At 63.5% G+C, this 47,581-nt stretch carries 49 protein-coding genes and 1 other RNA gene; 29 read left to right on the top strand and 21 right to left on the bottom strand.

All coding sequences use genetic code 11. The features are described from left to right. The 4 genes from Q0602_RS17385 to Q0602_RS17370 form a co-directional block, all read left to right on the top strand. Positions 1–1,434: DUF2345 domain-containing protein (locus Q0602_RS17385; protein WP_298845904.1), on the top strand; the 1,434-nt coding region annotated here is incomplete at its 5' end. A gap of 1 nt (position 1,435) precedes the next feature. Beyond that, complete coding sequence (locus Q0602_RS17380; protein ID WP_298845902.1) at positions 1,436–2,155, top strand: ankyrin repeat domain-containing protein; 720 nt, start codon at positions 1,436–1,438, stop codon at positions 2,153–2,155. Positions 2,156–2,355: 200 nt separating this feature from the next. After that, the gene (locus tag Q0602_RS17375; protein WP_298845900.1) at positions 2,356–3,000 is read left to right on the top strand and encodes a Tox-REase-5 domain-containing protein; all 645 of its coding nucleotides are present in this window, start codon (positions 2,356–2,358) and stop codon (positions 2,998–3,000) included. 24 nt (positions 3,001–3,024) lie between these two features. Next, positions 3,025–3,741, top strand: coding sequence for an Imm52 family immunity protein (locus Q0602_RS17370; RefSeq protein ID WP_298845898.1), 717 nt, complete (start codon positions 3,025–3,027; stop codon positions 3,739–3,741). 330 nt (positions 3,742–4,071) lie between these two features. Here the strand turns inward: Q0602_RS17370 and gatB are convergent, their stop codons facing one another. From gatB to gatC, 3 genes are all read right to left on the bottom strand, one after another. After that, the gene (gatB, locus tag Q0602_RS17365) at positions 4,072–5,523 is read right to left on the bottom strand and encodes an Asp-tRNA(Asn)/Glu-tRNA(Gln) amidotransferase subunit GatB (RefSeq protein ID WP_298845896.1); all 1,452 of its coding nucleotides are present in this window, start codon (positions 5,521–5,523) and stop codon (positions 4,072–4,074) included. Continuing rightward, on the bottom strand, positions 5,523–6,980 hold the full coding sequence (gene gatA / locus Q0602_RS17360; RefSeq protein WP_298845894.1) for an Asp-tRNA(Asn)/Glu-tRNA(Gln) amidotransferase subunit GatA: 1,458 nt from the start codon (positions 6,978–6,980) through the stop codon (positions 5,523–5,525). The genes gatB and gatA overlap by 1 nt, the downstream gene beginning before the upstream one ends. 154 nt (positions 6,981–7,134) lie before the next feature. Then, on the bottom strand, positions 7,135–7,425 hold the full coding sequence (gene gatC / locus Q0602_RS17355; RefSeq protein ID WP_110717667.1) for an Asp-tRNA(Asn)/Glu-tRNA(Gln) amidotransferase subunit GatC: 291 nt from the start codon (positions 7,423–7,425) through the stop codon (positions 7,135–7,137). 289 nt (positions 7,426–7,714) lie between these two features. On the opposite strand from gatC, the gene Q0602_RS17350 reads away from it, so the two are divergent. The 7 genes from Q0602_RS17350 (at position 7,715) to tldD (ending at position 18,011) form a co-directional block, all read left to right on the top strand. Then, on the top strand, positions 7,715–8,752 hold the full coding sequence (locus Q0602_RS17350) for a rod shape-determining protein (protein WP_110598223.1): 1,038 nt from the start codon (positions 7,715–7,717) through the stop codon (positions 8,750–8,752). A 57-nt stretch (positions 8,753–8,809) separates the two neighbouring features. Continuing rightward, entirely contained in the window at positions 8,810–9,781 is a 972-nt protein-coding gene (gene mreC / locus Q0602_RS17345) for a rod shape-determining protein MreC (RefSeq protein WP_295038328.1), read from the top strand. A 2-nt stretch (positions 9,782–9,783) separates the two neighbouring features. After that, on the top strand, positions 9,784–10,263 hold the full coding sequence (mreD, locus tag Q0602_RS17340; RefSeq protein ID WP_295038326.1) for a rod shape-determining protein MreD: 480 nt from the start codon (positions 9,784–9,786) through the stop codon (positions 10,261–10,263). A gap of 101 nt (positions 10,264–10,364) precedes the next feature. Then, the gene (locus tag Q0602_RS17335) at positions 10,365–10,994 is read left to right on the top strand and encodes a nucleoside triphosphate pyrophosphatase (protein WP_298845891.1); all 630 of its coding nucleotides are present in this window, start codon (positions 10,365–10,367) and stop codon (positions 10,992–10,994) included. A gap of 117 nt (positions 10,995–11,111) precedes the next feature. After that, on the top strand, positions 11,112–12,575 hold the full coding sequence (gene rng / locus Q0602_RS17330) for a ribonuclease G (protein WP_295038322.1): 1,464 nt from the start codon (positions 11,112–11,114) through the stop codon (positions 12,573–12,575). Between the two features lie 19 nt (positions 12,576–12,594). Beyond that, a complete protein-coding gene (locus Q0602_RS17325; RefSeq protein ID WP_298845888.1) occupies positions 12,595–16,545 on the top strand; it encodes an AsmA-like C-terminal region-containing protein in 3,951 nt (1,316 codons plus the stop codon). Between the two features lie 11 nt (positions 16,546–16,556). Further along, on the top strand, positions 16,557–18,011 hold the full coding sequence (gene tldD, locus Q0602_RS17320; RefSeq protein ID WP_298845908.1) for a metalloprotease TldD: 1,455 nt from the start codon (positions 16,557–16,559) through the stop codon (positions 18,009–18,011). Between the two features lie 127 nt (positions 18,012–18,138). Here tldD and yjgA read toward each other — a convergent pair whose 3' ends face one another. Further along, positions 18,139–18,654: a ribosome biogenesis factor YjgA gene (gene yjgA / locus Q0602_RS17315; protein ID WP_298845886.1), complete on the bottom strand. Its 516-nt coding sequence runs from the start codon at positions 18,652–18,654 to the stop codon at positions 18,139–18,141. A gap of 171 nt (positions 18,655–18,825) precedes the next feature. Here yjgA and pmbA point away from each other — a divergent pair, with 171 nt between their 5' ends. After that, positions 18,826–20,166 (top strand): metalloprotease PmbA, encoded by a 1,341-nt coding sequence (pmbA, locus tag Q0602_RS17310; protein ID WP_295038387.1) that lies wholly within the window; start codon positions 18,826–18,828, stop codon positions 20,164–20,166. 126 nt (positions 20,167–20,292) lie between these two features. On the opposite strand, the gene Q0602_RS17305 is transcribed toward pmbA, so the two are convergent. The 11 genes from Q0602_RS17305 to Q0602_RS17255 all read right to left on the bottom strand — a co-directional run bounded on the left by Q0602_RS17305 (position 20,293) and on the right by Q0602_RS17255 (position 28,912). Further along, positions 20,293–20,682 (bottom strand): hotdog domain-containing protein, encoded by a 390-nt coding sequence (locus Q0602_RS17305; protein WP_298845884.1) that lies wholly within the window; start codon positions 20,680–20,682, stop codon positions 20,293–20,295. Between the two features lie 43 nt (positions 20,683–20,725). Then, complete coding sequence (mgtE, locus tag Q0602_RS17300) at positions 20,726–22,081, bottom strand: magnesium transporter (RefSeq protein WP_298845882.1); 1,356 nt, start codon at positions 22,079–22,081, stop codon at positions 20,726–20,728. A gap of 100 nt (positions 22,082–22,181) precedes the next feature. Next, positions 22,182–22,451, bottom strand: a complete 270-nt coding sequence (locus Q0602_RS17295) for an HPr family phosphocarrier protein (RefSeq protein ID WP_298845880.1) — start codon at positions 22,449–22,451, stop codon at positions 22,182–22,184. Continuing rightward, positions 22,438–23,382 carry an RNase adapter RapZ gene (gene rapZ, locus Q0602_RS17290; protein ID WP_298845879.1) on the bottom strand — a complete coding sequence of 315 codons (945 nt, stop codon included), beginning with the start codon at positions 23,380–23,382 and terminating at the stop codon, positions 22,438–22,440. The genes Q0602_RS17295 and rapZ overlap by 14 nt, the downstream gene beginning before the upstream one ends. Before the next feature lie 3 nt (positions 23,383–23,385). Continuing rightward, positions 23,386–23,865, bottom strand: a complete 480-nt coding sequence (gene ptsN / locus Q0602_RS17285) for a PTS IIA-like nitrogen regulatory protein PtsN (RefSeq protein ID WP_110709850.1) — start codon at positions 23,863–23,865, stop codon at positions 23,386–23,388. A gap of 9 nt (positions 23,866–23,874) precedes the next feature. Next, entirely contained in the window at positions 23,875–24,183 is a 309-nt protein-coding gene (gene raiA, locus Q0602_RS17280; RefSeq protein WP_071232900.1) for a ribosome-associated translation inhibitor RaiA, read from the bottom strand. 119 nt (positions 24,184–24,302) lie between these two features. Beyond that, on the bottom strand, positions 24,303–25,736 hold the full coding sequence (locus tag Q0602_RS17275; RefSeq protein ID WP_298845875.1) for an RNA polymerase factor sigma-54: 1,434 nt from the start codon (positions 25,734–25,736) through the stop codon (positions 24,303–24,305). A 145-nt stretch (positions 25,737–25,881) separates the two neighbouring features. After that, on the bottom strand, positions 25,882–26,607 hold the full coding sequence (gene lptB / locus Q0602_RS17270) for an LPS export ABC transporter ATP-binding protein (RefSeq protein WP_298845873.1): 726 nt from the start codon (positions 26,605–26,607) through the stop codon (positions 25,882–25,884). Positions 26,608–26,699: 92 nt separating this feature from the next. Further along, positions 26,700–27,230, bottom strand: coding sequence for a lipopolysaccharide transport periplasmic protein LptA (gene lptA, locus Q0602_RS17265; RefSeq protein WP_295038403.1), 531 nt, complete (start codon positions 27,228–27,230; stop codon positions 26,700–26,702). After that, positions 27,227–27,823: an LPS export ABC transporter periplasmic protein LptC gene (gene lptC, locus Q0602_RS17260; protein ID WP_295038405.1), complete on the bottom strand. Its 597-nt coding sequence runs from the start codon at positions 27,821–27,823 to the stop codon at positions 27,227–27,229. The genes lptA and lptC overlap by 4 nt, the downstream gene beginning before the upstream one ends. A 111-nt stretch (positions 27,824–27,934) precedes the next feature. Further along, a complete protein-coding gene (locus tag Q0602_RS17255; RefSeq protein WP_298845870.1) occupies positions 27,935–28,912 on the bottom strand; it encodes a KpsF/GutQ family sugar-phosphate isomerase in 978 nt (325 codons plus the stop codon). A 251-nt stretch (positions 28,913–29,163) separates the two neighbouring features. Between Q0602_RS17255 and Q0602_RS17250 the strand changes: the two genes are divergently transcribed. The 9 genes from Q0602_RS17250 (at position 29,164) to hisD (ending at position 36,082) form a co-directional block, all read left to right on the top strand. Next, positions 29,164–29,979 (top strand): ATP-binding cassette domain-containing protein, encoded by an 816-nt coding sequence (locus tag Q0602_RS17250; RefSeq protein ID WP_295038407.1) that lies wholly within the window; start codon positions 29,164–29,166, stop codon positions 29,977–29,979. After that, positions 29,976–30,758, top strand: coding sequence for a lipid asymmetry maintenance ABC transporter permease subunit MlaE (gene mlaE, locus Q0602_RS17245; protein WP_298845868.1), 783 nt, complete (start codon positions 29,976–29,978; stop codon positions 30,756–30,758). The genes Q0602_RS17250 and mlaE overlap by 4 nt, the downstream gene beginning before the upstream one ends. Continuing rightward, positions 30,755–31,216 carry an outer membrane lipid asymmetry maintenance protein MlaD gene (gene mlaD / locus Q0602_RS17240; RefSeq protein ID WP_298845866.1) on the top strand — a complete coding sequence of 154 codons (462 nt, stop codon included), beginning with the start codon at positions 30,755–30,757 and terminating at the stop codon, positions 31,214–31,216. The genes mlaE and mlaD overlap by 4 nt, the downstream gene beginning before the upstream one ends. A gap of 104 nt (positions 31,217–31,320) precedes the next feature. Continuing rightward, positions 31,321–31,950 carry a phospholipid-binding protein MlaC gene (locus tag Q0602_RS17235; protein ID WP_298845905.1) on the top strand — a complete coding sequence of 210 codons (630 nt, stop codon included), beginning with the start codon at positions 31,321–31,323 and terminating at the stop codon, positions 31,948–31,950. Further along, on the top strand, positions 31,947–32,309 hold the full coding sequence (locus Q0602_RS17230; protein WP_295039215.1) for a lipid asymmetry maintenance protein MlaB: 363 nt from the start codon (positions 31,947–31,949) through the stop codon (positions 32,307–32,309). Before Q0602_RS17235 ends, Q0602_RS17230 begins: the two co-directional genes overlap by 4 nt. Before the next feature lie 148 nt (positions 32,310–32,457). After that, complete coding sequence (locus Q0602_RS17225; protein ID WP_298845864.1) at positions 32,458–32,712, top strand: BolA family protein; 255 nt, start codon at positions 32,458–32,460, stop codon at positions 32,710–32,712. 55 nt (positions 32,713–32,767) lie between these two features. Beyond that, a complete protein-coding gene (gene murA, locus Q0602_RS17220; RefSeq protein ID WP_298845861.1) occupies positions 32,768–34,030 on the top strand; it encodes a UDP-N-acetylglucosamine 1-carboxyvinyltransferase in 1,263 nt (420 codons plus the stop codon). 17 nt (positions 34,031–34,047) lie between these two features. Beyond that, positions 34,048–34,692, top strand: a complete 645-nt coding sequence (gene hisG, locus Q0602_RS17215; RefSeq protein ID WP_295039211.1) for an ATP phosphoribosyltransferase — start codon at positions 34,048–34,050, stop codon at positions 34,690–34,692. A gap of 79 nt (positions 34,693–34,771) precedes the next feature. Next, complete coding sequence (hisD, locus tag Q0602_RS17210; protein WP_298845859.1) at positions 34,772–36,082, top strand: histidinol dehydrogenase; 1,311 nt, start codon at positions 34,772–34,774, stop codon at positions 36,080–36,082. Between the two features lie 64 nt (positions 36,083–36,146). Here hisD and Q0602_RS17205 read toward each other — a convergent pair whose 3' ends face one another. Then, positions 36,147–37,421, bottom strand: coding sequence for a Do family serine endopeptidase (locus Q0602_RS17205; RefSeq protein WP_298845857.1), 1,275 nt, complete (start codon positions 37,419–37,421; stop codon positions 36,147–36,149). Between the two features lie 217 nt (positions 37,422–37,638). On the opposite strand from Q0602_RS17205, the gene Q0602_RS17200 reads away from it, so the two are divergent. Beyond that, complete coding sequence (locus Q0602_RS17200; protein WP_298845855.1) at positions 37,639–38,397, top strand: Nif3-like dinuclear metal center hexameric protein; 759 nt, start codon at positions 37,639–37,641, stop codon at positions 38,395–38,397. 57 nt (positions 38,398–38,454) lie between these two features. On the opposite strand, the gene Q0602_RS17195 is transcribed toward Q0602_RS17200, so the two are convergent. Next, positions 38,455–38,907: a DUF1043 family protein gene (locus Q0602_RS17195; protein WP_149433989.1), complete on the bottom strand. Its 453-nt coding sequence runs from the start codon at positions 38,905–38,907 to the stop codon at positions 38,455–38,457. Positions 38,908–39,095: 188 nt separating this feature from the next. On the opposite strand from Q0602_RS17195, the gene zapE reads away from it, so the two are divergent. From zapE to Q0602_RS17170, 5 genes are all read left to right on the top strand, one after another. Then, entirely contained in the window at positions 39,096–40,274 is a 1,179-nt protein-coding gene (gene zapE / locus Q0602_RS17190; RefSeq protein ID WP_295039200.1) for a cell division protein ZapE, read from the top strand. A 211-nt stretch (positions 40,275–40,485) separates the two neighbouring features. Then, on the top strand, positions 40,486–40,914 hold the full coding sequence (rplM, locus tag Q0602_RS17185) for a 50S ribosomal protein L13 (protein WP_110602351.1): 429 nt from the start codon (positions 40,486–40,488) through the stop codon (positions 40,912–40,914). An 11-nt stretch (positions 40,915–40,925) separates the two neighbouring features. Continuing rightward, positions 40,926–41,315, top strand: coding sequence for a 30S ribosomal protein S9 (rpsI, locus tag Q0602_RS17180; RefSeq protein ID WP_087717922.1), 390 nt, complete (start codon positions 40,926–40,928; stop codon positions 41,313–41,315). Positions 41,316–41,482: 167 nt separating this feature from the next. Further along, on the top strand, positions 41,483–42,109 hold the full coding sequence (locus Q0602_RS17175) for a glutathione S-transferase N-terminal domain-containing protein (RefSeq protein WP_149433990.1): 627 nt from the start codon (positions 41,483–41,485) through the stop codon (positions 42,107–42,109). A gap of 36 nt (positions 42,110–42,145) precedes the next feature. After that, on the top strand, positions 42,146–42,640 hold the full coding sequence (locus Q0602_RS17170) for a ClpXP protease specificity-enhancing factor (RefSeq protein WP_295039194.1): 495 nt from the start codon (positions 42,146–42,148) through the stop codon (positions 42,638–42,640). A 90-nt stretch (positions 42,641–42,730) separates the two neighbouring features. Here the strand turns inward: Q0602_RS17170 and Q0602_RS17165 are convergent, their stop codons facing one another. Genes Q0602_RS17165 through Q0602_RS17150 form a run of 4 tightly spaced genes read right to left on the bottom strand, consistent with a single transcriptional unit; the run spans position 42,731 to position 46,123 of the window. Continuing rightward, positions 42,731–43,285, bottom strand: coding sequence for a BON domain-containing protein (locus Q0602_RS17165; protein ID WP_295039193.1), 555 nt, complete (start codon positions 43,283–43,285; stop codon positions 42,731–42,733). A 5-nt stretch (positions 43,286–43,290) separates the two neighbouring features. Continuing rightward, the gene (locus Q0602_RS17160; protein WP_110602357.1) at positions 43,291–43,884 is read right to left on the bottom strand and encodes a phosphoheptose isomerase; all 594 of its coding nucleotides are present in this window, start codon (positions 43,882–43,884) and stop codon (positions 43,291–43,293) included. Positions 43,885–43,902: 18 nt separating this feature from the next. Then, a complete protein-coding gene (locus Q0602_RS17155; protein WP_295039189.1) occupies positions 43,903–44,271 on the bottom strand; it encodes a YraN family protein in 369 nt (122 codons plus the stop codon). Next, positions 44,255–46,123, bottom strand: coding sequence for a penicillin-binding protein activator (locus Q0602_RS17150; RefSeq protein ID WP_298845850.1), 1,869 nt, complete (start codon positions 46,121–46,123; stop codon positions 44,255–44,257). Before Q0602_RS17150 ends, Q0602_RS17155 begins: the two co-directional genes overlap by 17 nt. A 241-nt stretch (positions 46,124–46,364) precedes the next feature. On the opposite strand from Q0602_RS17150, the gene rsmI reads away from it, so the two are divergent. Both rsmI and rnpB read left to right on the top strand, forming a co-directional pair. Then, positions 46,365–47,219 carry a 16S rRNA (cytidine(1402)-2'-O)-methyltransferase gene (gene rsmI / locus Q0602_RS17145; protein WP_298845848.1) on the top strand — a complete coding sequence of 285 codons (855 nt, stop codon included), beginning with the start codon at positions 46,365–46,367 and terminating at the stop codon, positions 47,217–47,219. A 166-nt stretch (positions 47,220–47,385) separates the two neighbouring features. Further along, positions 47,386–47,581, top strand: an RNA gene (gene rnpB / locus Q0602_RS17140) — RNase P RNA component class A; the annotation flags it as partial.

Below are 47,581 nucleotides of genomic sequence, written 5' to 3'. Positions count from 1 at the left end.
CTCACCGACAGCCTCAGCCAGAGTGCGGCGGACCACAACGCCGAAGCCCTCGACAGCCGCCAGAACCTCAAGCAGGCCGGGGAAGACGCCGACGACCGCTACGGCAATAGCGAACAGCTTGCCGGTTCATCAGGACAGGCCAAGCAGGACAACGCCCGTGGCGCCACCGACAGTGGCGGCCGCGGCGAAGCGGCACGCATGAAAGCGCCCTGGCTGCATATGGCCTCGCCCGCCGGCATCACCCTGAGCACGCCGGAATCGACCCACCTGGCCCAGGGCAGATCGCTGAGTGTCTCCAGCGGCGAGGACGTCAACATCGCCACCGGCAAGAGTCTGGTGGCGTCGATCTCCGAGAAGCTCTCGCTGTTCGTGCAGAAGGCGGGCATCAAGTTGTTCGCGGCGCGGGGCAAGGTGGAGATGCAGGCGCAGGATGGCGAGATGGCCTTTACCGCGGAGAAAGGCGTCCAGGTGACTTCGACCGAAGGGCGTATCGAAGTCCAGGCCGAGAACGGCATCCTGCTGCAGAGTGGCGGTGGCTATATCTGCATCGAGGGCGGCAATATCGAGGTCCACTGCCCGGGTGCCGCGGATATCAAGGGGGCGCAGCACAGCTTCGGCGGATCGAAAAGCATGCCCATGGCAGCATCCAAAATGGCGTCCCCAAAAGATTTGGCTACATTTTCAGAACAGGTAAGAGGAATCAATCCTAAACCAATAGACCAAGTGTTGGCACAAATTGCGGATGCGGTCTATCGGCATGAGCCCGTATCTCAGTGGCGTCCTCTCTCGGAAGATGATCTTTTGGCCGATGGCATACGTCCAGACTTACTGGAAGATGAGAGCACTGGGTTCCAGTCGTCAATATATACGGATGGAGATGGAAATTACGTTCTTGCGTTTGCCGGAACGGACTTCACTGACTGGGGAGGCGACTGGAGACAGGGAAACCTTCCTCAGGGCGCTGGCATGACAGCTCCTCAATACGTACAAGCCAGGCAGTTATCAGAAATAGCCAAGACAGCTTATGGGGAAAACCTGGTTATCACGGGCCACTCCTTAGGCGGTGGGCTTGCTTCAGCATCTGCCATCACTACGGACACTCCCGCAGTTACCTTCAACGCTGCAGGAATCCATAAGAACACAATCTCTAACCTACCCATCAGTTTTGACGAGGCAAGCCGCATTGCCAACGATGGCCTAATCCGAAGATATAATACGTCTGGCGAAATATTGACAAGGGAGCAAGAAGAAGCCTTAGTCGACAGATGGCTACTGCCAGATGCATTAGGCAGAAAAATAACGCTGCCTGACCCTACTCCACTTTCAGGCTGGGAAAAGCATGATCCCATATCAGTAATGGGCAATAGAATATCGGACCATTCCATGAACTCCGTCTTGGAATCATTTTCAAGAACACCCCCTTGGAGCGAGTAAAATGCGCCAGCTCTATTTCAAATATGCCATACTGGCCCTTTTCATGGCCTCGGGCTGCACACCTTCGGATAGCGCGGAGAAAGGCGAAATGTTCACTGGGAAAATGGCCAAAGAGTTGGCGCAATCAATCAGCTCCGGCGATGAGAAAAGAACGGAAAAACTCATATCGGAAGGTGCCGAAGTTAACGCAATCGATCAAAAAGGAAGGACGCTTCTTTGGCTCGCCATGGCATCAAATAATCTAGACGAGTTCAAAATACTTATTAAAAACGGCGCTGATCCAACGATTCCAAGCTCAAGCGGTGAAACTGTCATTCACACCGCAGCGCGACTAGATACGACCAATTATCTCAAGGAGCTCATTGAGCATGGCGCTCCTGTCGACATCGAAAACAAAGGTGGAGCAACACCGCTTTTCAACGCGGTGGGAAATCCAGCAAAAAACTTTGAACTGCTAATCGATAATGGTGCCAATATAAACCACCAGGACATCGTTGGGGACACCCCTCTTTTCTTCGCCGCCGCCGCAGACGATTATGATCGAATCATGAAGCTTCTACAGCTCGGCGCCAATCCAAAGCAAAAAAACAAAAGAGGCACGACTTTCCAAGCCCCTCTTGCAACAGGACCAAAAGAGGACTCGTACACCGAGGAGAGCCAAGAAAAGCGAGAGAAAATAAGGCAATGGCTCAAAAGCCAAGACATTCAGGTAGAGTTCTAGGGTGTAGAAACTATCTATTTAGTGGCAAGCAGATTGAGAAAGCACAAGGACGACATCGTCTTGGCGTGCTGCCTTGACGATGTGTCATCACGGATGGGCTAGCTCAATCCCCTTTGAGCCCCCGTTATTCCGGAGAGTTAGCAGTCGCCCGACCTGCTCGCCCAGGACCTGCGGGCGTTGATCGAGAAGCCGGCAAGGAAGTGCTGACCACCGCGGTGAATTACAACCTCGCGATCACCCGCGAGGCGCTCACCGCGGTCGGTGTACTGAACGATACGGCTTCAGAAAGCGGCAGCGACACTCGTTCGCGGCCGGTCGCGGGTGAAGTCAGCGATACCGACACCAACGAGGACTGCAACGACTGCGAGCCCCGAAAAAGGGGAAGCACGTTCGTCGCAGGCCGGCGATTCGAGACGGGGGACGGGCGTTGGCCCGAATACCAGTTGAAGATCGCCCATATGGGTGGCGGACCGACCTTTGCTATCGTGGGGCCCAACCGGATCGAGGAGTGGCGATTCAGCGGCGTCGATTTCGATGGATTTTGGGCGGCTAGTTGCACGTTGGTCGAGGCCAAGTATGGCTATCGGCAGTTTCTGGAGCAGGATTGGCTAGGTCGCTGGCAGCCCAGGGAAATTGTCAACAGCCAAAGAAAACACTTGGATTTTATGTCGAAAGCAATAAAAGGCTTCCCTACTCAAGCAAGCCAGCAATATGACACCATCAAGGGCAACACTCCGCCAGCTCAGCTATCCTGGTATTTTTCGAATGAAGTGGTGCGAAATTACGTTGAGGAGCAGTTCAATGACAGATTTTTGCCTGTTCCATGCGTCTACGAATCTTTTTAACCTCATTGACGGAGAGAGCATTATATGAGTTATGCTGGATCGGTACTACGTTTTATGATCCCTCCCGTCAAGGAACCAATGGCGGCGGAAGTCGTCTATGACCAGTGGATTGCCATGCTTGACGCGATCAACCAAAAAGATCCAGTACTGAGTCAGTGGCGCTATGCGGATGATGATCGCGGGGTATTACTGGACGTGCACGAACGAGCCAGGGTGGTTCAGCTTGCCATCAGTGATGTTCGCCAATTCAATCATAATTACAAAGGAGTGGGGCTTATATCATTCACCTCCTACGGAAATTTCAGCATGGAGGAAAAAAAATACCACTATACCGAGAACGGCTTTTCTTGGGGTGGGGGAGGCTCGGGAGCTTTCTTTATAGACACTGGTCTGCTCAAACAGACTGAATGGCCAAATTACTGGCAGGTCTTTGCCAACTGCCTGCGGCATCTGGCCGACGTCATGCCGCCCCAGTGGGCTGACGTAGCCCCCCGCCGCTATCGTCCTCATGCTGCCTTCCCTCATCGCATGTGGGTCGGCTGGATGGCACTGGTGCCGGATGTCGATCTAAGCAACGAGATGCCCTTTGTCGCGCTGGCCGAATACTTGCCCGATATCGGCACCCTGATCGTGACCACCAAGGAGCCGTTCGACCCGGACAATGAAGAGCATATCAAACTGGCCCGGGCGACCGAGGTGTTCCTGGCCGATCGAGGATTGCTGCCGGAACGGGGAGTCTAAGTGGCGCTCATTGGCATCAACTTGATGGCCCCGCCCGGCGATCGTCCCAGGCCTCCGCGTGCTTCCGGGCGCTTTCCTTAGGAGACTATTTCGGTGTTGTTGGGGTGTGGTTTATAGGGCCTGTGCTAGTTGCAGCAGTATCGATTCTTCCGGACATTCCGCACGGAGGATCGGGTACAGAGATATGTCGTGGTCCGTCTCAACCGCAAGCGCCGTGTCTCGTCATCAAAAACACCCCGAAAGTGGATGGGTGTCCAACTTCCGGGGTGTAGTTCGATGCCTCGGCCATGGCCCTTTTCGTTGGTGCTGACTGGCTGAGCCAGTATCGACTCAGGCCTCGTCCAGCTTCTGCTTGAGCAGTCCGTTGACCTGCTGCGGGTTGGCGGTGCCGCGAGAGGCTTTCATCACCTGGCCGACGAAGTAGCCGATCATCTTGCCGCGTTTTTCCGGATCGGCGTCGCGGTACTGGGCGACCTGGACCGGGCTGTCCGCGATGACCTGATCGATCATCGCTTCGATGGCGCCGGTGTCGGTGACCTGCTTGAGACCGCGGGTGTCGATGATCTCGTCGGCGCTCTGGCCTTCATTGTTCCACAACGCGGCGAAGACCTGTTTGGCGGCCTTGCCGTTGATGGTGTCGTCGAGTACGCGGCTGATCAGGCCGCCGAGCTGCTCCGGCGTCACCGGGCTGTTACTGATGTCGATGTTTTCGCGATTGAGATGCGCCGAGAGCTCGCCCTGGACCCAGTTGGCGGCCTGCTTGGCATCGCCGCAGACGGCCAGCACGGCTTCGAAGTATTCGGCCATCGGGCGGGTCGAGGAGAGTACGCCGGCATCGTAGGCGGAGAGTCCAAGGTCGCTCTCGAAGCGATTGCGCTTCTCGGTGGGCAGCTCCGGTAGCGTCGAACGCTGGTGTTCGATATAGGCGCTGTCGAGCATCACCGGCAGCAGGTCGGGGCAGGGGAAGTAACGGTAGTCGTTGGCTTCCTCCTTGGTCCGCATGCTGCGGGTCTCGTCCTGATCCGGGTCGTAGAGCCGGGTTTCCTGCACCACCTTGCCGCCATCCTCGATCACCTCGATCTGGCGTTCGACCTCGAACTCGATCGCCCGCTCGACGAAGCGAAAGGAGTTGACGTTCTTGATCTCGGCACGGGTGCCCAGCGTTTCCTGGCCCTTGGGGCGAACGGAGACGTTGACGTCGCAGCGCATCGAGCCTTCGGCCATGTTGCCGTCGGAGATGCCCAGGTAGGTGACGATGGCGTGAATCGCGCGAATATAGGCGACCGCTTCCTTGGCCGAGCGCATGTCGGGCTCGGAGACGATCTCCAAAAGCGGCGTGCCGGCGCGGTTGAGATCGATGCCGCTCATGCCGTGGAAGTCTTCGTGGAGCGACTTGCCGGCGTCCTCTTCCAAGTGCGCATGGTGAATGCGAACGCGCTTGCGCACGTCGTCATCCAGCACGATCTCCACTTCGCCCCTGCCGACGATGGGTTGTGCCATCTGGCTGGTCTGATATCCCTTCGGCAGGTCGGGGTAGAAGTAGTTCTTGCGCTCGAACAGTGAGGTCTCGGGGATCTCGGCGTCGATCGCCAGGCCGAACTGAACGGCCATTGCCACGGCGCCTTCGTTGAGCACCGGCAGCACCCCGGGCAGGCCGAGGTCGATGGCGCAGGCCTGGGTATTGGGCTCGGCACCGAAGGCGGTGGAGGCGCCGGAAAAGATCTTGGATTGGGTGGCGAGCTGGACGTGGACCTCCAACCCGATGACGATTTCCCACTGCATTAGGTTGTCTCCTGATCGGTCGGATGCCGACGGTGCCAGTCCGTCGCCTGCTGGAACTTGTGCGCCACGTTGAGCAGCTGGCCCTCGGCGAAGTGCTGACCGAGAATCTGGAGGCCTATCGGGCGCTTGCCGGCGAAACCGGCTGGCACGCTGATGCCCGGGATACCTGCCAGGTTGATGGCGATGGTGTAGATATCCTGCAGGTACATCGAGACCGGGTCTTTCTTGGCGCCGAGATCGAACGCCGGCGTGGGGGCGGCCGGGCCCATCAGCACGTCGACTTCTTCGAACGCATCCATGAAGTCCTGGCGGATCAGGCGGCGAACCTGCTGGGCCTTGCGGTAGTAGGCGTCGAAGAACCCTTCCGACAAGGTGTGGGTGCCGATCAGGATGCGGCGCTTGACCTCGTCGCCGAAGCCCTCGGCGCGGGAGCGCTTGTAGAGGTCCTCGAGATCGACCGGATTGTCGCAGCGGTGGCCGAAGCGCACGCCGTCGTAACGCGAAAGATTCGAGGAGGCTTCCGCCGGGGCGATCACGTAGTAAGCCGGCACGGCCAGGTGGGTATGCGGCAGGCTCACCTCGCACACCTTGGCGCCCAGGGATTCGTAGGCCCGGATCGCTTCGCGGATGGCGCTCTCGACTTCCGCGTCCAGGCCGTCACCGAAGTACTCCTTGGGCAGGCCGATCTTGAGTCCGTCCAGCGGCGCATCCAGCTCGGCGAGATAGTCCGGCACCACCCGGGCGACACTGGTGGAGTCGCGCAGGTCGTGGCCGGCGATGGCGCCGAGCAGGTGGGCGCAATCTTCCGCGCTGCGGGCCATCGGGCCGCCCTGGTCGAGGCTCGAGGCGAACGCGACCATGCCGTAGCGGGAGACCCGGCCGTAGGTCGGCTTGAGCCCTGTGATGCCGCAGAAGGCGGCCGGCTGACGAATCGAGCCGCCGGTGTCGGTGCCAAGCGCCGCAGGGGCGAAGCCGGCGGCGACGGCGGCGGCGCTGCCGCCTGAGGAGCCACCGGGGACGGCGGTGCGGTCCCACGGGTTCTTGACCGGACCGTAGAAGCTGTTCTCGTTGGAGGAGCCCATGGCGAACTCGTCCATGTTGGTCTTGCCGAGGCTGATCATGCCGGCGGCCTGGAGCTTCTCGACCACGGTGGCGTTGTAGGGCGCCTGGAAGTTGTCGAGCATCTTCGAGCCGCAACTGGTACGAATGCCCTGGGTGCAGAAGATATCCTTGATCGCCAGGGGCAGGCCGGCAAGCGGACGCGACTCGCCCTTGGCACGGGCCTGGTCGGCGGCGTCGGCAGCCGCGAGCGCCTGATCGCGAGTGACGGTGACGAAGCTGTTGATGTCGCCATCCAGGCGCTCGATGCGGTCGAGCAGGCTGGTGGTCAGCTCTCGGCTGGAAAAGTCGCCGGCCTCGAGGCCGCGGGCGAGTTCCGTGAGCGTCATATGATGCATGGGGTCGATATTCCCTGAGTCAGATCGCTATGCGGGATGAAGTGACGGCAATGGTCGCTCTCATCGATAAACGACGTCGGACGTGCTCGACGATGTCGAACTTACTCGACTCTCTAAAGCGCCCTGAAGTCTAAAGTATCCTGAAATGTCGAACTTATTCGACGACGCGAGGTACCAGATAGAGGCCGTCGGCGGTCTCCGGCGCGCAGGCCTGAAAGGCGTCGCGCTGATTGGTTTCGGTGACCTCGTCCGGGCGCAGGCGCTGGGTGGTATCGAGCGGATGGGAGAGCGGCGCGATGCCATCGGTATCCACCGCCTGCAAGCGATCGACCATTTCCAGGATCCGGGTCAGGTCATCGACATAGCCGGCTGCCTCGGCATCGCTGTTGAGGCCCAGCCGAGCCAGGTGCGCGGCGCGCAGCACGTCCGCGTGTTCGATTGCCATGTAGAAAAGGTCCTCTCGTTGAGACATCGCGTCGTGGATGGCGATGAGAGCGGATCGCCGAAACATCCACCCAAGGGTTGGGTTCCGAGCCTTGGGATGTCAGGAATCGGAGACGATCATCGCGCTAAAACTTCGCGATACTGTTCATGCCAGGAAATCATGCCAAGAAATGGAGGAGACATTATCATATTAACGCCCCATCTGGCAGGCTTGCGCTTGCTGCTTTACCCCCACGGTGATACCGTTTGCGTCCGCACAGGGTTCCGGTCTGGACTAGGTAAAAGTTTCCATGTTTAAACGTTTACGGGGGCTGTTCTCGAGCGATCTGTCGATCGATCTGGGGACCGCCAACACGCTGATTTACGTCCGCGGTCGCGGGATCGTCCTGGACGAACCCTCCGTCGTGGCGATTCGCCAATCCGGCAACATGCGCAGTGTTGCGGCCGTCGGTCTCGACGCCAAACGGATGCTGGGGCGCACGCCCGGTAACATTACCGCCATCCGTCCGATGAAGGATGGTGTGATTGCCGATTTCACCGTTACCGAGCAGATGCTGCAGCACTTCATCCGCAAAGTTCATCAAAGCACTTTCCTGACGCCCAGCCCGCGCGTGCTGGTGTGCGTTCCCTGCATGTCCACGCAGGTCGAGCGCCGCGCGATCAAGGAGTCCGCCGAAGGTGCCGGCGCACGGGATGTCTATCTGATCGAGGAGCCCATGGCTGCCGCGATCGGTGCCGGCCTGCCGGTCGAGGAAGCGCAGGGGTCCATGGTCGTCGATATCGGTGGCGGTACCACCGAGATCGCGATCATCTCGCTCAACGGGGTGGTCTACTCCGAATCCGTGCGCGTGGGTGGCGACCGCTTCGACGAGGCGATCACCTCCTACGTGCGTCGCCACTACGGCAGCCTGATCGGCGAAGCGACCGCCGAGCGGATCAAGGAAGAGGTGGGGTGCGCCTACCCGGGCGGTGAACTGCGCGAGATCGACGTGCGCGGACGCAACCTGGCAGAAGGTATTCCGCGCAGCTTCACGCTCAACTCCCACGAGATTCTCGATGCGTTGCAGGAGCCGCTGGCGTCCATCGTCGCGGCGGTCAAGAGCGCGCTGGAGCAGTCCCCGCCGGAACTCGCCTCCGATATCGCCGAGCGTGGCCTGGTGCTGACCGGTGGCGGTGCATTGCTGCGGGATATCGACAAGCTGATCGCCGAGGAGACCGGCCTGCCGGTCATCATCGCCGAGGATCCGCTGACGTGCGTTGCCCGGGGTGGCGGCAAGGCGCTCGAGATGATCGATCAGCATACCTTCGAACTGCTCTCCAGCGATTGAGGCCGGCCGCGACGGATGAGGCCGCCGAGCGGCACCTTCCGTCTTCGGTAGGTGGGGGTGAGGCCTATCAAACCGCTGTTTTCCTACGGTCCGATACCCACGTACCGCATGCTGCTGTGTGCGGTACTGGCGTTCGGGCTGATGTTCGCCGAACACCGCTTCAGCGCGGTGGAAACGGCACGTTCCCACATGACCACGATCGTGGCGCCGATCCAGTGGCTGGTCGCGCTGCCGAGCGAGGGCGTACGCTGGGGCGCCATGGCGATCTCCGACCAGCAGGCGCTGATCGACGAGAACGGTCGTCTTCGCGAGCAGCTGCTGACGCTCTCCAACCGGGTGCAGCGCATGGCGAGTCTGACCGCCGAGAACATCCATCTGCGCGAACTGCTCAACGCGCCGAATCCTGCCGACGTGCCCTATATCACTGCGGAGCTGTTGTCGCTGGACTCCGATCCGTTCACCCAGCAGATGGTGATCAATCGGGGGCGGCGCGATAGCGTCTACATCGGCCAGCCGGTGATGGACGCCTCGGGCCTGATCGGCCAGGTGGTGTCCGTCTCCGCCTATACCAGCCGGGTGCTGATGGTGGCCGACGCCAACCATGCGGTGCCGGTGGAGATCAATCGCAACGGCTTGCGCTTCATCGCCCAGGGCACCGGCCAGCTCGATTCGCTCAACATTCCCAGCGTGCCGGCCACGGCGGACATTCGCGAGGGCGATCTGCTGGTGACGTCCGGCCTGGGCGGGCGTTTCCCCCAGGGGTATCCGGTCGCGCGCGTGGTCGACGTCAAGCGCGAGTCGAGCCAGGCGTTCATGGAGGTCTCGGCAGAGCCGATCTCCCAGCCGGAACGCTCGCGCTATTTCCTGCTGCTGTTTCCCCCCGAGCGACCCGAAGAGGGCCTGAGCGGGCCGGAACGCATGGCTCGCCAGGTGGTGTGGCCGGGCGATCCCGGGCATCCCGATGCCAACCGGATCAATGAAGACGCGTTGACCGCGGCGCTGACGCTGCAGTCCACGGAGCAGGAGTAGGCATGGGCCCGTTCGGTTATCTCTTCGTCTGGTTCACGCTGCTGTTGGCGCTCTGCCTGCAGGTGATGCCGCTACCGGATGCGTGGCTGGTATGGCGACCGGACTGGCTGGGCGTGCTGCTGGCCTACTGGTGTGTCGCCACGCCGCAGCGCGTCGGCGTGCTGCACGGCTTCGTGCTGGGGCTGATGCTCGATCTGATCGAGGGGGCGCCGCTGGGCCAGAACGCCCTGGTGCTCTCGCTGCTGGCGTACCTCTTTCTGCTGCTCTATCAGCGCTTCCGCGTCTACTCGATCTGGCAACAGGCGGTGCTGGTCTTCATTCTGCTGGGCATTGCGCAACTGGTCGAGCAGTGGCTGCGCACGATCTACGGCCCGATCTCCCTGAGCCTCGAGTTCCTGCTGCCCGCACTGATCGGGTCTCTGCTGTGGCCGTGGCTGTTCACCATGATGCAAGTGGTACGTCGCCGGTTGGGAATCGGCTAATTCGTGGAGCCGGTGTCTCGCAACGGTGCTGCTGCGTGATCGGCGCCTTCCGGTTGATGTCGCCGGCCGGTGGTTGCCAAGCTCTCTCGGAGGATTTGCCCATGAATGCCGCTTCCCGACCCGACCCCGTTCTGCGCCTGGCCTCGGCTTCGCCGCGCCGGCGCGAGTTGCTCGCGTCGATCGGCGTCACGGTGGAGGTCGCGCCGTCCGATATCGACGAGTCCCGGCTGGATGGCGAGTCGCCGGAACATTTCGTCTCTCGCCTGGCTCGCCACAAGGCCGAGGCGGGCCAGGCGGGTAGTGCCTTGCCGACATTGGGCGCCGACACCGTCGTGGTCTGCGACGACACCATCTTCGGCAAGCCGGAGGATGAGGCCCATGCCCGCGAGATGCTGATGACGCTGTCCGGGCGCGAGCACCGCGTGCTGTCTGCGGTCACCGTGCTGGGGCCTCTGGGAATGGTCGAGAGCCGGGTCTCCACGCGCGTGGTCATGCGGCGCATCGACGAAGCGGAAGCTGCGGCCTACTGGACGACCGGAGAGCCGCTGGACAAGGCGGGCGGCTACGCGATTCAGGGTTTGGCCTCGATCTTCGTCGAACATCTGGAGGGGAGCTACTCCGCCGTGGTGGGGCTGCCGCTCGCCGAGACGGCGGCCCTGTTGCGCGCGCAAGGTGTTTCGCTGTGGGGCGGTGCGTTGCCGGACGTCGGGTCCAGCGGTGGCGCCTCGTGACAGAGCGCCTTATGAGAGACCGGACGGCTGTGCCATAATTCCCGCAAGGCCAGCTCCGCTCGCCCTGGCAAGGGATGTCGCCGGCGTGCTCGAACAACCCGCAACAAGGATGCCCGCATGAGCGGTGAGGTACTGATCAATCTGACGCCGATGGAAACGCGGGTGGCCGTGGTGGAAAACGGCGTGCTGCAGGAAGCCTTCATCGAGCGCAGCCGTCGCCGGGGCATCGTCGGCAATATCTACAAGGGCAAGGTCGTGCGGGTCCTCCCGGGCATGCAGGCCGCGTTCATCGATATCGGCCTCGAGCGGGCCGCCTTCATTCACGTCAACGAAGTGCTGCCTCCCGATGCACCGCACGAGGAGCCGGCGTCGATCAGTCATCTGCTGCACGCCGGGCAGTCCCTGATCGTCCAGGTCACCAAGGATCCTATCGGCTCGAAGGGCGCGCGGCTGACCACGCATCTCTCCATCCCCTCCCGTTATCTCGTCTACATGCCGGATTCACCCCACGTCGGCGTATCCCAGCGGATCGAGGACGAGGCCGAGCGCGAACGGTTGAAGGCACTGGTCGAGAGCGGCAAGGCGGAGCTGCCAGCGGGCGACAGCGGGGGCTTCATCATTCGTACGGCGGCCGAGGGCGTGGGGCGGGAGGAGCTGTTCGCCGACATGGTCTTCCTCCAGCGGCTGTGGCAGAAGGTGGCCGAGCGGCGTACCACGGCCGAGGTCTCCACGCCGATCTACGACGACCTTCCGCTGTTCATCCGCACGCTACGCGACGTGATGCGCGATCAGATCGAGAAGGTGCGCATCGACTCCCGCGAAAACTACTTCAAGCTCAAGGAGTTCGCCCGGGAGTTCATGCCGACCATGGAGTCTCGGATCGAGTATTACCCCGGCGAGCGGCCGATCTTCGATCTCTACAGCGTCGAGGACGAGATTCAGAAGGCACTGGGGCGAAAGGTGCAGCTCAAGTCCGGCGGCTACCTGGTCATCGACCAGACCGAGGCGATGACCACCATCGACGTCAACACGGGCGGCTACGTCGGGCACCGCAATCTCGAGGAGACCATCTTCAAGACCAATCTCGAGGCGGCCACGGCCATTGCCCGTCAATTGCGACTGCGCAATCTCGGCGGCATCATCATCATCGATTTCATCGACATGGAGGAGCTGGAACATCAGCGCCAGGTGCTGCGCGTGCTCGAGAAGTCGCTGGAGCGGGACCACGCCAAGAACAAGCTGACCGGCGTCACCGAACTGGGCCTGGTGCAACTGACCCGCAAGCGCACCCGCGAGAGCCTCGAACAGACACTGTGCGAACCCTGCCCGACCTGCCTGGGGCGGGGATCGCTGAAGACGCCGGAGACGATCTGCTACGAGATCTTTCGCGAGATCCTGCGCGAGGAGCGTGCCTATTCGCCGGAGACCTACATGGTGCTGGCCGCCCAGTCGGTGGTCGATCGGTTGCTCGATGAAGAGTCCGCTGCGGTGGCCGATCTCGAATCCTTCATCGGCAAGACGATCCGCTTCCAGGTCGAGGCACACTACTCCCAAGAACAGTACGACATCGTACTGATGTGAACCGATGAGTCGTCCACGAATGACTCGGTTGCGTGCCACGTGGCGCTGGCTGCTGACGCTGGTCGCCCTGGTTGCCCTCGTCGTCGCCGTGCTTTCGAGCGGCGTTCGACTGGCGGCCTGGCAGATCGATCGGTTGAGTCCATGGCTGACCTCGACCCTGGAAGATCAACTGGGCGCTAACGCCAAGCTCGGTCACCTCTCCCTGGCGGTCCATCGGTTGAATCCCCGCCTGACGTTGAATGACTTTCGACTCGATACCCGCGACGGTCAGCCGCTGCTGGACCTGGATCACGCCGCCGGGCGGCTCGAGACGCTGGCGAGCTGGCGGCTGGGCGCACCGGTCATTCGTGGGGCGGAGATTCGAGGCCTGACCCTGCATCTCTATCAGACGGATGACGGCGAGTGGGCCTGGCCGGATGGCGCGGGCAGCCGCTGGTTCGGTGGCACCGACGATTCGTCGTCGTCTTCGCTCGATGTCGATGGCTGGTTGCGCATGTTGACGCGCCAGCAGGCCCGGCTCGAGAACGTCACGCTGGTCCTGCATGGCGAGCGCGAGCAGGCCAGCGTCTCGGTTTCGCAATTGACGCTGGCCAGCCGGAACGGCCAGGCCTCGATCCAGGCCACGCTCAGCGCCGGGCGAGAGAAGGCGGGGCACCTCCATCTGGCGATCGAGAGCGGTAGCGGGTCGCAAGCCGCGGAAGGCGGCACCGACGAGCATCCCGAGGCGCGCTTCGCCGCAGAGCTCGATCTGAGCGCACTGTCGCCGTCACTGGCCGCGTTGAGTTCGGGCTACCCCAGGGCGATCGGGAAGATCGACGGCCAGGCGTCGCTGGGCGGCGAATGGCGTGACAGCGGACTGCGCCAGGGCCGTCTCTCCCTGGATGTGCCCAGGTTGCAGGTCAACGACACCCGCAACGAAGTCTCCGAGACACTGCGTGGGCTCGGGTTCGAGGCGGGATTGGACCGCGACGCCCAGGGAGGCTGGAGAGCCTGGCTGGATGACTTGCGGGTCTCTCATGCCGGCCTGGCGGCGGTGGAGTGGCCGCAGCAGCTGCAGGCCCAATCCACCGAGGATGGCTGGCGGCTGCGCAGCGCACCGTTCGACCTGGCCGGCATGACCGACTATTTGCGCTACTTGCCACTGCCGTTCGAACTTGCGCAGACGCTGATCCAGTTGGACCCCCACGGTCACGTTGCCGGCCTGGAAGTCGGGCGGGAAGATGGCGAATGGTATGCCCAGAGCGCACTCGAGAACGCTTCGGTCACGGCCTGGAACGAGATTCCCGGCGGTGGGCCGGCCGATGCCTGGGTGACGTACCAAGGACGTGACGGCACGGTCTCCTTCGCGGCCGGCGATGCGGCGCACTTCTCGATTCCCATGGTTTACGCCGATCCGCTGGATATCTCCCGCGCCAGCGGCCAGGTCGACTTCGAACTGACCCGCCAGGGTGCAGTGGTCAGCGGCGAGAATCTCAAGGCGGGATGGCGGGGCGCGAGCGCCAGTGGTCGATTCGGGCTGACGCTCTATGACGACCAGGACAAGCCCGGTACCTTCCTGCTCGACCTCGATTTCGCCAACGCCGACGCCCGAAACTCGCGGGTACTCTCCTGGCTGCCCACCCGCGTGATCGACGACGCGCAGTTGAGGGAGTGGTTCGGCGGCGACATCGGCGGCATCGTCGAGCAGGGCAAGCTGGGACTCTCCGTCACGCTGAGCGACAAGGAGGCGCCGGAGGGCCAGATGTTCGTCAACCCGGACGACTATTTCAAGCTGTCGCTGGACGTGGCCGATGGGCGCCTCCAGTACGCGCCCGAGTGGCCCGCGCTGGAAAAGGTCTACGGTCATCTGCAGATGGACAACATGGACCTGGACGCGAACATCACGCATGCCACCAGCCATGGCCTGACGACGCGCAATGCCAGCGTTGTGCTGGCCCACAAGACACTGCACGTCGATGGTGACGTCAACGGCAGCACGGCCGGCGTGCTGGACTTCCTCGCCCACGCCCCGCTGGATACCATGAGCAAGACCTTCGGCCTCTGGCAGAGCGAGGGCTCGGTCAGTGCCAATCTCCGTCTCGACATGCCGATGGACGAGGACAGCGACGTCGAAACCGACATGGCGGTCGACGTCCAGGGTCGGGTCGATGCGGAGTCATTGACGTTTCCCGAACTGCAACTGACGCTCGGTGGCATCAACGGCGACTTGCGCTATCGGCGTGACAACGGCGAGGACTATGTCACCGGGGATCTGGGGGCCAGGGCTTTCGAAGGGCCTGTGCTCGCCCACTTCAATATCGGCGGCCGCCAGAGCGGCCCCAGCGGTATTGCTCTCGAAGGCAGGGCGCTGGGACGGGGACTGCTGGATTGGGCCGGGCTGTCTCGCGTCGGCGGCCTGTTGAGTGGCTTTTTCCCCTATCGGGCCAATCTGACGTTCGACCAGCAGGACAATGCCAGCCTCACGGTGCGCAGCGATCTCGACAGCCTGGGAATCGAGTTGCCGCCGCCGTTCGGGAAGTCGCCGCAGTCCCGCGAGTCGCTGGCGATCGATGCCGATATCGCCGCCGGCACCGGCCGGGTGACACTGGGTAACTGGGGGCACGCGCGCTGGCGCACCGTGGGCGATCAGGTACAGGGGCAGGTATGGCTGGAAGGGTGGCCCGGCGAACAGGCCGCCTGGCCCGGCGAGCCGGGTTGGTACGTTCTATGGCGGCCAAACCGCATCGACACCCAGCGTTGGGTCAAGGCCCTGAGCGAGCTCGAGGCCGACGATTCGGCGTCTACCGTGGAGAACCGCGTTGGCACGACGCTCGAGGACGATGTCGGCAATCCCGAGGCGAAGCCCGTCAAGGACGGCGGCGGCCTCAAGCGTATTGCGCTGTCGACGCCGTGCATCCTGGTGGATGGTCGCTGTCTCGGCGGCTTGCAGGCCGATGCCTCGCCGTTGTCGAACGGCTGGCGACTGTCGCTGGCGGGCGAGATCGCCGCAGGTGAGGCTAGCTGGCAGCCGGACGCCGCGATGCCGATCGACGTCAACCTGCAGCGTCTCAACCTGGACGCGCTGACGCCCGAGAAGGAGGCGGATCAGGGCCAGGTATCGAGCCTGATGGAGGAGATCGAGACCGCCCCTCATCCCGCGGCGATGCCTTCGGGGCTCGACAAGGTGCCGGCGGGCCGCGTGCGAGTCTCGCAGTTCGAGCGCCAGGGGCGAAAATTCGGTCCGCTGGACGCCACCTGGCAAGCCGACGGGAGACGCCTCGCCGTCAACCCGCTGACCCTCACCTTGGGCGAGCTGAAGCTGTCCGGGGCGCTCGAGTGGGAGGCCTCCGGCAATGCGAGCTTGAGCCGGGTCCAGGTGCACGCCACCGGCGGTAACGTGGGGAGCGCCTTCCAGGCGCTGGACCAGCAGGTGCCGGTCACCAGCGAGAGTGCGGACGCTGAGCTGCAGCTCTCCTGGCCGGGGGCCCCATGGCAGTTCGCCTTGCCGCTGTCGACGGGGCGGGTTCAGGCGACCATGGAGAATGGGCGGCTGCGTCAGATCCACTCATCGGGAGCCAAACTGGTCGGGCTTTTCAACCTGGACAACGTGCTGCGCCGCCTGCAGCTGGACTTTTCCGATGTCACCAGCGGCGGTACGTCTTTCAATAGCATCGAGGGCAGCGCTACGCTGTACAATGGCCGGTTGCAGACCGAGGGGCCGATCGTCATCGACGGCACCGCCACTCGATTCACGCTCTCCGGCGGCGTCGATCTCAATCGGCAGACGCTGGACCAGCGCCTCGGGATCACCGTGCCCGTGAGTCAGAATCTGCCGCTGGTCGCGGTCATGGCCGGCGCCCCGCAGGTCGGTATCGGCCTGTTCGTCGTCGATCAGCTGTTCGGCCGCTGGCTCGACCGGGCAACGCAGATTTACTATCGCATCGAGGGCCCCTGGTCCTCGCCGAACATCAACCTGGAAAGTGCCCAATGACACTGAGCCCGATGAAACAGACGAGTGGTGACGCCCTCGAGCAGGCGTCGACGCTGCTGCTGGCCCCCGGCGGGCTGGACGTGGAATCGTTGAGCGTTGGCCTGGGCCACGCCATGGGCGTCGGTATCGACTACGCCGATCTTTTCTTCCAGCGCACCTGGCACGAGATGTGGGTGCTGGAAGATGGCGAGGTCAAGGATGCCAGCTACAACATCGATGGCGGCGTCGGCGTGCGCTCGCTCTCCGGCGAGAAGACCGGCTTCGCCTACTCCAGCCAGATCAGCCCGGATGCGCTGCTGGATACCGGACGCACCGCTTCCGGTATCGCGCGCAGCGGCGAGCGGCGCGAACCGGCATCGATCCAGGTCGCCACCGCGACGTCTCGTTACCAGGGTGTCGATCCGCTGAGCGGTCTTGGCGCCGAAGAGAAGATCGCGATGCTCAAGCAGGCGGATCGCGTGGCACGTGCCGCCGACCCCGCGGTGACCCAGGTCAGCGCGTCGCTGACCGGTGTCCACGAGGTGGTGCTCGTGTGTGCCAGCGACGGCACGCTGGCCGCCGATATTCGGCCGCTGGTGCGGTTCAACGTCAATGTGATCGTCGCCAGGAACGGGCGCCGCGAACGCGGCAGTGCCGGTGGCGGCGGCCGCTACTCCATGCAGCGCCTGCGGGACGACAACGTCGCCGACACCTACGCCAGGGAAGCCGTGCGGCAGGCGCTGGTGAACCTGGAAGCGGTCGACGCGCCGGCAGGCCAGATGCCGATCGTGCTGGCCAATGGCTGGCCGGGCATCCTGCTGCATGAAGCGGTGGGCCACGGTCTGGAAGGGGATTTCAACCGCAAGGGCAGCTCCTCCTTCGCCGGCCGCCTGGGCCAGCAGGTGGCGGCCAAGGGCGTCACCGTCGTCGACGATGCCACCCTCGACGACTGCCGCGGCTCGCTGAGCATCGACGACGAGGGGACGCCGGGCCAGTACACGCCGTTGATCGAGGATGGCATCCTCACCGGCTACATGCAGGACAAGCTCAACGCGCGGTTGATGGGAATGCAGCCCACCGGTAACGCGCGCCGTGAATCCTACGCTCACGTCACCATGCCCCGCATGACCAACACCTACATGCTGGCGGGGCAGGACGACCCGGAGGAGATCGTCAAGAGCGTCAAGCGGGGTATTTATGCGGTCAGCTTCGGCGGCGGCCAGGTCGACATCACCTCCGGCAAGTTCGTGTTCTCGGCCTCCGAGGCGTACCTGATCGAGGATGGCAAGATCACGGCGCCGGTCAAGGGCGCCACGCTGATCGGCAATGGCCCCGAAGCGATGTCGCGGGTCTCGATGATCGGCAACGACATGGCGCTGGACAGCGGTATCGGGATCTGCGGCAAGGAGGGCCAGGGCGTGCCGGTGGGCGTGGGCCAGCCGACCTTGAAGCTGGACGAGATCACCGTCGGTGGCACGCAATCCTAGTTGGAAGAGTGAAGAAACAGGAGGGAAGGCCAGCGCCTAAGAAGGGAGGGGCCGGGGATGTGGTCCTTCGTCCCTCTTCCAGGCGCGCAGCGCCGCTCTCCCGCCTTCGAGGCGCGCCGCGCCGGTCTCACATGCCGGCGGTATCGCGAATCAGCTGGAACAGCTTGCGGGAGCTGGCGGGCGGCTTGTCGCGCTGTCTCTCGCTGCGGGCGTTGCGGATCAATTGGCGCAGCGACTGGCGGTCGACATGGGGGTGCGCTTCGATGAAGGGCTCCAGTGCGTCATCGTCCTCGATCAGCTGGTCACGAAGCCGTTCGAGACGGTGGAACGCCGCGTTGCGCTGGACATGCTCATGGTCGATCTCCTCGAAGGCGGCCCGGATCGCCTCGCGGTCTTCCTTGCGCATGACCTTGCCGACGTACTGCATGTGGCGACGGCGTCCTTCGTGGGAGCGGATGCGGCCGGTCTCCTCGACGGCAGCGAGCATTTCCTCGGAGAGCGGCAACCGCGCGCGCACGGCGGGGTCCAGCGCGATGATACGCTCGCCCAGGGCCTGCAGCTCCTGCATCTCCCGTTTGATCTGGCTCTTGCTGGGAGGTGCGTCGTGGTCGAAAGCCGTATCGTTGTCCGAATCGTTAGCCATGGTTTACCCAATGCGTCGAGTGAGGGCCGTAGTATATCAGCGCGAATCGCCTCGCCAACGCCTCTTGTCGGTCGGGGGCGTGGAGAGAGCCACGTCCAGAATTCGAATCGACCCAGGCTACGCTCGATCGGTATCCCCGGTGGGCGGAGTTTCAAGCATCAGGAGTCTCAGATGAGTCAAGCTTTCAACGCCGAGGCGCAGCAATCGCGCCTCGAGGAGCGCGCCGGCATGGCGCTGGAACTGGCCAGGCAACTTGGCGCAGACGCTTGCGAGGTCGGTGCCAGCGTCGATCAGGGGTTGGGCGTGAGCGTGCGTCTGGGCGAGATCGAGACCGTGGAGCTCTCCCGCGATCAAGGCATCGCGGTCACCGTCTACGTGGGCAACCGCAAGGGCAACGCCTCCTCTTCGGACGCCGGTGACGCCTCGATTCGTGCGGTGGTGGAGAAGGCGATCTCGATCGCGCGCTATACCGGCGAGGACCCGGCCTCGGGGCTCGCCGATGCGTCGCTCATGGCGACCGAGCTGCCGGATCTCGACCTCCACCATCCCTGGGCGCTGAGCACCGACGAGGCGGTCGAGCTGGCGTTGCGCTGCGAGAACGCCGGCCGCGAGCGCACTGGCATCACCAACTCCGAGGGGGCGAGTCTGTCCTCGTCGGAGGTGGTCACGGTCTACGCCAACAGCCATGGTTTCCTGGGCAGCAAGCGCGGCACTCGGCATTCGCTCTCCTGTCTGCTGATCGGTGGCAGCGGCGATGGCATGCAGCGCGATCACGATTTCACCACGGCGCGCAGGGCCGGCGATCTGGCAAGCCCCGAGTCGGTGGGTATCAGCGCCGCCGAGCGGACACTGAGCCGGTTGGGCGGGCAGCGGCCCAGGACCGGGCGGTTCCCGGTGCTGCTGGCGCCGGACATGGCTCGCGGGCTGGTCGGCAACCTGCTCAACAGCATCGCCGGTGGCGCGCTCTACCGCGAGTCGTCGTTTCTCTGCGACCAGCTCGGCGAAACGCTGTTCCCGGACTGGTTCACCCTCGGTGAGCATCCGCGCGAGGTTGGTGGCATGGCGAGCGCCGCCTTCGATGGTGACGGCGTGGCCACTCGCGACAACGTCTTCATCGATCGCGGCAAGCTGGCGAGCTACATGCTGGCGGCCTATAGCGCACGTCGCCTGGGCCTCCAGACCACCGGCAACGCGGGCGGCGCGCGTAACGTTCGCATACAGGCACCGACGGTCTCGCTGGAGCGCCTGATGCAGCAGATGGGCACGGGGATCATGGTGACCGAGATGATGGGGCAGGGACTCAATCCGGTGACCGGCGACTACTCGCGGGGCGCGGCGGGTTTCTGGGTCGAGAATGGCCGGATCTCCCACCCGGTGGAGGAGTTCACCGTGGCCGGCAATCTGCGCGAGATGTTCGCCGGTCTCCAGGGCATCGGCGACGACATCGACCGGCGGGGCAGCATCCAGACCGGCAGCTGGTTGATCGACTCGATGACCATCGCGGGGCAGTAGCTGTCCGGGCTTCGCCCGGAGCCGTAAGTCATAAGCTTTAAGAAAGGTCAAAAACGCAAGGCCAGGTCAATACCGTTTATTTCGATGAAGATCGGAGGTTGCACACTGGCTTACGGCTTACGGCTTTTAGCCGTCGAAGCGATCCTTGACATAGGTGATCTCGGTGCGGTCGTGCGGCGCGGGAGCGCCGTCCTCGCCGAGATTCACGAAGACCATCCTGTCGATCGTCAGGATGCTCTTGCGGGTGATCTTGTTGCGGACGTGGCACTCCAGCGTGATGGAGGTGGTGCCGAAATGGGTGGCGGTGATGCCCAGTTCGATGATGTCGCCCTGCCGGGCACTGGAGACGAAGTTGATCTCGGAGATGTATTTCGTCACCACCTGGGCGTTGCCCAGTTGAATGATGGCGTAGATCGCCGCCTCCTCGTCGATCCAGCGCAACAGGCTGCCACCGAACAGCGATCCGTTGGGGTTGAGATCCTCGGGCTTGATCCATTTGCGGGTGTGAAAGTTCATCTGCTGCTCCTTGTCCGGGCGCCCGTGTCCGATCGCCATGTCGTTACAGGTAGAACGCTGTCGCCAAGCCGAGGAAGGCGACGAAGCCCACCACGTCGGTGATGGTCGTCAGCAGCACGCCGCCGGACAGCGCCGGGTCGATCTTGAACTTTTTCAGCATCACCGGGATCAAGGTGCCTGCCAGCGTTGCCACGGTCAGGTTGATGATCATCGCCATGGCGATGATCTCGCCCAGTCGAATGTCATCGAAGCGGAATACCGACATCGCGCCCACGACCACCGCCCAGATCAGGCCGTTGGTCATGCCGACGAGCAGTTCTCGAATCAGCAGCCAGCGGACATTGGCACCCGAGACGTGCCCCAGAGCGATACCGCGAATCAGAACGGTCAGGGTCTGCGAGCCGGCGATCCCGCCCATGCTGGAAACGATCGGCATCAACACGGCCAGCGCGGCAATCTGCTGGATGGTGTCCTCGAAGAAACCGATGGCGATGGAGACGATCGTCGCCGCCACCAGATTGATGCCGAGCCATACCGCACGGCGGCGGCTCGTCCTCAGCGCGGGCGCGAAGGTGTCTTCGTCCTCGTCGAGACCTGCCATGCTCATGACCTGGTGCTCGGCATCTTCCCGGATGACATCGACCACGTCGTCGATGGTGATGCGGCCGAGCAGTTTGCCATCGATGCCGACGACCGGTGCCGAGATCAGATCGTGCTTCTGGAACAGCGTCGCCACGTCACTGTCCGAGGCGGTCGCCTGAATGGCGTGAAAGTCGGTCTGCATCACTTCGCGCACCAGCACCGAGACATCCGATACCAGCAGGCGGTTGATCGACAGAATGCCGATCAGCTCGTCGCGACGCGTGACCACCAGCAGGGTGTCGGTGGCATCAGGCAGGCGCTCGTGGCGACGCAGATAGCGTAGCACGACGTCCAGCGTGATATCCGGGCGGATGGTGATTGCATCCGGGTTCATCAGGCCGCCGGCGGTGTCCTCCGGATAGGAGAGAACCGCTTCGACGCGCTGGCGCTCCTGCGCCTCCATCGACTGGAGGACTTCCTGAATGACGGTATTGGGTAGCTGCTGCAGCAGGTCGGCGAGGTCATCGACGTCGAGCCCTTCGGTCGCCGTCAGTAGCTGTTCCGCATCCATGCGGTTGAGGAATTCGAGCTGGACGTCGTCGCCCAGGTACTGCAGCACGTCGCCATGTAGCTCGGGGTCCAGCAGACCCCAGAGGATGTCGCGCTCCTTGGGCGGCGTGGATTCCAGCAGATGGGCGACATCCACCGGCGCCAAGCCGCGGTTGAGCATGCGCCGCGCCTGATCCAGCGCGCCGCTCTCGAGGGCTTCGTTGAGTTTGGCCAGCCGTGGCTGCAGTTTTTCGGGATTGTTGCTCATCCTGAACGGTCATCCTTGAACGACTGGCGATAGGGTGAGCATTCTACCATCGTCGAGAGAAATGACGAGGATAGAAAACGCTGTTCATAAACGGGTGGGGTTACTCGTCCTCGTGAAAGCGAGCCTCGAACAGCCTGACGATGGCGTCCATGGCAGCGTCTGCATCCTCGCCTTCAGTGACGACGATCAATTCGGTGCCACAAGGTGCCGCAAGCATGAGCAGCGACATGATATTGGCGGCGTCCGCCTGGCGGTTACCGTGATGGATCGCCACGCGCACGTCGAAGGGTTGGCAGCATTGAACCAGTTTGGTGGCGGCACGGGCATGCAGTCCGCGGCGGTTGGTCAGGCGAAGTTCACGTGTCGGCATCGCGCTCGGATGATCCTGCGTTTCCTGTGGGTGCGGACGGCTGCGCTGCTGAGTCGCTCGGGAGAGCGGTGTGAATGCCCAGCTCACGATGGCGCAGTCGAATATCGGCGTCGTCGTGGTGAAAATGGCGTGCCAGTCGCTCGATCAGATAGACCGAGCGGTGTTGACCGCCGGTACAGCCGATGGCGACCGTCAGATAACTGCGATGACTGGCCAGATAGGATGGCAGCCAGCGATCGAGCCAGCCGTGGATGTCCTCCGCCAGGGCGTGGACGTCGGGATAGGACTCGAGGAACTCGATGATCTGGGCATCCCGGCCGTCGTAGGCGCGCAGCCCGGGATCCCAGAACGGATTGGGAAGGCAGCGCGCGTCGAATACCATGTCGGCGTCCAGCGGCACGCCCCGTTTGAAGCCGAACGACTCGAAGGTCAAGGTCAGCCGGCCACCGGTATGCTTGGCCACCTGTTCGCCGATTCGGGCCCGGAGGTCGTGCACCGACAGCCCCTGGGTGTCGATCACCAGGTCGGCCACGCGGCGAATCGGCGCGAGATAGCCTTGCTCGTGATCGATGGCCTCGGCCAGCGTCATGTCGTTGCCGCGGGTCAGCGGATGGCGACGACGAGTGGCTGAGTAGCGTTCGAGCAGGATCTTGGCATCGGCGGTGAGATAGACGACCTGGGTGTCTATGCCGCGCCCGCGCACCGCGTCCAGCAGGATGGGAAAACGCTCCAGCGATTCCGGCAGGTTGCGCGCGTCGATACTGACCGCCACGTTGGGCCGGGATGGCGGAGCGCTGCGCAGTTCGTCGATCAGCGGGGCGAGCAGGTTGGCGGGGAGGTTGTCGATGGCGTAGTAGCCAAGATCCTCGAGCGCCTGCAGCGCAATCGATTTCCCCGAGCCCGAGCGGCCACTGATGATGACGAGTTGCATCGCTTATCCGTCGTCGCTGTCACGGTGATGGCGAATGGCATCGACGAGCGCATCGTGCAGCGCCCGCTGCGAGTCGGCCTGGCGCAACTGCTGCCGAACGCTGCTCTGGTTCATGATGCCGGCGACTTCCGCCAGCAGCGACAGATGCGCATCATCCGCCTCTTCCGGCACCAGCAGCACGAAAACGAGGTCCACCGGCTCGCCGTCGATGGCGTCGAAGTCGATGGCGTCCTCCAGGCGCATGAATCCCGCAATCGGCCCTTTGCAATGAGGGCTGCGAGCATGGGGGATGGCAACGCCGTTGCCGATCCCCGTGCTTCCCAGTCGCTCGCGACCGATCAGGCGGCTGAAGACCTCATGGCTATCCAGGCTGGGCGTGTTCTGGGCGATGAAGGTGCTGAAAAATTCCAGCAGACGTTTTTTGCTGCCCCCCGTGACCTCGAACAGGGTTCGCTCGGGGGGCAGAATGCTTTCCAGTGTCATCATCAGGCGTCAACGGGCGCCTGCGCCTTGGGCGCGGGCTTGTGCCTTCTCTTTGTGCTTGACCAGTTGGCGGTCGAGTTTGTCGGCCAGTGAATCGATGGCGGCGTACATGTCGGTATCGCTGGCTTCGGCGTGCAGGTCGCCGCCGGCCGCGTGCAGGGTACAGGCTGCCTGCTGGCGTTCCTTCTCGACACTCAGGGTGACCTGGACGTTGGTGATGTTGTCGTAGTGACGCTCCAAACGAACGAGTTTCTCTCCGACGTAGTCCCGGAGGGCGTCGGTCAGCTCGACATGGTGGCCGGTAACGTTCACTTGCATGACACACTCCTGTTGCGGCAGATGGCACTTCTGATTGTAACCCTTTTCAGGGCACTGCAAAGGCATCGTGATCGATCTGGTTCGGAATGGCGAGCCTTGACTGACTTCGGGCCCGGGGATCAGGCCAGGCGCTTGCGTTCACTGGACGACGGAATGCCCATGGCTTCACGGTATTTGGCCACGGTGCGCCTGGCGACGCTGATGTCGGACTGGGCCAGCAATTCGACCAATTTGCTGTCCGAGAGAGGTTTGCGCGGGGGCTCGTCGCCGATGAATTTCTTGATGCGGGCGCGGATGGCAGTGCTTGAATAGCTGTCGCCGTCGCCACCCTGTCCGCCGACCTGGCTCGAGAAAAAGTACTTCAACTCGAACACGCCGCGTGGCGTGTGGATGTATTTCTGGGTCGTGACCCGGGAGATCGTCGATTCATGCATGTCGACGCTGCGGGCGATGTCGGCCAGGATCAGGGGTTTCATCGCCTCTTCGCCGCGCTCGAGAAACCCCACCTGGCGCGACATGATCTCCCGGCCCACCCTGAGCAGCGTGTCGTTTCGGCTGGAGAGGCTCTTGATCAGCCAGCGGGCTTCCTGCAGGTGCTGGCGCAGGAAGGTGTTGTCATCGCTTTTGTCCGCCCGTTTGATCAGGGCGGCGTAGTCGGGCTGGATGCGCAGGCGCGGCAGGGTCTCGGCGTTCAGCTCGATGCGCCAGCCATCGCGAGAGGGCGTGGCAACCAGGTCGGGGATCACGTAGTCGTCGCGGCTGGTGTCGAAGCGCTGGCCCGGGCGCGGCTCCAGCGTCCGGATCAAGGCGATGACGCTATCGAGCTCCTCCTCCTCGAGACGCAGGCGGCGCTTGAGCAGTCGTCGATCGTTGCCGGCCAGGGCTTCGAGGAACTGGCGCACCAGACGCTTGGCCTGGGGGAGCAGTGGGGTGTCGTCGTCCAGCGTGCCGAGTTGAAGCAGCAGGCACTCGCGCAGGTTGCGAGCGCCGACGCCGGTGGGGTCGAACTGTTGCAGGCGCATGAGCGTGTGCTCGAGATCGGCCGTGCTGACGCTCTCCCCGCGCTGCTCGCGCAGGCTCGCCGCCAGCTCGTCCAGTGAGTCCACCAGGTAGCCATCGTCGTTGATGGCGTCGATCAGGCACTCTCCCAGTGCCAGCTCGCGCTCGTCGAAATCTCCCATCGCCAGCTGCCAGAGCAGGTGGTCGCGAAGGGTCGTGACAGCCGCGTTACGGTCGAAGTCCGGGGCTTCCTCGTTACTGCTCGCGCTGCCCGGAGAGCCGACATGGGCGTCCTGGTAGGTATCGCTCCAGTCGCTGTCGAGGGCCAGTTCGTCGGGAATGTCATTGGCCCACTCGTCTTCCGTGGCGTCCTGGGTCTCCTGCTCCGAATAGGGCTCTTCCATTTCCAGCATCGGATTGGACTCCAGCGCCTGCTGTATTTCCTGACGCAGGTCGAGCGTCGACAGCTGAAGCAGTTGAATGGCCTGCTGGAGCTGAGGCGTCATGGTCAACTGCGTGCCGACCCTGAGTTGCAGCGAGGGCTTCATGGACATGGAAAAGCGATCGTCACGATAACGGAGGAAGGCTCACAACGTTACTGGCTGCGATGGCGATATGCAACGCTTTATGCAAGAAACATGCCATCAGTGTGGGTTCCGAAGTGGCGGCAACCGATGGCATGACGAAAAGGGCAGGGGGCTACAGGCGGAACTCGTGGCCGAGATAGACCTCGCGAACGCGCTGGTTTTCGAGAATGGCCTGGGGACGGCCCTCGGCGATGATCTGGCCGTCACCGACGATGTAGGCGTTATCGCAGATGTCGAGCGTCTCGCGCACGTTGTGGTCGGTGATCAGGACGCCGATCTCGCGGTCGCGCAACTGGCGGATGATGCTCTTGATGTCGCCGACCGAGATGGGGTCGACACCGGCGAACGGTTCGTCGAGCAGGACGAATGCCGGCTCGGTGGCCAGGGCGCGGGCGATCTCGACGCGCCGGCGTTCGCCACCGGACAGGCTCATGCCCAGGTTGTCGCGAATATGGTCGACGTGGAAATCGCCGAGCAGCTGTCCCAGCCGTTCGCGCCGCCCGGCGCGATCCAGATCCTTGCGCGTCTCGAGGATCGCCATGATGTTGTCGGCGACGCTCAGCTTGCGGAAGATCGAGGCCTCCTGCGGCAGATAGCCGATGCCGGCTCGTGCCCGGTCGTGCATCGGCGCACGGCTGAGATCCATGTCGTCGATGTGGACGCTACCCGCATCGGCCTTGACCAGGCCGACGATCATGTAAAAGGACGTCGTCTTGCCGGCGCCATTCGGTCCCAGCAAGCCGACGATACTCCCTTGCCGCAGCGTCAGGCTGAAGTCGTGGACGACTCGGCGTCCCTTGTAGCTCTTGGCAAGGTTGGCGGCCGTTAGCGTTTTCATGAATACGATCCTTGTGGCTGCGCGCCGGAGAGTGATGTCGCGGTCACGCCCCGCGCGACGGCTCGAAACGATGCCGGGTCATGGTTCGACCGTTACTGGGACGAATCGCGCGGCGTGAGAGTCATGCGGACGCGGCCGTCGCCGCTTCCGTCGCCATTCTGGGCGGAGCGGGCCTGGACGCGTCGCGAGTCGAGATAGTACTCGACATAGGCACCGTCGAAGGTGTCGCCGGCCTGGTGCAGCTCAGCGTTGCCGATCAGCTCCACCCGTCGTTCGGCGGCGTGATAGACCACGGTATCGCCCCAGCCCTTGACGATCTCCTGATCGGGCGCCGGCTTCTGTTCGAGGTAGGCGCGCTCGCCACCGCCGCCCTTGGCGGTGACCTGGCTGACCTGGCCGTTGTTGCCGCGCTGGATATCAACGCGTGCCGCCTTGAGATGCATGCTGCCTTGCTGCATGTCGACGCCGCCCGTGTAGACGGCAGTGCCCTGGCGATCGTCCAGCTCGAGTTGATCGGCGGCGATTTCTATCGGTGCGCTGGCATCGCTCTCCAGCGCGACGGTCGGAAGACTGGTGAAGCCCAGCGCGGTCAGCACCAGGAGTTGGCCGATTTCTCGCCTCATGATCCTTGATCCTCAGATTGCTGTGGCAGGCGCCCCTGCACGTTGTCGGTCAAGCGCATACGATCTTCGTTGATCCAGGCATCGAAGCGGTTCCCGCGCATGCTCTGATTATGCTGACGCAACACGGAAGGCGTGTCACTCCAGGCGTGGGCTTCGCGATTGTCGTAGTGCAGCGTCTGCGTCTCCAGGCTCCACGCCTGCTCCGGCTGAACCAGGCGTGCGTCGCCCTGGAGCGTCAACTGTTCTCCGCTGCGGCTCAGTCGCCCCGTCTGGCTGGTCACCTGCCACTGGCGTTGCTGGTCGTCGGTCAGATAGCCATGGGGCGCTTCGGTGCGGATGATGTCGTCGGACGGCGTGTGTACCAGCCGTGGCGTCTCCAGGCGCTGATAGGCGCGACCCTGTTCATCGAAGCGCGTCATGCTGGCATCCTCGAGATAGTAGTCGGGCTCGCCGACCGTGTTGCCGATGACGGGCTCCTGGTCGTTCTCGCCGCGCTGATCCAGGTAGGTCAGACCAGCCCCCAGGACCAGCAGCAGGACCAGCAGGCCGAGGCGTCGCCACCAGGGAGACTGGAATCTGGCTGTTTTGGCCACGTTATCTCCTCGTATTGATTGTGCGTGTCGTGATCGAAGGTTCCGGGTGCCTCACGCCTGTCGTCGGATGGCACGGTCGACATCGCGGGACGACGGGTGTCGAGCGGCGCCTCAGATGACGCCGCTTCTCAACAGGTCGTGCATGTGCAGGGCGCCCACTGGCGAACCGTCCTCGACGACTGCCAGGGCGGTAATTCGGTTGTCCTCCATGATCCTGACAGCCTCCGCCGCCAGCATGTCGGGGGAGGCCGTCTTGCCGCCGCGGGTCATGACGTCGTCCACCCGCAGCAGCGCGAAATCGCCACGCTGATCGAGCGTGCGACGCAGGTCGCCGTCGGTATAGACACCGACCAGCATGCCGCGTTCATCGACGACGCAGGTGAACCCCATGCCCTTTAGCGTCATCTCCAGCAACGCCTCTCGCAGCGGGCTGCCGGCCGGCACGCTGGGGAGGCGGTTGCCCTCGTGCATGAGATCCGCGACTCGCAGCAGCAGCCGCTTGCCGAGGGTGCCGCCAGGGTGGGAGAGCGCGAAATCCTCCGCGCTGAACCCCCGCGCCTCGAGCAGCGCCAGCGCCAGGGCGTCGCCCATCGCCAGCGCGGCCGTGGTGGAAGAGGTGGGTGCCAGGTCGTGAGGACAGGCTTCGCGAGAGACGCCGACGTCGATATGGACGTCGCTGTAGCGCGCTAGTGTGGAATCGGGGCGTCCGGTAAGGCTGACCAGTGGCGCGCCGAGACGCTTGAACAGCGGCAGAAGGCCGGTGATTTCCTGGGTCTCGCCTGAGTTGGACAGGGCGATGACGACGTCGTCGCCGGTGATCATGCCGAGATCGCCGTGGCTGGCTTCGCCCGGGTGTACGTAGAAAGCCGGCGAGCCGGTGCTGGCGAGGGTCGCCGCCATCTTGCGCGCAATGTGGCCCGACTTGCCCATGCCGGTGACGATCAACCGGCCTCGGCATTCGAGGAGCAGCTCGCAGGCTTCATCGAAGCAGTCGTCGAGCTTCGACACGAGCTCTCCGATGGCTTGCTGTTCCAGGGTCAACGTGCGCCTGGCGCTGGCGCGGAAATCTAGCGCGGCGATGTCGTTCATGGTCTCGGTCGAGGCTCCCCGATGATGATGGATGGAACGAAGAAGTCGGTCATGACGTCCAAATGCCTGCTGTCGCTATGCTTCGAGGTCCCGTGTCCGGAATGCTTCAATGGCGGCAGTATACCTTTGATCGGCCGGCGATTCGTCCTTCCTGCGGTGGTGATTTTCACGGCAGGGAGATGGCTGGTCGCTGACGCCAAGGTTAGGATACAATGTTCGATAATTGATCTCATTAGATTGGTGGATGCTGCATGGACGATCCGATTATGGTCGAGGTCAAGGACCTGCACTTCTCCCGCGGCAGCACCGACATCTTCCGCGGCGTCGACTTGCAGATTCCACTCGGCAAGATTACCGCCATCATGGGGCCCAGCGGCACTGGGAAGACGACCCTGTTGAAACTGATCGGCGGGCAGCTGGTGCCGGATCGGGGCCAGATCCTCATCGGTGGGCAGGATGTGCACAAGCTGTCTCGGCGCTCGCTCTTCAAGCTGCGTCGCCGAATGGGCATGCTGTTTCAGAGCGGCGCGCTATTCTCGGACCTCGACGTATTCGAGAACGTGGCATTTCCGCTGCGTATCCATACCGAACTCCCGAATGCCATGATCCGCGACATCGTGTTGATGAAGCTCCAGGCCGTGGGGTTGCGTGGCGCCCGGCATCTGATGCCCTCGGAACTGTCCGGTGGCATGGCCAGGCGCGTGGCGTTGGCGCGGGCGGTGGCACTGGATCCGGACCTGGTGCTCTACGACGAGCCGTTCGTGGGGCAGGATCCCATCTCGATGGGGGTGCTGGTGCAACTGATCAAGAAGGTCAACCTGGCGCTGGGCCTGACGGCCGTGATGGTCTCTCACGACATCAAGGAGACATTGTCGATCGCCGACTACGTCTACATCATCGCCGATGGCAAGGTCATGGCGCACGGCTCTCCGCAGACGCTGAACGTGAATGACGACGCTCATGTGAAACAGTTCGTGCATGGCGAGCCCGACGGTCCGGTACCGTTCCACTATCCGGCGCCGGACTTCTTCGACGATATCCTGGCGCCAGCGGGGCAGTTCTCATGAAGCGCCACATCGCTGCCCTGGGCAGGGCGACACTCGATACGCTGAGTTCGATCGGGCGGGCGGGACTTTTCCTGGTCCAGTCGGTGTTCTGTCTCCCGTCCAGAGAAGGGTTTCATCTGTGGTTGCGCCAGATGCATTTCGTCGGCGTGATGTCGGTCGCCATCGTGCTGGTCTCGGGGTTGTTCATCGGCATGGTGCTGGCGCTGCAGGGTTTCACCATTCTGGTCGGTTTCGGCGCCGACGAAGCGCTGGGGCAGATGGTGGCGCTCTCGCTCGTTCGCGAACTGGCGCCGGTGGTGGCGGCGCTGCTGTTCGCCGGTCGCGCGGGATCGGCATTGACGGCGGAAATCGGCCTGATGAAAGCGACCGAGCAGCTCACCAGCATGGAGATGATCGGTGTCGACCCGCTGCGCCGGATCGTGGCGCCGCGGCTCTGGGCGGGTTTCGTGTCGCTGCCCGTGCTGACCGTCATCTTCGGCGTGGTCGGGATCTGGGGTGGCTACCTGGTCGGCGTCGACTGGCTGGGTGTCTACGAAGGTTCCTACTGGAGCAACATGCAGGATAGCGTCGACTTCGTCGACGATGTGCTCAACGGCATGGTCAAGAGTCTGGTGTTCGGTCTGGTCGTGACCTGGATCGCGGTATTCCAGGGCTATGACCTGATTCCTACCTCGGAAGGTATTTCGCGCGCGACCACCCGGACGGTGGTATACGCCTCGCTGGCGGTATTGGGCCTCGATTTCGTGCTCACCGCGTTGATGTTTGGAGATCTCGGATGAAGCGCAATAGCTGGTTGGAACTGGGCGTCGGCATTTTCATGCTGGCAGGCATTCTGGGGCTGGTGTTTCTCGGCCTCAGGGTCAGCGGTCTGGGGGTGGGAGTGCCCAACGACACGTTCACGCTGACTGCGAACTTTGCCAACATCGGGGGGTTGCGGCCACAGGCGAAAGTCACCATGTCGGGGGTGCGCGTCGGCAAGGTGACCGACATTCAGCTCGATCCCAAGTGGTTCGACGCCAAGGTCACCATGGAGCTGGACTCGGAGTACGATGGCAAACTCTCCGACGACACCACGGCGGCGATCCTGACGTCGGGGCTGCTGGGCGAGCAGTACGTCGGCCTGACCGTGGGGGGCGCGCCGGACATGCTCCATGATGGCGACGTCATTCACGATACTCAGCAGGCACTGGTGCTGGAAGAGCTCATTCAGCAGTTCGTGTCGAACATGGCCAAGTAAGTCGGAAGAACGTAATCGCAGACAAGGAGTCGATGATGAAAATGACCTTCTCACGTAACGCCTCGAGTGCGTCACGGTGTCATGCCGGGATGCGCGGCATCTGGATGGTGGCGCTGACCCTCGTCGCGGCGTGTCTGGCGAGCATGACCACGACGGCGCAGGCTCAGCAGTCGCCGACCCAGGTGATCCAGCAGAGCGTCGACTCCCTGATGTCCGAGCTGGAGGGCAAGAAGGATTACTACGCGCAGCACGAGGGTGAGCTGGCGAAGCTCGTCGACACCAACATGGCGGAAGTGGCCGATTTCCGTTACATCGGCGCCAGTGTGATGGGGCGCTACTTCCGTGGCGCCAGCCCGGAACAGCGCTCGCGGTTCGTCAACGTATTCCGCAAGACGTTGATCGATACCTATGCCAAGGGGCTGGTGACGTTCGACTACAAGACGCTGCGCGTGAAGGACAGCGAGAACGCCGGCCGCTATGACGACCAGGCCTCGGTACCCATGGAGGTGATCTCGACCAGTGGCCAGACCTATCCGGTCAACTTCACGCTGCGCCAGAGCGATGGTCAGTGGAAAGTGATCAATGTCATCGTCAACGGTATCAACCTCGGCCTGACGTTCCGCAATCAGTTCGATCAGGCGATGCGCGACAACAACCGCGACATCGATGCCGTGATCGACAACTGGGCGCCGGAAGTCGGGACCGATGAACTCGAGAAGGGCGGGGACGCGTGAGTCTGCTGCTCGAGCGCGAGGACGCCACGCTGGAGGTCGTCGACGACAACGTGTTGACGATCTGCGGCGAGGCGGATTTCGACAGTGCCGGCCCGCTGGCCCAGGCGGGCCGGCACTGGCTGGCGGATCAGCCGGCCCAGGCCGAGGTCTCGTTCGACCTGACAGGCGTTCAGATTGCGAGTAGCGCGGTGCTCAGCGTGCTGTTGGTCTGGGTACGCAGCGTGCAGCGCCATTCGCTGCGGCTGAATCGCGTCTCGCTGTCGCCCGCCTTGCAGCGCCTGATGGACATCACCGAGCTGGCGCCGCTGCTGCCGGCCGTCGAGACGACTTGCGCCGAGCCGGCGCGAGACCGCGGCTAGACCTTCTCCCTCCGAGCGTCCCGATGTCGTTCTCCGGCTTGCGGCGTTTTTGCATGCTGGCGAGATCGCCAAGACGGGGCGCTTTCCGCTACCATGTGGCGCTTTCCCTGCGCACTCTGCGCAGCAGTCACAAGGGAGCCCGATTGCCATGCAACCCAGCGATGTCAAAAACCGCCTCGAGAGTCAGATCGACGGCTGTGAATTCCATATCCAGGGCGAAGGCTGCAACTTTCAAGTGATCGCCGTGGGCGACGTCTTCGATGGCATGAGCCCGGTCAAGCGCCAGCAACTGATCTACGGCGCGCTGTCGGACGAGATCGCCTCCGGCGCGCTGCATGCCATCAGCATCAAGACGTTCACGCCCGCTCAGTGGAAATCGGCGCCGGAGAATCTCGGTGTCTGAGCCCCTGCCCGGCCTCTCGGGCCGGTCATCTCTCTCGATTCTATAGCGAACCTTCATGGACAAGCTGATCATTACCGGTAATGGGCCGCTGGACGGTGAAGTCTGGGCCAGTGGCGCCAAGAACTCGGCGCTGCCGATACTGGCGGCGACGCTGCTCGCCGACGAACCCGTGACCATCGGTAACCTGCCGCATCTCCAGGACATCACCACGACACTCGAACTGCTCGGACGCATGGGCATCGAACCGGTCATGGGCGAGAAAATGAGCATCCAGATCGATGGCTCGCAGGTGCGCGACTGTCATGCCCCCTACGAGCTGGTCAAGAAGATGCGTGCCTCGATTCTGGTTCTCGGGCCGCTGCTGGCGCACTTCGGCAAGGCCGACGTGTCGCTGCCAGGGGGCTGTGCCATCGGCTCGCGTCCGGTCGATCTCCACATTCGCGGGCTCGAGGCGATGGGCGCGGAGATCACCGTCGAGGGGGGCTATATCCGTGCCCGCGTCGATGGTCGCCTCAAGGGCGCCACGATCTTCTTCGATACCGTCACCGTGACCGGTACCGAAAATCTGCTGATGGCCGCCACGCTGGCCGAAGGCACCACGGTGCTGGAAAACGCCGCCCGCGAACCGGAAGTCGTCGATCTGGCCGAGTGCCTGATCGCCATGGGCGCCGATATTCGGGGCCAGGGTACCGACACCATCACTGTCGAGGGCGTCGAGCGTCTGCACGGCTGTCACTACGACGTGATGCCGGACCGGATCGAAACCGGGACCTTTCTGGTCGCCGCCGCCGCCACTGGCGGGCGCGTGCGGGTACGCAAGACGCGGGCCGACATCATGGAGGCGGTGCTGGCCAAGCTCGAGGAGGCCGGAGCCACCATTGCCGCCGGAGAAGACTGGATCGAGCTCGACATGGGCGGGCGCCGGCCCAAGGCCGTGAACCTGCGCACGGCGCCGTATCCGGCCTTCCCGACGGACATGCAGGCCCAGTTCGTGGCGCTGAATGCGGTGGCCGAGGGCACTGGCACGGTCGTCGAGACCATCTTCGAAAATCGCTTCATGCATGTGCAGGAGCTCAACCGGATGGGCGCGCACATCGCGCTCGAGGGCAACACCGCGGTGGTGACTGGCGTCGAGAAGCTTTCCGGTGCGCCGGTGATGGCGACCGATCTGCGGGCGTCGGCGAGCCTGGTGGTGGCGGCGATGGTGGCTCAGGGCGAGACGATGGTGGATCGGATCTACCATATCGATCGCGGTTACGAGTGCATCGAAGAGAAATTGCAGCTGCTGGGTGCGCGCATTCGCCGCGTGCCGGGTTAGTCGGGTGTAGAGATACCATGAGCAATCAACTGATCCTGGCGCTATCCAAGGGCCGTATCCTCGAAGAGACCTTGCCACTGCTGGCGGATGCGGGCATCACCCCGGCGGACGATTTCGGCAAGAGTCGCAAGCTGCTGTTCGACACCAACCTGCCCGACGTCAAGCTGGTGGTCATCCGGGCGGTGGACGTGCCGACCTACGTACAGCTGGGGGCAGCCGACCTGGGTGTCGCCGGCAAGGACGTATTGCTGGAGCACGGCGCCGAGGGGCTCTACGAGCCACTCGACCTGGGGATCTCGCGCTGCCGGCTGATGACGGCGGGTATCGTCGACGCCCAGCCCGCGCGGGCCAAGCGCCGGGTGGCGACGAAGTTCGTCAATGTGGCACGTCGTTACTATGCGGAGCAGGGTATCCAGGCCGAGGTGATCAAGCTGTACGGGGCGATGGAGCTGGCTCCGCTGATGAACCTGGCCGACGAGATCGTCGATATCGTCGATACCGGCAATACCCTGCGCGCCAACGGCATGGAGCCTCGCGAGCTGATCGAGAACATCAGCACCCGGCTGGTGGTCAACAAGGCGTCGATGACGATGAAGCATGAGCGACTCAGGCCGCTGATCGAGCGCTTGCGTCACGCGGTGAGCGCACGGACCGTCGCTTGAGCCGCAGCTCCGTGAGCGCATCCGGGGACGGTATGCAATCTGTCGGCGGCGGGACGGTCGCACGTAGAGAGAATCAATGATGAGCCAAACGACTACCATTGCCCGTTTCACCACGCGGGACGCTGATTTCGATGCGCGTCTCGACGCTCTGCTGGCCTGGGAAGGGGTCTCCGATCATGAAATCTCCGCCCGCGTCGCGGAGATCATCGAAGCCGTCCGTCGGAGCGGCGACGCGGCATTGATCGAGTATACCAATCGCTTCGACCGGCTTTCCGCAACGGCCATGTCCGAACTGATGATCGGGCCCGAGCGGCTGGAGACGGCGTTCGCGTCGATCCCAGCGGCCCAGCGCGAGGCGCTGCAGCAGGCGGCGGAGCGCATCCGGATCTATCACCAGCGCCAGAAGCCGGAGTCCTGGCAGTACCAGGAGCCGGACGGCACCATGCTGGGCCAGAAGGTGACGGCGCTCGATCGCGTCGGCATCTATGTGCCGGGAGGCAAGGCGGCCTATCCCTCCTCGGTGCTGATGAACGCTCTGCCGGCTCATGTGGCGGGTGTGCGCGAGATCGTCATGGTCGTGCCGACGCCGGACGGCGTGGTCAACGAGCTGGTGCTGGCGGCCGCCCATCTCGCCGGCGTCGACCGCGTCTTCACGCTGGGCGGGGCGCAAGCCGTGGCGGCGCTGGCCTACGGCACCCAGAGCGTGCCCAGGGTCGACAAGATCGTCGGGCCCGGCAACATCTATGTGGCGACCGCCAAGCGGGCCGTCTTCGGCCAGGTCGGCATCGACATGATCGCGGGGCCCTCCGAGATACTGGTCGTCTCCGACGCCGGTACCGATCCGGACTGGCTGGCGATGGACCTGTTTTCCCAGGCCGAGCACGATGAAGATGCCCAGGCCATTCTGGTGACCTGGGATGCCGAACACCTCGAGGCCGTCCTGGCCTCCATCGAGCGCCTGCTGCCGACCATGGAGCGGGAAGCGATCATCCGCGAGTCGCTGGCGAGGCGGGGTGCACTGATCCTCTGTGAAGGGCCCGAGCAGGCGGTCGAGCTGATCAATCGCATCGCGCCCGAACACCTGGAGCTCTCCGTGGAGTCGCCCCAGGAGATGGTGGAAGGCGTACGTCACGCCGGTGCCATCTTCATGGGGCGCCATACGGCGGAGGTGCTTGGTGACTACTGCGCCGGCCCCAACCATGTGTTGCCGACCTCCGGCACGGCGCGTTTCTCCTCCCCGTTGGGCGTCTACGATTTCCAGAAGCGCTCGTCGCTGATCCAGTGTTCTCCGGAGGGGGCCGACACGCTGGGACGGACGGCATCCGTTCTGGCGCGGGGCGAGTCCTTGACGGCCCACGCCCGCTCGGCGGAGAACCGCCTCAAGCGCTGAGGATCGGGCACAGGAAAAGACGACGATCGCCGCCCCTCGGGCGGCGATCGTCGTTGGATGAGGGCTAGCGTTCGCTGGCGTCGCTATCGGCGCCGGGCGCCTCCGAACCCTGGGTGGCCTGGGCCCTTCTCGTCGCGTCGTCGCTGCTTTGGGCGGGCGGCGGGCGCTCGCCGACCTTCAGCGTGACTCTGCGTTTTTCGCCGCCTCGCACGATGGTCAACGGCAGTTGCGTGCCGGGGGGGATCTCGGCGATATCCACCTGGGTCTCCCGCGGATCGAGAATCGGCTTGCCGTCGATGGCGAGCAGGATATCCCCGGGGCGCAATCCAGCCTCGTCGCCGGGTCCGCCTGACACCACGTTGGCAACGATGACGCCACTGAGGGTCTTGAGGCCGAACGACGACGCCAGATCCGGCGTCATCTGTTGAGCGTCGATTCCCAGCCAGCCCCGGATGACCCGGCCCTGGGTCACGATGTCGTTCAGAATGCCGCGTGCCAAGTTGGCCGGTATCGCGAAACCGATGCCCTGGGAACCGCCGGAGCGGGAGAATATCGCCGTATTGATGCCGATCAGCGAGCCGTTGGCGTCCACCAGTGCCCCCCCGGAGTTGCCCGGGTTGATCGCGGCGTCGGTCTGGATGAAGTCCTCGTAGCGGCTGAGGCCGAGATGATCGCGCCCGGTCGCGCTGATGATGCCCATGGTCACCGTCTGGCCGACGCCGAAGGGGTTGCCGATGGCCAGGGTGACGTCGCCGATGGCGATGTCCTCCGAATTGCTCAGCTTGATGACCGGCAGGTCGTCGAGGTCGATCTTGAGGACCGCCAGGTCGCTGTCGGGGTCGGTGCCGATCACTTGCGCGATGGCTTCGCGGCCATCCCTGAGGGCCACCTGGATCTCATCCGCATCGTTGATGACATGATTGTTGGTCAGGATGTAGCCCTCTTCGCTGACGACCACCCCCGATCCGAGACTCGATAGCATGCGCTGGCGCTGCGGCATGTTCTTGCCATAGAACTGGCGGAAGAACGGATCCGACATCAGCGGGTGCTGGCTGGTGTCGACGACGCGCGACGAGTAGACGTTGACGACGGCCGGCGCGGCACGGTTGACCGCCTGCGAGTAACTGACGGGCCCTTCGTGGCGATCGAGCGATGGCGCATCGACGACATCGGGTGGGGCGCGTTCCGAGGTCGCGGATTCGACGCCGGCCATTCCGGTCGGGGTGTCGCTGGCCGGCCCGTCTCGGCCCAGCAGCGACGGGAAGGCGTAGAGCAGGACGACGGCGATCAGAATGCCGCAGAGGGCGGGCCACAGGTAGGCGGCTAGGTGGCGGCGCATGTGCTGGGTCCTTAGACTGGAAATCAGAGCGACTTCGCCACGTCCGGCAGCGCTGCGGTGATCGAGGCGGCCGTGTTTGCGCCGATGGGGCCGGGGAGCCCGTCGACGGAATCGATGGAAATACGATGCGCTCGATGACGGTGTGCGCGGTGCCTGGCACGATGTCGATATGGATCGGAAGTGTAACATTCACCAAGGCTTCGCGCTGGGAGACAGTATGATTTCGCGGCAGATTCTCCAGGAGACCGTCGATGCGGAGTTGTGTATCGACGCGTTCAAGGATTACACCGTCAATGGATTGCAGGTCGAGGGGCGGGACAGGATCGAGCGTATCCTGACCGGTGTCACGGCGTGCCAGGCGTTACTCGACGAAGCCGTGGCCTGGGGCGCCGATGCCGTACTGGTCCATCACGGCTACTTCTGGAAAAACGAGCCGGTGAGCGTGACCGGAATGAAGCATCGGCGTCTGGCTACCTTGTTGGGGAACGGCATCAACCTGCTGGCTTACCACCTGCCGCTGGATGCCCACCTTTCACTGGGCAACAACGCCTGCCTGGGGCGGCGTCTGGGATTCGAGATGGAGCGCTGCCTCGACGGTGAGCCGGGGCGGGGACTGCTGTGGATGGGGGCGCCGCAAGCCGAGCTGGACAGCCGGGCCCTGGCGGGGCGCGTCGAGCAGGCGCTGGAGCGCGCGCCCACCCTGATAGAGGGCCATTCCGGAATCGTACGGCGCGTTGCCTGGTGTACGGGAGGCGCCCAGGACATGTTGCCGATAGCCGCCGAGGCGGGTGCCGATGCGTTCATCTCCGGTGAAATCTCCGAGCGCACCACCCACATGGCGAGAGAGATGGGGATCACCTATCTGGCGGCGGGCCACCACGCCACCGAGCGTGACGGTATCCAGGCCCTGGGCAGCTGGTTGGCGGATCGCTTCGATATCGAGCACCGGTTCGTGGACATCGACAATCCGGCTTGAGGGAAGGGGATTGGCGCCCGTCGCCGCCCGGTGGACTTCGACGGGTCTTCGGCCATTTCAGTAGCGGGGAGGCTGCGGGGCGCTCTCCTGCTGCTCCGCGGTTCGGCGTTGGCGGACGCCATAATCTTCGGCCAGCGTGCCGCCGGTGCCGTCGGCATAGTCGCGTGGCACCTGAGGCAGATCGACCTCTTCGTTCTCGTCCTGGCTGCCATGCAGTCGACGTTTCAGCTTGAGATCGTCGACCAGCTTGTCCGCACCCTGGATCAGGTGCTGTTCGAGGTCGTGGCTTTGGCGCTGAATGCTGGAGGCCAGATCGGCCACCTTGGCGAAGTGGTCGTTCAGCGCATCCTTGACCTGATTGAGTTCCAGCTCCGTCTCGGCCAGACGCTGACGCACTTTCTGGTTGCGGGCTACGTTGGCGTTCAGCAGGTGGTAACAAAGGGCGCCGATACCGATGCCCGCCAGGAAGCAGGCGATTGCCAGGATCCAGTCGATATTGCTTTCGTTCACAGTGCGCTCCTCGTCGTCGTGCCCGGCACGACCTGTCTCAAAGACCCTTGCGTAAGGTCGGTGCGGTGCCATTATATCGACCCGCTCGGCTCTCGGGTCAAACCTTGCTTGTCTCCCAGGCACTGTCAAGACTTTCGTCGGAGAGTATAATCCCGCCACCTGTTTCGAACCGAGGTCACGATACCGCCATGAGTTCCCCCCATGCCGCGACGTCCCATCAAGGCACCATGACGCCAATGTCGCGTTATCGCGCGGATCTGGAGCGCGATGACTTCAGCTACGACGCCGCGCAGGAGAATGCCGTCAAGCACCTGCAGCGCCTGTACGACGATCTTCAGCGGACCCCGGCGCCCAAGCCCACGACGGTCTCCGGGGAGTCGAAGCTGTCGAAGGTGGCGGGGCTGTTCGGCAAGCGCAAGGCCGCCGAACCCGAGGCGCCTCCCACGCCTTCGGTCATGGGGCTCTATTTCTGGGGTGGCGTCGGCCGTGGCAAGACCTACCTGGTCGATGTGTTCTACGAGTCGCTGCCCTTCGAGCGCAAGATGCGTACGCATTTCAACCGCTTCATGCAGCGAGTGCACCGCGAACTCGAGGTCCACAAGGGGGAGAAGAACCCGTTGACGCAGATCGCGGCCACGTTCGCCGGCGAGGCTCGGGTCATCTGCTTCGACGAGTTCTACGTCAAGGACATCACCGATGCGATGATCCTCGGCAACCTGATGGAAGCCTTGTTCGCGCAGGGCGTCGTATTGGTGGCGACCTCCAATATCGTGCCGGACGATCTCTACAAGGATGGCCTGCAGAGGGCGCGCTTCCTGCCGGCGATCGATCTGCTCAAGCGCCATTGCGAAGTGGTCAACGTCGATTCCGGGGTGGATTACCGTCTCCGTGCCCTGGAGCAGGTGGAGATATTCCACGCGCCGCTCGACGCCGAGGCCGAGCAGCTGCTGGCGAAGAGTTTCCGCTCGGTCGCCGGCAGCGAAGGGCGAGAGCGTGCCACGCTGACGATCAACCACCGGGAGCTGAAAGCCCGCCGCCTGCACGAGGGCGTGGTGTGGTTCGATTTCAAGGAGCTCTGCGATGGGCCTCGCAGCCAGAACGACTACATCGAGCTGTCGCGCGAGTTCCATACCGTGCTGGTCTCCGGCGTGCCGCGCATGGGGGCGGGGACCGACGATCAGGCCCGCCGGTTCATCAGCATGGTCGACGAGTTCTACGACCGCGCGGTCAAGTTGCTGCTCTCCGCCGAGACCGAGGTCGAGTCGCTCTACACCGGGGGCAACCTGAGCTTCGAGTTCGAGCGCACGCTGTCGCGTCTTCAGGAGATGCAGTCCCGGGACTACCTGGCGCTGGCGCACAAGCCCTGAGCGGAGCGAGCCGCGAGTGAGCGCCAATGTCACGGCGAGACCGGTCTTTCCTCGTACATTGTGCTCGTGTACAATGCGCGCTCTTCGATCCGTTACCTTCCTGTCGGTAGTCGTTCATCGGCTCCCGGACATGTCGGTAACCCAAGAAAAATAGGGATGGCCGAGAAGCGTTCGCTTCGACGCCCAAATACGCTTATTTGGTGAAACACTCATGAAGACGTTCAGTGCCAAGCCGCACACCGTGCAGCGCGACTGGTATGTCGTGGATGCCTCGGGCAAGACGCTCGGTCGTCTGGCGACGGAAATCGCTCGCCGCCTGCGTGGCAAACACAAGCCGGAATACACCCCGCATGTCGACACCGGCGATTACATCGTCGTCGTCAATGCCGAGAAGGTGCATGTCACCGGCAACAAGGCGCAAGCCAAGAATTACTACCGTCATACCGGTTACCCGGGCGGTCTGCGCACCATGTCGTTCGAGAAGCTGATCGACCACGCGCCGGAACGCATCATCGAAGGCGCCGTCAAGGGCATGCTGCCCAAAGGGCCGCTGGGTCGTGCCATGCACGCCAAGCTCAAGGTGTATGCCGGTACCGAGCATCCGCACGCCGCGCAGCAGCCGCAAGAACTGAACATCTGAGGGTAACCGTCATGGCACAACAGTATTACGGCACCGGGCGTCGCAAGACTTCTACCGCTCGCGTGTTTCTCAAGCCGGGCACCGGCAAGATCACCGTCAACGACCGCGAGCTGGGCGAGTTCTTCGGCCGCGTCACCGCGCAGATGGTCGTGCGTCAGCCGCTGGAGCTGACCGAGACCACTGGCCAGTTCGACGTCTACGTCACGGTCAAGGGTGGCGGTGGCTCCGCTCAGGCCGGCGCGATTCGTCACGGCATCACGCGTGCGCTGATGGAGTACAACGAAGAACTGCGCCGTCCGCTGCGTGCGGCGGGCTACGTGACTCGTGACGCTCGCGAAGTCGAGCGTAAGAAAGTGGGTCTGCGCAAAGCGCGTCGTCGTCCGCAGTTCTCCAAGCGCTGATCCGGCGGGATCCGCGTCTGCGCAAAACGCCCGACTTATCCAGTCGGGCGTTTTGCTGTTGGTACGTGGCGCAAAGGGTATTCGTGCTCTTCGTGGCGATGGTTGGCGCCCAGCGGGGTTGCCCGTCGTGTTACCATTGGTCGTTGAATTAATGCGAGGAAAGTTTCATGGGTGTAGTGGCCAAGCGATCGTCGATGATCTTTTACTCCGGCAGTGATGATCATTTCAGCCATCGCGTCAGAATCGTGCTGGCGGAAAAGGGCGTGGCCGTCGATATCCTGGACGTCTCGGCCGATGAGCATAACGCCGAGTTGGCCGATCTGAATCCGTACAACAGCGTGCCCACGCTGCTCGATCGCGATCTGGTGCTGTACGAATCCAAGGTCATGATGGAGTACCTCGACGAGCGTTTCCCGCATCCGCCCCTGTTGCCGGTCTACCCGGTGGCGCGCGCGCAGAGCCGCCTGTGGATGCATCGCATCGAGCGCGAGTGGTGCCCGCTGGTCGAACAGATTCAGCAGGGCCCCAAGAAGGAGGCCGACAAGGCCCGCAAGGAGCTGCGTGAAAGCCTGACCGGGATTTCACCGATCTTCGAAGACATGCCATATTTCATGAGCGAAGAGTTCACGCTGGTGGACTGCTGCATCGCGCCGATCCTCTGGCGTCTCCCGGCGCTGGGTGTCGAGCTGCCGGAGAAGCAGATCGCCCCGCTGATGAGTTACATGGAGCGTGTCTTCGCGCGGGATGCCTTCAAGGTGGCGCTGTCTGAAACCGAACGTGAGATGCGTAGCTGATACGGCGACGCCGTAAGCTGCCCGAGAGGAGTTGACATGCTGACTAGCCGTCCCTATCTGGCGAGAGCCCTTTATGAATGGCTGCTGGACAACGAGCAGACGCCCTATATCGTGGTGGATGCTGGAAAGCCCGATGTCAGGGTGCCGCAGCAGTTCGTGCAGAATGGTCAGATCGTGCTGAACATCGCGCCGGCCGCCGTGCGCGACCTGGCGATCGATAACGCGGCAGTCACTTTCGGGGCGCGCTTCAGCGGTCAGCCGATGCAGGTCGTGGTGCCCATGGACGCCCTGATTGCGATCTATGCGCGTGAAAACGGCGTCGGCATGGTGTTTGGCCAGGAGCCGGTCATGCCGAGTTTTTCCAGCGAGGAGGAAGCGGCGCTGGAAGAAGAGGGGCGCCCGACGCTCGAGAGCGTCGAGAATCGCCCGGAGAGCGATGGCGAGGAGTCGCCCGAGCCCGCCGCCGGCAAGGGTGACGAAGCTCCCGGTCGTCCCGAAAAAGGCAAGCCCTCCCTGCGCATCGTCAAGTAGCGGGGCTTTTGTCCGACAACGCCTAGTGAATAGCGCAAAGCCGCTGCCGAAGACGATTCGGCAGCGGCTTTTTGCGTCTGGCTCGGAATGTCAGTTGAGGTATTCGAATACCTTGACGATACGCTGGACACCGCCCACGCCGGATGCGGCGGCAGTGGCTTCGCTGGCCTGCTGCTGTGTGACCAGGCCCATCATGTAGACCGTTCCGTTCTCGGTGATCACGCGAATCAGGTTGGCATCGAGATCTTCGTTGGCGACCAGGTTGGCCTTGATGCGTCCGGTGATCCAGGTGTCGGTCATGCGCTGGCTGACCGGGGTGTTGGCGGACACCATCAGCTCGTTGTGCACCTGCCTGACACCGCGTACGTCGCGGGCGATCTCGGTGGCGCGCTGCTTGAGATCATCGCTGGGAACCTGGCCGGTCAAAAGGACGTTGCTGTTGTAGCTGTCGACGTTGATGTGGGCGTCGCCATATCGTGCGTCCGTCGCGTTGAGCGAGTCGAAGATCTTGCTCTGGATGTTGCTGTCTTCGACCTTGGCGCCGGGGGTGCGTTCGGCGTAGTTTTCCTGCTGGCTGCCGGTGGCGCATCCGCCCAGTGTCAGCAGGCCGATCAGGCATGAGGAAACGATCAGTGTCTTCTTCATAAGGCTCACTCGTTGCTGCCAAAAAGCTGTTGGTCGATCAGATCACACAAACAGTGAATGACCAAGAGATGGACTTCCTGAATGCGTGCGGTGGAGGTGGCCGGAACGCGAATCTCGCAATCCTCCTGCCCCAGCAGGGATGCCATGTCGCCGCCATCCCTTCCGGTCAGCGCGACGACGCTCATCTCGCGATCGTGGGCGGCTTGAATGGCCTGGACCACATTGGCGGAATTGCCGCTGGTCGAGATCGCCAGCAGGATGTCGCCAGGCTGGCCGAGGGCTCGAATCTGCTTCGAGAAGACATCGTTGTAGCTGTAGTCGTTGGCAATCGAGGTCAGCGTCGAGGTGTCGGTGGTCAACGCCAGTGCCGGAAGGCTGGGGCGCTCCCGTTCGAAGCGATTGAGCAGCTCCGAGGAGAAGTGCTGGCTGTCGCCGGCGCTGCCCCCGTTGCCGCAGGCAAGGATCTTGCCCTCGCTGACCAGGCACTGGACCATCATCTGGCTGGCGACCTCGATGAAGGGGGGCAGGACTTCGCTGGCGTAAGTCTTGGTGTCGATACTGGCGTTGAACAGGTCGAGAATGCGTGCTTGAAAATCCATGAGATGCCTATTGAGCGGTCAATATGCGTCGAAGGCGGCCCGAATCCAGTCGAATTCGAGTGCGGGAAGGCTTCCGGTGACGCCGACGACGTCGAAGCGGCAGGGGCATGATAGCCCGTGTGCATGAAGATAAAAACGCGCGGCCTTGACGATGCGCCGCTGCTTGGCGGGTGTGATCGTTTCGGCAGGGTGGCCGTAGTCGGAGCGTTGGCGATGGCGGACCTCCACGAATACCAGGTTTTCGCCATCGCGCATGATGAGATCGATTTCGCCGCCCTTGGCATGCTGGTTGCTGGCGATCAACGCCAGCCCCTGTGTCTCGAGCCAGCGGGCGGCGGCTTGTTCGACCTGCTGGCCGAGTTGGCGCCGGTTATTGGGTGTCGCCATCTTCGGCATCCAGCGCGAATCCGTTGAGATTGCCGTTGGATGCTCCCTGGGTACCGCTCGATGCGCCGCCGTCAGTGGAAGTCGACGGGGAGCGAGTCGGGGCGGAGGCGGGAGCCGTCAGCAGTGGCTGCGGTGTGCCGGACTGGAATACCGCCCAGGGGAGGGTGCGCTGGATGCGGCCGTCGTCGCGTGCCTGCAGCGTCCCGGTCGCGCCGAAGATCTGTGTGTTCGGCAGCGCCTGGATCAGCGGCAGGCGGCGCGCCAGCTCGTAGGCGTCGACGCCCATGGCGTTGAGCTTGAGCAGGCCTGGATCGTTCTCGCCCGCCAGTTGCTGGTAGGTGGAGACGAACGGTAGCGCATCGGTTCCGCCCACGGCGGCGTCCGGGATCATCCACGGGATATCGACGAACTGGACGCCGTCGAGGTCGTGATCGGCCCGCGGTTGCGGGATGCCTTCGTAGAGATGTGACGTGGCATACACCGGAAGGTCGCCGGCATAGTAGAAATCCAGTGTCGGCGGGACCTGGCGGGCGTAGCTGGGAAGCGCCAGCAGGAACAGCATGTCCATGCTCGAGGGGTCGCTGTTCAAGAGATTGCGAACCGCAGTGGCGACGGAGCCCGAGGGGTCGTAGCTGACCACCGAGGCCACCGTTCCGCCTTCGTCTTCCCAGTTCTTGCGAAATGCTGCCAGTACGCGCGACCCCCACTCGTTGTCGGGGACCATGATGCCGGCGCGACGGCGGCCGTCGAGATGGGCGCGGTGGGCGACCTGGCGCGCTTCGTCCTCTGCGGACAGGCCGTACTGGTACAGGCTGGCCGCCTGGTTGCGGGCGTGTTCACCGTAGTTCAGCGCGAGGGTGGGTAGCGGCACGCTGCTGCGGGTCTCGAGTTCGCTGACCTTGTCCTTGTCGAGCGGACCGATGACGGCCTGGGCGCCGCTCATGGTGGCCTGTGCGTAGAGGGCGTCGATGTTCTGCTGGCTGGAGTCGACGAAGGTCAGGCGCGGGGTCCGCTCTCCCTGATTCTCCGCATCGCTGGCGCGAGCCTCCAGGCCCTGCCGAATGGCAGACGCGATGCTGGCCAGTGGGCCGCTGTCCGGCAGGAACACGGCGATCTGGTTGATTTCATTGCCTTCGACCTGGCGCAGCGCCGCCAGATCCTGCGGTAGTCGCCGATTGGCCGGGTGGTCCGGGTAACGGCTGCGCCACTGATCCAGGCGATCGAACAGGTTGGAGATGTCTCCGCCGCTGGTGCGATAGAGTCGAGCGAGGTCGACCCAGCCTTGCGTGATCGGGTCGCCATTCGTCGCTGCCAGGGCGTCCAGCGCGGTGGGGCTCAGGTTCGAGAGCGGCTTCCAGATATCGTCGTTCAGTTCGTAGGGTGCGTTCTCCCGTTGCAGATCGATCAACAGGCGAGCCGCCGCCTCGGGCTCGCCAATCATGTTCAGCGCAATGCCGCGACGATAGCGCAGGGTCTGACGGTCGTCCGTGGAGAGGTCGGCCTGGGTGTCGAGGATGTCCGTCGCCCGGATCGCGCTCCATCCGTCCTCTTCGGCCAGTGCGCTGTCGGACAGCACCAGGGCCCAGCGCGTGCGTTGTGCGTTGTCGAGTTGCGTACTGTCGATCTGGCCGGCGATCTGGAGTGCCTGCGCCGTGTCACCCTGGCGTGCTAGGATATCCGCCGCCTCGAGGCGAGACGCGGCGGCCTGCCTGCCGCTCTGGCTGTTGGCCTGCTCGAGCAACTCCTGGGCGCTCGGGCCGCCGACGCCTTGCATCATGCTCTGGCCCGCACAGCCTGCCAGTATCAGGGTTGCCATCAATGGCAGAAGAAGTCGCCGCAGCGCGTAACGCATAGTGTCGTTCCCTTTACGTGTGAGTGGTCGCGCGCGATCGCTGGAGATCGTGGATGTCCCGGTCTCCGATGACCGGATTCGAAGCGCCGACCCGTTCCCGTTCCGCTGGAGGCACCGCGGTTCGGCGGCCGATGGCGGCCCGCCGCAGCTGCCTTGCGGAGGCTTCCTTGATGAATTGAACACCGACGTCGCCGCTGGCGGCCATCGATCTCTGAATGCACGTCAATCCGGATGGTACCGAATGAGCGAGACAAAGGAAGGCGTATTGTACGTGGTCGCCACGCCGATTGGGAATCTCGAGGATCTCAGCGCCAGGGCCGGGCGTATCCTGTCCGAGGTCGATGCGATCGCCGCCGAGGACACGCGTCACACCCAGCGTCTGCTTCGGCACCTGGGTGTCGAGCGCCCGCTGATCTCGCTGCATGAGCACAACGAGGCGGCGCGGGTGGATCAGTTGCGAAGACGACTTCTCGACGGCGAGCAACTGGCGCTGGTGAGCGATGCCGGGACGCCGCTGATCTCCGACCCGGGCTTCGTGCTGGTACGGGAGCTGCGGCGGTCGGGTTGCCGGGTGGTGCCGATTCCCGGCCCCTGCGCGCTGGTTGCCGCGTTGAGTGCCGCAGGCCTGCCCACGGACAGGTTCACCTTCGAGGGGTTTCTGCCCGCCAAGTCCGGGGCGCGCCGGAAGCGGCTGGAAGCCGGTGTCTCGCGGGAAGAGACCAGGGTGTTCTATGAGTCCCCCCACCGGATTCGCGATCTGCTGGATGATCTCGCCAGCGTGGTCGGGGATCGCCAGGTGGTGCTGGCCCGTGAGCTGACCAAGACCTTCGAGACCCTGCTGGAGGGATCGGCGAACGAGCTCTTGGCGATCATGGATGCCGATCCCGATCAGGCGCGGGGCGAATTCGTGGTGATGCTGGCGGGGGCGCCGGTGAAAGAGGCATCCGCCGACGATGCCGAGGGCGAGGCGCTGCTTCGCGCGATGCTGGCGGAAGAGGTGGCGGTCAAGAGTGCGGCGGCGATTGCTGTCCGGCTGCTGGGCGGGCGGCGCAAGCACTGGTATCAGATGGCGTTGTCGATCAGGTCGGAGGGGTGATGCGCCGCCATCCCGTATCGACGATCCGGAGGCTGGCTTCGTTGTCGCCGACATCGAATCGGTGTCGGCATTGGGAGACGGTTTGGCGGGGTCGGCAAAACCTTTTGCCTGACGCGTCAATGCTGCCTTGAGAGGGTCTCGGGGGGCTGTTATTCTTGCGCGCTTGGGAGTCGGCCAGACAGTCGCCGCCGGCATGTCCGGGGGAGGAAAGTCCGGGCTCCATAGGGCAAGGTGCCAGGTAACGCCTGGGCGGCGCAAGCCGACGGCTAGTGCAGCAGAGAGTAGACCGCCTAAGCAGCGATTCGCTGCCGGTAAGGGTGAAAGGGTGCGGTAAGAGCGCACCGCGCGCCTGGCAACAGTGC

The sequence above is a fragment of the uncultured Salinicola sp. genome, from assembly GCF_937921195.1.
Taxonomy (GTDB): Bacteria; Pseudomonadota; Gammaproteobacteria; order Pseudomonadales; family Halomonadaceae; genus Salinicola.
Note: the sequence above shows the minus strand (reverse complement) of the source record. Positions and strands in the feature narration are given on the sequence as shown.

Bases quoted from the DNA above. Each gene is read 5' to 3' on its own strand.
- Q0602_RS17380 (WP_298845902.1), top strand. From the start codon at position 1,436: ATGCGCCAGCTCTATTTCAAATATGCCATACTGGCCCTTTTCATGGCC.
- Q0602_RS17370 (WP_298845898.1), top strand. From the start codon at position 3,025: ATGAGTTATGCTGGATCGGTACTACGTTTTATGATCCCTCCCGTCAAG.
- gatB (WP_298845896.1), bottom strand. From the start codon at position 5,523: ATGCAGTGGGAAATCGTCATCGGGTTGGAGGTCCACGTCCAGCTCGCC.
- gatA (WP_298845894.1), bottom strand. From the start codon at position 6,980: ATGCATCATATGACGCTCACGGAACTCGCCCGCGGCCTCGAGGCCGGC.
- gatC (WP_110717667.1), bottom strand. From the start codon at position 7,425: ATGGCAATCGAACACGCGGACGTGCTGCGCGCCGCGCACCTGGCTCGG.
- Q0602_RS17350 (WP_110598223.1), top strand. From the start codon at position 7,715: ATGTTTAAACGTTTACGGGGGCTGTTCTCGAGCGATCTGTCGATCGAT.
- mreD (WP_295038326.1), top strand. From the start codon at position 9,784: ATGGGCCCGTTCGGTTATCTCTTCGTCTGGTTCACGCTGCTGTTGGCG.
- Q0602_RS17335 (WP_298845891.1), top strand. From the start codon at position 10,365: ATGAATGCCGCTTCCCGACCCGACCCCGTTCTGCGCCTGGCCTCGGCT.
- rng (WP_295038322.1), top strand. From the start codon at position 11,112: ATGAGCGGTGAGGTACTGATCAATCTGACGCCGATGGAAACGCGGGTG.
- Q0602_RS17325 (WP_298845888.1), top strand. From the start codon at position 12,595: ATGACTCGGTTGCGTGCCACGTGGCGCTGGCTGCTGACGCTGGTCGCC.
- tldD (WP_298845908.1), top strand. From the start codon at position 16,557: ATGAAACAGACGAGTGGTGACGCCCTCGAGCAGGCGTCGACGCTGCTG.
- yjgA (WP_298845886.1), bottom strand. From the start codon at position 18,654: ATGGCTAACGATTCGGACAACGATACGGCTTTCGACCACGACGCACCT.
- pmbA (WP_295038387.1), top strand. From the start codon at position 18,826: ATGAGTCAAGCTTTCAACGCCGAGGCGCAGCAATCGCGCCTCGAGGAG.
- Q0602_RS17305 (WP_298845884.1), bottom strand. From the start codon at position 20,682: ATGAACTTTCACACCCGCAAATGGATCAAGCCCGAGGATCTCAACCCC.
- mgtE (WP_298845882.1), bottom strand. From the start codon at position 22,081: ATGAGCAACAATCCCGAAAAACTGCAGCCACGGCTGGCCAAACTCAAC.
- Q0602_RS17295 (WP_298845880.1), bottom strand. From the start codon at position 22,451: ATGCCGACACGTGAACTTCGCCTGACCAACCGCCGCGGACTGCATGCC.
- rapZ (WP_298845879.1), bottom strand. From the start codon at position 23,382: ATGCAACTCGTCATCATCAGTGGCCGCTCGGGCTCGGGGAAATCGATT.
- ptsN (WP_110709850.1), bottom strand. From the start codon at position 23,865: ATGACACTGGAAAGCATTCTGCCCCCCGAGCGAACCCTGTTCGAGGTC.
- raiA (WP_071232900.1), bottom strand. From the start codon at position 24,183: ATGCAAGTGAACGTTACCGGCCACCATGTCGAGCTGACCGACGCCCTC.
- Q0602_RS17275 (WP_298845875.1), bottom strand. From the start codon at position 25,736: ATGTCCATGAAGCCCTCGCTGCAACTCAGGGTCGGCACGCAGTTGACC.
- lptB (WP_298845873.1), bottom strand. From the start codon at position 26,607: ATGAAAACGCTAACGGCCGCCAACCTTGCCAAGAGCTACAAGGGACGC.
- lptA (WP_295038403.1), bottom strand. From the start codon at position 27,230: ATGAGGCGAGAAATCGGCCAACTCCTGGTGCTGACCGCGCTGGGCTTC.
- Q0602_RS17255 (WP_298845870.1), bottom strand. From the start codon at position 28,912: ATGAACGACATCGCCGCGCTAGATTTCCGCGCCAGCGCCAGGCGCACG.
- Q0602_RS17250 (WP_295038407.1), top strand. From the start codon at position 29,164: ATGGACGATCCGATTATGGTCGAGGTCAAGGACCTGCACTTCTCCCGC.
- mlaE (WP_298845868.1), top strand. From the start codon at position 29,976: ATGAAGCGCCACATCGCTGCCCTGGGCAGGGCGACACTCGATACGCTG.
- mlaD (WP_298845866.1), top strand. From the start codon at position 30,755: ATGAAGCGCAATAGCTGGTTGGAACTGGGCGTCGGCATTTTCATGCTG.
- Q0602_RS17235 (WP_298845905.1), top strand. From the start codon at position 31,321: ATGGTGGCGCTGACCCTCGTCGCGGCGTGTCTGGCGAGCATGACCACG.
- Q0602_RS17225 (WP_298845864.1), top strand. From the start codon at position 32,458: ATGCAACCCAGCGATGTCAAAAACCGCCTCGAGAGTCAGATCGACGGC.
- murA (WP_298845861.1), top strand. From the start codon at position 32,768: ATGGACAAGCTGATCATTACCGGTAATGGGCCGCTGGACGGTGAAGTC.
- hisG (WP_295039211.1), top strand. From the start codon at position 34,048: ATGAGCAATCAACTGATCCTGGCGCTATCCAAGGGCCGTATCCTCGAA.
- hisD (WP_298845859.1), top strand. From the start codon at position 34,772: ATGAGCCAAACGACTACCATTGCCCGTTTCACCACGCGGGACGCTGAT.
- Q0602_RS17205 (WP_298845857.1), bottom strand. From the start codon at position 37,421: ATGCGCCGCCACCTAGCCGCCTACCTGTGGCCCGCCCTCTGCGGCATT.
- Q0602_RS17200 (WP_298845855.1), top strand. From the start codon at position 37,639: ATGATTTCGCGGCAGATTCTCCAGGAGACCGTCGATGCGGAGTTGTGT.
- zapE (WP_295039200.1), top strand. From the start codon at position 39,096: ATGAGTTCCCCCCATGCCGCGACGTCCCATCAAGGCACCATGACGCCA.
- rplM (WP_110602351.1), top strand. From the start codon at position 40,486: ATGAAGACGTTCAGTGCCAAGCCGCACACCGTGCAGCGCGACTGGTAT.
- rpsI (WP_087717922.1), top strand. From the start codon at position 40,926: ATGGCACAACAGTATTACGGCACCGGGCGTCGCAAGACTTCTACCGCT.
- Q0602_RS17175 (WP_149433990.1), top strand. From the start codon at position 41,483: ATGGGTGTAGTGGCCAAGCGATCGTCGATGATCTTTTACTCCGGCAGT.
- Q0602_RS17170 (WP_295039194.1), top strand. From the start codon at position 42,146: ATGCTGACTAGCCGTCCCTATCTGGCGAGAGCCCTTTATGAATGGCTG.
- Q0602_RS17165 (WP_295039193.1), bottom strand. From the start codon at position 43,285: ATGAAGAAGACACTGATCGTTTCCTCATGCCTGATCGGCCTGCTGACA.
- Q0602_RS17160 (WP_110602357.1), bottom strand. From the start codon at position 43,884: ATGGATTTTCAAGCACGCATTCTCGACCTGTTCAACGCCAGTATCGAC.
- Q0602_RS17155 (WP_295039189.1), bottom strand. From the start codon at position 44,271: ATGGCGACACCCAATAACCGGCGCCAACTCGGCCAGCAGGTCGAACAA.
- Q0602_RS17150 (WP_298845850.1), bottom strand. From the start codon at position 46,123: ATGCGTTACGCGCTGCGGCGACTTCTTCTGCCATTGATGGCAACCCTG.
- rsmI (WP_298845848.1), top strand. From the start codon at position 46,365: ATGAGCGAGACAAAGGAAGGCGTATTGTACGTGGTCGCCACGCCGATT.